Consider the following 57,671-nt stretch of genomic DNA (forward strand, 5'->3'; position numbering starts at 1 on the left):
CGTTTAACGGCCAGTTCTTTAAACTCGGTCGTGTAAGCTTTTTTTGGTATCCTGTTCATCATTTGTCTTTCCAAAGTTACGTTTATTTTACGTCACCTTTGGGGAACTAAATTTCGGGGGAAGCTCACTCTGACCATCATCAGAGATGGCAATGCAGAACATCCCTATCTGATTGCGGAGCTTGCGATTGATAACATGCAAGCATTCAACATTACCACGCGCATCAAAGACTATTGGTACGACACGCACCATGTTTCGGCTTGTACAATATGGGCAGGCGATTAGTCACTATCAACACAACTCAATCTGAGCAAAGCAAAAAAGCCCGCAATGACGCGGGCTTCCGGGGTTTTTCTGCCAATCAATGCCTGGCATTGCCAGACATCAAATCATTCCCACTCAATTGTCGCAGGCGGCTTCCCTGAAATATCGTACACCACACGATTAATGCCACGGACTTCATTAATGATGCGGTTGGAGACCTTGCCCAGCAATTCATGCGGCAAATGTGCCCAGTGTGCCGTCATAAAATCTTGCGTTTGAACCGCACGCAATGCCACAACGTAGTCATAAGTACGGCCATCACCCATGACGCCCACCGATTTCACCGGCAGGAAAACAGCGAATGCCTGACTTGTTGCGTCGTACCAGCTAACTGGCTTTTCGGCTTTACTATCAACGAAGTTATTGCGCAACTCTTCGATAAAGATCGCATCTGCCTTACGCAGCAGGTCAGCAAATTCTTTTTTCACTTCACCAAGAATGCGCACACCCAGACCAGGACCTGGGAATGGATGACGATACACCATACCGTGCGGCAGGCCCAAGGCTACGCCCAGTTTGCGCACTTCATCTTTAAACAATTCACGCAAAGGCTCTAACAATTTCAAATTCAAGGTATCTGGCAAACCGCCGACGTTGTGGTGACTTTTGATAGTGTGCGAACCTTTTTTACCTTTACCAGCGCTTTCGATCACATCTGGGTAGATCGTGCCTTGCGCCAGCCATTTTGCATTACGCAACTTAGCTGATTCCGCTTGGAACACTTCAACAAATTCGCGGCCGATAATTTTACGTTTCGCCTCTGGATCAGTCACACCAGTGAGATGTCCCATAAATTGTGCCGTTGCATCGACATGAATCACTTTCACGCCCAGATTTTTACTGAACATCTCCATGACCATTTTGCCTTCATCGAGACGCAGCAGACCATGGTCAACGAACACGCAAGTTAATTGATCACCGATGGCACGGTGAATCAGCGCAGCTGCAACGCTACTATCAACACCCCCGGATAAGCCCAGAATCACTTCATCTGTACCGACTTGAGCACGGATCGACGCTACCGCCTCAGCGATATAGTCCGGCATATTCCAGTCAGATTTGCAGCCGCAGATTTCATGGACAAAGCGACCGATAATTGCCTCACCCTGCACTGTGTGCGTCACTTCAGGATGGAACTGCACTGCATAAAAACGACGCTCTTCATCAGCCATCGCAGCAATAGGACAGTTGTCTGTCGACGCCATTAATTTAAAACCAGTAGGCATCTCATTGACTTTATCACCATGACTCATCCAGACTTTGAGCATGCCATGGCCTTCTGGGGTCACAAAATCGTTGATGCCATTCAATAGCGCAGTGTGGCTACGGGCACGCACTTCTGCATAACCGAATTCACGCACCAGACCGTTTTCAACCTTACCGCCGAGTTGTTCAGCCATTGTCTGCATACCATAGCAAATACCCAGAACAGGCACACCTGCCTCGAACACAGCCATTGGTGCACGTGGCGTATCACCCTCGGTCACACTACTTGGACCGCCAGAGAGAATGATGCCGGCAGCGCCATATTCACGAATGAATTCATCACTCACATCGTAAGGATGAACTTCGGAGAATACACCCGCATCACGAACACGACGAGCGATCAATTGCGTGACTTGAGAACCAAAGTCAAGGATAAGAATTTTAGAATGCATAGTTCAAATTATCAGGTCAGGTTGCCCGGGCATAGCCTGTACAACAGTATTGTTTCCCGCACTCCTCGCAGATAGCAGGGCTTTTTCAGCTAAGCTGATTAACATTTCAGGATCCGCATCAGGATACGTATCCGTAGAGACAACACCAGCACAAATTGAGATTGTCATCTCTGTGTCTTGAATTACTTCAGGATGCGTCTTAATCGCCAGTCGGACGCGCTCCGCAACAGCTTTTACTACTAAATGTGAGGCGCCAGGCAACACAATCAGCAACTGGTCGCTTCCAAATCGCCCCAGGGCATCAAAAGGACGAATGCACGACCTCACCCTACTCACAGTCCGAATCAACAACTGATCACTGACGGCAGCGCCATGCGCCGCACGCACCTCGTCAATCTGATCCGCATAAACAAATAAGAGGGAAAGCGGTTTTTGCGCTTTTGCACAACGCTCCATTTCAATCCGTAACGAACGTGCAATCGCGACTTTATTCCAGGTCCCCAACAGTGGGTCAATCATAGACTCACGCTTGAGATTTCTGTTTTGCTTGACCAGCTCAATCTGATTTTGATAGATGACCCCGAGCGCCAACTCGCGTTCAATAATGGTGGCAAAATCAGTCAGCAATAAATGTTCACTGTCCGAAAAGGTCTTCGGTTGATAATCGATTAAACGGATGCAAGCGACCAGCTTTGAATCTTGTCCATAGACTGGATAAGAAACATAGAAGCGGATATAAGGATCGCCAGCAACAAAGCGATGCCCCGACAGTGCCTGAGGTTCAACCAAATCAGGGATAACGACAAACTCTTCAGACAGAGGTAGGCTATCAGAAAAACCAGCCTCCATTTCAGTGATAGAGCGTCCGCTGCCACCAGAACGTCCACTAACATGTCCAAACGTGACAAAACAATTTGCTACCGAGAATAACTGCACGCCTAATCGCTCAAAACGACTTATTTTTACCTCAAACTTCTCGGTCAACAGCTGTTCAAAACCAGCGTTGACCAATAAGGTTTTGGTAGCACTAAATCCCTCCAAACTTTCGGACATGCAGCACTCCCGGTAAAGCTAGCAAATGTTAGTCGGCACGGTAATTTGGCGCCTCTTTTGTAATCTGCACATCATGTACGTGAGATTCACGCATGCCGGCAGAAGTAATCTCGACAAATTCTGCTTTCGTGTGCAAGTCATCAATCGACGCACAACCACAGTAACCCATAGAGGAACGAACACCACCAACCAATTGATAAAGAATAGCAAGAACGCTGCCTTTATAAGGTACGCGACCTTCAATACCTTCTGGCACCAGTTTGTCCGCATTATTAGCAGCATCTTGGAAATAACGATCAGCAGAACCATCCGCCATCGCGCCCAAACTACCCATGCCGCGATAAGATTTGTAGCTGCGCCCTTGGAACAGGATAACTTCACCAGGCGCTTCTTCAGTACCGGCAAACATACTACCCATCATGACCGTTGAGGCACCCGCCGCCAGTGCTTTTGAGACGTCGCCAGAGAAGCGAACACCACCATCAGCGATACAAGGAACACCAGTACCCTTGAGCGCGTTCGCAACATTCGCGATCGCAGAGATTTGCGGGACACCGACGCCAGCAACGATACGGGTGGTACAAATAGAACCAGGACCGATACCGACCTTTACGGCATCAGCACCATGCTCTACCAAAGCCAATGCAGCCGCGGCTGTAGCAATATTGCCACCGATCACCTGAATATGCGGATAATTGTCTTTTACCCAGCGAACGCGGTCGAGCACGCCTTTTGAGTGGCCGTGCGCAGTATCAACAACGATCACATCAACGCCTGCTTTTGACAACAAATCAACGCGCTCTTCATTATCAGCTCCAACACCAACTGCTGCACCAACGCGCAATTTACCCTGCGAGTCTTTCGATGCAAACGGATGCTCTGTTGACTTTTGAATATCTTTAACAGTAATCAGACCACGCAATTCAAAGGCGGAATTGACGACCAGCACGCGCTCTAAACGATGCTTATTCATTAAGCGTTTCGCTTCGGACAAATCGGCTGATTCATCGACATAAACTAGCTTTTCACGCGGCGTCATTTTAGCGCGCGCTTCTGCGTCTAACTCTTCTTCAAAACGCAAATCGCGGTTGGTGATAATACCAACAACCACATTACCTTCAACAACCGGAAAGCCGCTAATTCCGTATTGCTGGGACAAGGCGATCACTTCACGAATCTTCATGCTTGGCGGGATAGTAATTGGATCACGCAACACACCAGATTCAAAACGCTTGACCTTCGCCACTTCGCGAGCTTGCTCTTTGGCAGTCATGTTTTTGTGAATAATACCGATACCACCTTCCTGAGCCATCGCAATTGCGAGACGAGCTTCAGTCACAGTGTCCATCGCAGCCGAAATCAACGGGATATTCAAATGAATATTACGTGTCAATTTTGTGGCGAGCGAAGTGTCTTTCGGGAGGATGTCCGAGTAAGCCGGAACGAGGAGCACATCATCGAATGTGAGTGCTTTTTGAAGTAAACGCATAGCATTTCCTATAGGCGCAAAAGCAAATTATACAGAAAACTTGCGAACTCGTCTCGCTACGTGTAAAACTCTTGCATATTTTTATTATTCCTCATGAGAACTCCATGCTTAAGCCACGCTCTATCTTCGCTTTTATTCTGATCGCCACGGCCTGCGCAGCCGCGTCTGCTCAATATGCATGGGTGGACGAAAAAGGTGTTAAACAGTTCTCAGACACACCGCCACCTAAATCAGTGCCTAAAAACCACATCCTTAAAAGCAAAGGCACACAAGAGACCAGCAATGACATCAACACAACTGACAACGCGAACAAAACGATAGATGTTCCAGCACCAAAGCAAAACACCGTCGAGAGCCGCAATGAAGACTACAACAAACGTAGAGCTGAGCAAGCCGAAAAAGATAAAAAAGCCGCCGACGCTCAGCAAGCAGCAAATGAAAAAAATAAAAACTGCGAACGCCTAAAGTCTTACCTCAAAACACTGGAGTCAGGCATCCGCATCTCAAACACAGATAGCAATGGCGCACGTGCCTACCTGACGGATGAACAGCGAACAAAAGAGCTGGCAGATGCAAAAAAGGCAAGTGGCACCTGTCAGTAATTATCTATTTACGCTCAGGATTTCTGCTTTTTTGCTCGACGACGGCGCGCCTCCATCGGATCGGCAAGCAAAGGGTGATAGATTTCGATTCTGTCTTGCGGATGCAGCCGAGCGTCCAAGGGTTTCAATTTACCAAATACGCCCACTTTCTGCGTCCGCAAATCAATATCTGGTAAACGCTTTAGGATGCCGCTGGATTGAATCGCCTCTTGCAAGGTGCTATCGGGAGCAACATTGACACTCAGGGATACCAATCCAGAGCCCCCCTGACAACAAACTTGTACCATCATGTCCGCACTATTGCGCATAAATTGCCTCCGCCCTTGCACAAAATGCATCGACGAAGCTATTAGCAATTTTACTAAAGACAGGGCCAATTAATGTTTCAAGTAATTTACTTGAAAATTCATAATTCAGATCAAACTCTATCTTGCAAGCGTCGGCACGCAATTCGGTAAACTTCCAACGACCACTTAATTGCTTAAAAGGGCCTTCAACCAGATTCATCTCCATTGAATGGGGTGCTTGGTTAATATTTTTTGTTGTAAAACTCTGCTTAATACCGTGATAATTAATCGATAATGTCGCAATTAAATCAGCGTCAGTGCGCTCAATGAGTCTCACATCACCGCACCACGGCAAGAAATCCGGGTAATTTTCAACACGCTCTACCAACGCGAACATTTGCGCTGCGCTATAACCTATAAAAACTGTTTTATGTACGACTGCCATCCAGGGTAACCATTTGGTAGAATCACAAGTTCGCATTTTAACCGAGTCATCACCGTATCGAAATCATCAATCAAGAAATTGATACGGCAAAGTAACCTATTTTCATCCTAATGAGCATCGCTGATAACAAAAAAGCATTTCACGACTATTTCATCGAAGAACAATTCGAGGCCGGTGTCGTCCTCCAAGGATGGGAAGTCAAAGCCATCCGGGCAGGTCGGCTACAACTCAAAGAAGCCTATGTCATCGTCCGTGACGGTGAAATTTTCCTGTTTGGTGCCCACATAGGGGCACTGCCAACTGCGTCAACACACATCCACCCTGACTCCGTTCGCACCAGAAAATTATTATTACACGCCGCAGAGATCAATAAACTGATTGGTAAAGTTGAACGTTCAGGCTACACAATGGTGCCACTGAACATGCACTTTGTTAAAGGAAGGATTAAATGTCAGATTGGTCTTGCAAAAGGTAAAAAACAACATGACAAGCGCGATACTGAAAAAGAACGGGACTGGCAACGCGAGCAGCAGAAGATCATGAAGCAGCATCGCCGCTGATGAATGCTAATCAAATAAAAGTAGCCCCCTCTTATCGAAGCTCACGGCAGTCTTTATATGCCACCACTACATTAGCAGTTTATGTGAGCAGAAACGGCAAGCAGCCTACTTATTAGTACGATGCAACTCTTGTTCGACATCATGAATTTGCTGTCTGAGCGCCTTTCGTTCATCAGGACTGAGCTTCGATTTTCCATTGGCACCCTGGCTTTTACCTACTGGGCCATCCAAGGGCGCTGAAATGGGCGCCGCGGAAGACTCTTTCTCACTGCGATTAGCGCCTACGAGTCCACTACCTCTTGCGCCGCCCACATTTTGAGGGTGTTTCGATGCATTTTTAACAATCTCACTTACTTCAGGCGCCCGCTGACCTGCGGTCGCTAAGCCCGAACTCGACAATATCAATAATACAATCAACAATCTGGATTCAACTAATTTCATTGGATTATCAATTTGTTCAAAACCCGACAATAAGGAACTGACATTCCACTAGGGACGCGGACAACCAGCAAAAATGCACGACCTCTGCGCGCAACACAGAAACATCAAAATATGTTGCCTAAGTCAATAAAATCGTACCAGAAGCAATAATTCCTAATGTCAACAATAGTCAATCTCCAAAATACGTTGCCAAATCGCAACTAACATCAATTAACTAGATGAACCCAATAGGAAAACCGAGATGCGAGTTTAATCGTCCACTCTTACACTCATCTTTCACGAATTGAAATAGATGTAACAGTTTGTAAGTGCAATCAGTAACTAGTTTCCAAGCATTGACGATGCCAGTAAGATATTCCTATGAACACAATTCAAACAAACGCAGACACCACTGCCACGGCCGTCAATAATTCACCAAAGGCAAAAATTTTAGTTGTCGATGACGATTTAAGATTACGCGAATTATTACGTCGATATCTGACAGAACAAGGTTTTCAGGTCGTCGGGGCCGAAAACGCTCAGACCATGAATAAGTTATGGATGCGAGAGCGTTACGACATGCTCGTGTTAGACCTAATGCTTCCTGGTGAAGATGGCCTGACGATTTGCAGGCGCCTCCGTGGTGCTGGCGACCGCACACCCATCATCATGCTCACCGCCAAAGGGGAGGAAGTTGATCGCATCATCGGCCTTGAAATGGGCGCTGATGACTATTTACCTAAACCATTTAACCCCCGAGAACTCGTTGCCCGGATAAATGCAGTATTACGCCGAAAGGCGCCCGATGAAATCCCAGGGGCACCATCTGAAGGCCCGCAAAGTTTCTCATTTGGGGTGTTCACGCTAGATCTTAGTAACCGTACACTGAAGAAAAACAATGAAATGGTCGGCCTGACCACTGGTGAATTTTCTGTTCTCAAGGTGTTTGCACGTCATGCCCGCCAGCCTTTATCCCGCGAAAAACTCATGGAACTCGCACGTGGGCGTGAGTATGAAGTATTTGACCGCAGTCTTGACGTTCAGATTTCTCGCTTGAGAAAACTCATCGAACCCGATCCCTCCAATCCTCTTTACATTCAGACCGTGTGGGGACTAGGTTACGTGTTTATTCCAGACGGTCAAAAAGCATAACTACGTCTAACCCGATGCAAATGCGGTCCTATCTCAATAGTCTCGAATGGCTACGAAGCGGTCTGTTTTGGCGTACTTTTTTTATGCTGGCGATATTGGTGCTCGCCAGCATGGCCGTCTGGTTTATTAGTTTCCGGACACTAGAGCGCCATCCCCGCGCACAACAACTCACCGCACAAATTTCCTCGATCGCGAAAATTACGCGCGCTGCCTTAACTCATGCGGCAATAGAACGACGTAAAGAGTTATTACTGGACTTAGCCAATAATGAAGGCGTAAGAATTTACCTTTTAAACGACAGCGACAAAACCGAAGCACCAGACCCAAACGCATTTTTCACAGAACTCAATGAGCTACTGAAAATCAAGATGGGTAAAGAGACGCGTTTCGCAAAGTCCGTCAATGGTGTTGATGGATTCTGGATTAGCTTTGATATCGAAGGAGATCTATATTGGCTCCGCTTTGACAAAGACCGGCTCGAGCCACCAATCACCTTGCCAATTTTTAGCTGGTCAACATCAACACTGATCATTGCGTTACTTGGCGCAGCAGTGATTTCAAAACTAATTAACGGCCCTCTTTCGCGCCTGAGTAACGCTGCTCGGCTTCTTGCCCAAGGAAAACAACCTCAGCCATTACCAGAACTTGGGCCAAAAGAGATCCGCGAAACCAATGCCAGCTTTAATAGGATGGTAGAGGATCTGGCTAGAATCGAAACAGATCGCAATGTCATTCTTGCGGGGATTTCACACGATCTTCGTACGCCCTTGGCGCGAATGCAACTCGAAGTTGAAATGGCGTCACTAGATGAACAAGCTAGGATCGGGATGCAGTCAGACCTGACACAAATGGATGCCATCATCAGTCAATTTCTCGACTACGCAAAACCTATCGACAGCCTGCGATTTGAAAAAATCAATATCAGCGAACTCCTGCAACAGGTTATTCAAGAGTACTCACGGGTCAATTACCTTCACATCCGCTCAGTAATAACGCCAGGGCAAATAATTTCTGGCAACAGCACAGAATTGCGCCGCGTCTTTAGTAATTTGATCGAAAATGCTTGCCGGTACGGCAAAAATCCAGATCAGCTCAACACCGTGATTGAAATTCAGTGCAGTCTTAAAAACAAAGGAAGAAAACAAGGTATTCTGGTCAGCTTCCGTGACCATGGCTCTGGGGTACAAAGTGACGATCTAACGCGACTCCTCAAGCCGTTCACCCGAGCCGATGCGTCGCGGAGCCAGGCCAACGGCTCTGGGTTAGGACTAGCAATCGTTGATCGTATTGTGCGTCGACACCGTGGCCGTATGCGAATTTATAACCATGACTACCAGGGTTTTGTTGCTGTGATGATTTTTCCGGAAATCAAATTTAAGTAACAGGCAATTTCATAACATAAGTGTGTGCATTGAACCACCTTATGCCAACAAAAATCACAACACAACATCGATCGAAGTTAAGTTGGTAACGAAGAGTGGGTAACACATCAACAATGCGTCAATAATGATTGACTAGGCCGTCGACGAAGTTTCACCCTATCACGTCCCAAAACAAAATCCCGCTACGGAACTTCTTAGCGGGATTTGAGCAACGTTTTTTGACACGTTAGTTGATCTTTGATCCGACCAATGCAATCTGAGCATCGGGCTTTGCTTGTCCTTCAACATCGGTATTTTCAACAAATTTTTGCTGCAAAGATGCTTGCACTGATTTGACATCCGCGGTTTGTTTTGACTGAGTCAGACGAGTTGCGGGAGTTGTCGATATTGTCGAAGTTGCGTTGAGCGGCATCGCTAATTCATAGGTTAAACGCATATTTGCATTCACCTTTTGTGGCGCAACAACTTGAACAGCTACATCATTTTTAGGAACGTTCATCGCATAAGCCGATGCAATCGGCAAATAACTACCAAATTCCACCACACCGACACCACCAACAATACCAGCGCATAGTAACAATCCAGCTAACACAGAGGGACGGATGCGAACACGTAAGCGTTCAGGGAGTTGAGGTGTAACCTTCTCAGCCATTGCGTCGACCAGATCAACTGCCACAGGTGCGCTCAATAGAATTTCTTGCGCCTGTTGGCGCCATTCCTGCACGTATTGTTGCTTTTGGCGGACCTTGCAAATTAAATCGTGCGCCAATTCCTCAGCCTGAGCGCACTCTGTTTCCAGACGCAAACGCGCTTGCTCCGCCTCCTTTTGCATAGCGAGCTCTTGCTCAGAGATGGCTTTTTGCAATGCGATGACACTAGGAAAATGCTGCTCTTCACGTAAGCGTTTTGTTTGCGCAAGTTGCTCTTGCAAAGTTCTTTGCTGCAATTCATCTGCCGTTAATTTTAGCGCCTGCTCCTCTGCTTGTCTCAAGGCGACTTGAGCAGCTGCGTGCTCTTCACGACGCTTCAATAATAAATCTGCAAACGCCGCCTCCGCTTCCTCTTGTTTAGCAAGGTCAGCCAACAATGCCTGCTCTTCTTTCATACGCAAAGCAAGTTCATCGGCCAATTTTTGTTCCTTAGCAATCCGTTGCTCTGCCAAGGTGAGCAACGCCTGTTCTTGCGCAAGCCTTTCATTCAGTGCTGTATTGGCTAACGCAGTTTGCTCAAGTTGCATTTTTGACGCAAGAAATAATGATTGCTCTAACTGCAGTTTTTCTTTCTCTGCTGCATTAGCCTGAACAGCTTCGTTCGCACGTCGCTTGCTTTGCTGGGCCAATTCCTGCTCAATTTGCAACCGTTCCTCAGCGGATTTAATCAGCAATTTCTCAGCGTCCATTTTGTCGTTGATCAACGTCAAAGCAAGTTGCTTCAATTCTACCGCCTCTTCTTCGCGTTGTTTTTGCTCAGCAATGGCCGCAATCTCCAACTGAACCAACTCTGCATTGCGTACCTCGGCTTGCTGCAATAACAGCAATTCATTCGCGCGGCTTTGCGCTAACTCTGCTGCCTCTACTTCGATTGCCACTCTTAAAAGCGCTAACTCTGTTGCTTCTTTTTCAGCAATTAATTTGGCTTGCATTGCGACATTAGCATCCTGCTCTGCCTGAGCGCGGATTTCAGACCGCGCCAGATACTCAACTTCAGCTCGCTGACGATCCTCGGCTTCGCTCACTGCAGCTTGCTCTACAACTAGCTTCTGCTGCGTTGCACTAAGCGTTTCCAGCGCTGCGGCGGCGCGACGATTTTCCAATGCAACCAAAAATTCAGTTTCACGCAATTGCTCTTCCATTGCTTCCGCGGCGATACGTTGAGCTTGTGCGTGCTCTTGCGCTTTCGCTAAAATTAACTGCTCCGCAGCCAACTGTTCTTGCGCTGCTACGCTCGCTAAATAAGCTTGTTCGCTGCGCTCGGCACTGACTTTTGCCAATTCCTGCTCGGCAGCTAGGCGCTGCTGAACCGCGTATTGCGCCTGCATCTCGGACTGCAATTTTGCATCCAACTCGATACTTAGTTGTTGCTCAATAGAAAAACGTTCCTGCTCTGCACGACTGGAGGCCAGCAATAACGATGTTTTCTCCTCTAATGCAGCCGCAGCTTGCCGTTTTACCAGTGCTTCTTCGTTTGCTTTAGCCAACCACCGTTTTTCTGCAGCATTTAACTCTTCGACAGCATTTTTGGCAGCCTCATCACTTTTTTGGCGAGCATGAACTAATGCAACGTGCTCTTGTTCAACGGTGAAGCGGGCCTGCGCCGCTATTGCTGCATTTTTTTCGGCTTCCTCTTTCTCCGAAAGCATGACAATCAACGCTTGCTCGGCACCATTGCGTTCTTGTTGCGCTGCGACCAATTGTTGCTCATGTTGAAGCCGCTGGGTAACCAACTCTGACATCAATTTCTTTGCGTCAGCATGCGCGGCGAGTTCTTGGTATAACGCTGTTTGCGCTGCCAGAGTGGCTTGTGCCGCAAGACGGGCAACACGCTCAGCGTAAGCATTGGCCTCGGCATATTGTTTTGCTTCCGTCTCAGTGAGCAGACGGCTATTGACTTCTTGTGCAATGGACTGTTCAGCACAAAGTTTTTGTTTAGTAACTTCAAGCAATTCAGCATCAGCAGACGTGCGTTGCAATACGGCCTGCTCCAACTCGGAGATACGACGATTCTTTTCTATTACTAGCTGGTGGGCCTTATGCTGACTTGCAGCATAAGCCTGCGCCTGTTCCTGCAGTGCTTTTTCAGCTTTTAATTTCGCAGTGGCCAGCGCACTCGCTTCTTCCTCTGCGCGTGCTCGGGCTACCGCAATCATGGCCTGTGCCTGCCCGGCCTGCGCAGAGGCCAATGCAGCAGCATGAGCTAATTTTTCTGCTTCGAGTTTCTCTGCCGCTGCTTGCGCTTCTTTTCTTGCTGCTTCGGTTTTTTCTTCTTCCAATCGAGCTTGCAATATTAACGCTGATGCAGCTTGCTGCTGGGACTGCGCTTTCTCTTGCTCAAGACGGGAAATCTGTGCTGCCGCTTTCACACGTGCAGCGGCAGCCTCAGCCGCCAATTGTTCTGCCTCAGCTTTTGAAGCAGTCTCTTTTGTGAGTTTCTTCTCTTCCGCCAGTTTCAATTCAGTTGCATTGCGCAGACTCCGCTCGGTTTCCAACAATGCTAAATGCTGATTGCGTTGCGCCTCTTCCGCCTTGGCCTTTGCCTGTAGTTCAGCCGTCAGTTGTTTTTCTGCTTCGAGTTTTTGACGAATAGAATGCAACGCTGTTTGTTCGGACTCGGCACGCAACTTTAAGGTTTTACCCAGTTCCTCAGCTTCCAAGACTTTTGCCTGCGCCACACTAACCGCTTGCTTTTGCAATGCAGCATGCTCTTGCATTTTTTGCAATCTTACTTGTTCGGTCTGAATCATCGCAAGGCGTGTTTGTCGGGTTTCCGCTTCTTGCTGTTGTCGTGCTTGCAAAATCGCTGTGTGTTCGCGATCAGCATGCGCCCTAGCGATCACCTCTTCAGCCGTTGCCTGTTCGGCCTCGAGCTTCTCCTGTGCAGCGCTGACAGCCTGTTTTTCAGCTTCATTACGAACTTGCTCTGCACGGGTCAACTCTACTGCCTGACGACTTTTTAACTCTGCCAACGCAGCCGCTTTACGCTGAATTTCTTTTTGAACTTCAGCCTGTTCCAGGGCTTGTTTTTCAGCTTGTACTGCCAATTCTAGGGCAATTCTTTGCTCGCGCTCAGCCTGCTCTTTGGCTTGCGCCATCGACTTCATTTCTTCTTCAATACGTTTTTTGTTCTCAGCTTCTAACTGAGCAGCCTGCTCGATGGCAAGTTTTTCTTCTGCGGTTTTGAGCATTTGTTGAACGGCTTCTGCACGACGACGCTCAACATCTAGTTTTTCATCGAGCAGCCCCATTGCCTTCGCCTCATCCTGAGCAGACTGCTGTTGAACACGTAACAATTCGGTGACGTCACGGCTTTTTTTCACCGTTGCTTCTGCCATGCGCTGTTGTAACTCAGCTTGCTCGATAGCCTGTTCCAACGCAATTTTTTCAGCTGTATATTCCGTTTCTTGCGCAATTCGCGCAGCGCGTTCTGCTGCTTCTTGCATACGCATCAACGCTGCATGAGCTTGATCCGTTTTTGCGCGCGCATCGGCCTCCTCTGCTTTCTGGCGCTCAGCCTGCAATTTTTCTTCTAATGCAGCAACTGCTTTTTGTTCTGCTTCAGCGCGTTTTTGCTCGACCAAGATTAATTCTTGCGCGCGTTTTGCTTTCAGTTCGGAAGCGATATTTGCGCGTTTTAACAGTTCTGCCTGAAATGCACTATCGCTTAGCGCCTGCTGTTCTGCATCTGCCTGCTGGCGTGCCGCGTCTACTGCAACGCGTTCTATATCGATTCTTTCTGTGGCAAGCTTTACTGCTCGCTGCTCTTCTTGTACACGCTGACGCGCGATCTCAGTTGCTTCCTGATCGGCAATGCGGCGCTGGCGAGCCTCTTCTGTGGCCTCTGCTTCAGCTTGCATTCTTGTTCTTGCCTGAGCATCCGCCTGCTGCTCGCTTTCGATCCGGCTCATTGCAGATGATTGCAACTCCCGTTCAGCTCGAATCCGAGATTCGGTAACTTGGCGGATTTTATCTTCGGCCTCGCGTCTTGCCTGGGCGGTGGCAGCAGCGGTTAATTCGGCTTGTTCTCGACGGGTCGCAGCAAGATGTAATTCGTGTTCCGCTTGCATCCGGAGTTGAATCGCCTCCGCAGCACGGCGCTCTGACTCTAGCCTTGCCTGTGCTATGGCATCATGCTCCTGCTCAATTGCGACCCGCGCCAATGCGTCTTCGCGGGCGCGAGCTTCCAAAGGTGCCCGGTTCAGTACGAATTCCAACGCCATTGCATCCGCTTGCTCTCGTTCCTTGCTAACTTGTAACGACTCTGTGCGAGCTTTCATCAATGCTTCAGATGTTTCACGGGCCTCACGATCGCGCCGCTCACGTTCGCGGGCAAGTTCAGCGATCCGCGCATCTGCACGTGCTCGCTCCACGGCTTGCTGACGCGCATCTTCAGATGCTGCAACACGTTCTACCGCCCAATTACGGGCAACTTCTGTTTCCTTACTGAGCGTTACCGCCGCCGCCTTTGCCTTAGCTGCGATTTCTTGCTCAGCCTTAAACTGTAGTTCGGCACGTGCTTTCGCTTCTTGCTCTAATTGTTGCCGCTGTTGAGCCTGAACACGCGCGCGACTCTCCATTTCCGCGCGTTCTTGCAATTCTCGTGATGCTTGTTCGTTTGCTGCTATTCTGGCAATACTTGCAGTTTGCGATTGTTTTTCTGCGATCAGTCTTGCACGACTGCTTTCGACAGCTTCTTGTTCGAGTTGCAGGTTTCGTTGTGCCAATTCGGCAGTTTCCGCTTCAACCTCAGCGCGGGATTCGGCCAAAACCCGTGCATGTGTTTCAGCTTTCAGACGGGATTCAGCGGCGACCGTAGCGCGGGCTTCAGCCTCAACGCGGGCAATGGCTTCACGGATACCTTTAACGTCGATACGTGAATTTGATTCGAGCCCATCAGGCGAAGATAAAAAATCTTCTTTCTGATCGGCGTGACGATCGAGGGAGAACCCTCCCAAAGAAAATTTGTTTAGCAGTGTCTGATTGCTGTCCATACTTCACTCCTGATTTGGTAGCCGCTCCCGTGACAGCCGGCCTAGCCGCCCCGGAACTTCTTACCCTGAATTATCAATCAGCAATAAACAAACAATGCCGCAAGCAAAGCAAGAAAAACCCTTCTATTCGTGATTATTCAAATTCAAAGCACACCATAAGTTGTCTGACAGTCGTAAAATAGCGGTCAATTTTAAATAAGCGGGAGAATTATCTTGAATGAATTAGTGACTGAAATTAAGCATCCGTTGGTACAGCACAAACTATCATTGATGCGCAGCAAAGATACGCCTACAGACAACTTCCGTCGCTTGCTGCGCGAAATCAGCCAAATGCTGGCGTATGAAGTGACCCGCGATCTTCCTATAGAGTTTACAAAGATCGAAACACCAATTCAGACTATCGATGCACCGACGATCAGTGGCAAAAAGCTTTGTGTAATCTCAGTCTTGCGCGCTGGCAACGGTATTCTGGATGGAATGCTGGATTTACTCCCAAATGCACGTGTTGGTCATATCGGCTTATACCGTGATCCAGCAACATTGGAGCCTGTAGAATATTATTACAAGGTACCGGAAGATATCGCGGAACGCTTGGTCATTGTTGTCGATCCAATGCTTGCAACGGGTAACTCTGCTGCTGCTGCAATTGCACGCCTTAAATTAGGTGGAGCCACTAGTATCAAGTTTGTCTGCCTGTTAGCGGCGCCAGAGGGAATCAAAGTAATGCAGAAGGCGCATCCGGACGTGCCTATCATCACTGCTTCGATTGACCAATGTTTAAACGAACACGGTTATATCGTCCCTGGTCTGGGCGACGCTGGTGATCGTTTGTTTGGCACTAAATAAATCGCCAAACTGGCTTTGTAGACAAACCGATTCGAAATTCATAAAAAAACCCGACGGACATTCGTTCGTCGGGTTTTTTATTCTCTCAGTGTAGATATCTATACTTATTTACGGTAAGAATACGACCTTAAGTTTTTGGCAAAGTAACGCCGTGCTGCCCTTGATACTTACCACCACGGTCCTTATACGATGTCTCGCATACCTCTTCGCTTTCAAAAAACACCACCTGCGCACAACCTTCACCAGCGTAAATCTTGGCTGGCAATGGTGTCGTGTTCGAAAATTCGAGCGTCACATAACCTTCCCATTCAGGCTCAAACGGTGTAACGTTGACGATAATACCGCAACGGGCATAGGTCGATTTACCAAGGCAAATCGTCAGGACACTGCGCGGAATTCTAAAATACTCCATCGTACGTGCTAATGCGAAGGAATTCGGCGGGATAATGCAAACATCGCCTTTAAAGTCGACGAAAGATTTTTCATCGAAATTTTTCGGATCAACAATCGTGCTGTTGATATTTGTAAAAATCTTAAATTCATCAGCGCAACGAATATCGTAACCATACGATGATGTGCCATAGCTCACGATCCGCTGACCATCACGCTCACGCACTTGTCCTGGTTCAAAGGGTTCGATCATCCCTGTTGATTCCGCCATGCGACGAATCCACTTATCCGATTTAATACTCATGTAAATCTCCTGCCGAATTAATCTTGGTGCGATTTTACGCGAAATTGGCTCTATAAATAAGCCAGATCAGCAAACATTAGCGCAGAATCAGGGCATCTATGACAATATCTTCGGATATAGCACAAGATGATAACAAGTTAAGATCGGGAAATAACAAAGGTACTGAATAATTCAAACGCCAGCCCGCATATCAGCGGCTGCCGTTTTTATTGCTGCTCTGATTCTGTTGTAGGTACCACAGCGACAAACATTTCCGCTCATTGCATTGTCGATATCAACATCGGTCGGATTCAAGTTGTTTGCCAAAAGCGCTGCTGCGCTCATTAATTGTCCGGATTGGCAATAACCGCACTGTGCCGCATCGTGGGTGAGCCAAGAGCGCTGCAGTGCCTTGTTGACACCAGTAGACAATGACTCAACCGTTGCTACTGTTTTGCCAGCGACCGTTTCCAGAGGAGTCTGGCAAGAACGCACAGGGGCACCATCAACATGAACAGTACACGCACCGCACAATGCAGCACCACACCCAAATTTGGTCCCGCTCAGTCCTAACTCATCGCGAATCACCCATAACAGCGGGGTATCAGCTTCAGATTGGCAAGTTACCCTGCGACCATTGACGCTTAATGTTGTCGACATGTCTATCTCCTGTTGGCTATTTTTTGCAGCAATATTTTATTGAAAACCAAAACCTATTCTTAATTAATCGGGGTAAAGCGCTTAACAGTGACACCATCGACTGTGATCGTTTCAAAAAAATTCGGTTTTGGTCGCGTCCAAACGCTACCATCATGCGAACGATAAACGATAACTGGAGTGAGATCTGATTCTTGCGTTGCCTCACAAATCAATTCATACATCCCGCCTTTATAATGTCTAAACGTCTGGGGTGCGTTGATTTTGTCGCGAGAAGTCATTTTTTCCACGGGAGGACTGGTCCAAGTTTTCAAAAATGGAGCGACTTTCGCAGCGCTGCGCTTATTAATCTCAATTAACAACTGCGGGTCTATTTTTTGAATCCCATATTGATCACGCAGATGTGTTGCAGCGTGGAGCAACACATGGGATGCCACCTCGGCATCGGCCTCTGCTCGGTGTGCTGCACCTTGAAAGCGAATCCCCAAAGACGATGCTAATTTCCCCAGCGAGTAACTCGACAAACCAGGAAAAATCCGTCGCGCCAGTTTTACCGAGCAAACTACGCCATCATAGGTAGGCCACACCCCCAACCGGTCACTCTCCGATTTTAGAAACTTTTCATCAAAGCTTGCATTGTGGGCGGCAAGTGTATCGCTTCCAATAAATTGTACAAGCTCCGGAATGACTTCCGACACTGGTGGCGCGTTATCCACCATCTGCTGGGTAATCCCCGTGAGTTCGGTAATGTAATAAGGAATATGCACATCGCAATTGATTAAAGAAACAAACCGATCGGCAATTTCACCCCCGACTATTCTCAACGCTGCCACCTCAGTGACTCGTCCACCTTGCTCCGGACTCATACCGGAAGTTTCGAAGTCGATCATTACTATAGGTTTTTCGAACATATTTTTTGTTTTTTTTGAACTATTTTTGAAACGATGTATCTTTTAATATATCGCTTAACTTTACACAAACAACCTACGCCAACCGATGTTATTTATTGTTCTACAATAGATTCACCGCAGACGGTTGCTCAACTATAACAAAACAACCTTGAAGCTACGAGGCGAAGCTGAAATCTGTTAGCTGCATTGTAAGCCCTACAGTCAATTCTCTCACGGTAAGTGGGATTAATCCGTGCTCAGTACCAATGCCGCAACGACAAGTAAAACGCTAAAGTGCAGTTAAAATTGAGTTCATGAAAAATCTGATTACAAAACGCCTTCAATTGTCTGCCAATGATTTACTGCGCGATTTGACCTATCGCCGCTTATGGAGTTCGATCCTCATTAGTTCGTTCGGAGCACAAATTACGATGTTGGCGCTCCCGCTGACTGCCGCCGTTATGTTAAATGCAAGTGCTAGTCAAATGGGGATCCTAACGTTCATGGAGACACTTCCTTTTGTCTTACTCTCTCTACCCTCAGGTGTGTGGTTAGACCGTGTGCGAAAATTACCTGTTTATATCGCCGGCGAAACAGTGATCGCTGTTGCCGTCGCAAGCGTCCCGGTCGCGTTCTGGATTGGTGCGGTCAATATGCTCTGGCTCTATGCCGTCGCTTTCATTATTGGCATGGTCAATACCAGCGCTGGCACAGCTGCACAAATCGTGTTGACCCAAATCGTTCCGCGTGAACGCTTGGTCGAAGCACATGCAAAAAATGCCTTGGCTACCTCAGGTGCTGAGATTTCGGGACCAGCCGCAGCGGGTGCGCTTATCAAATTAATGGGAGCACCATTGGCGCTGATTGCTGATGCGATGTTATTACTGAGTTCAGCATTAATCCTGCGAGGCATTCAAATAACAGAGCAAATCCCAGTCAATGAAAAGCCGCACTTCTGGCGCGATCTGAAGGAAGGAGTCCATTTTGTTTTCAAAAAACCGCTCCTATTAACACTCGCAGCGACAGTGGGAACTTGGCAACTCTGCTACAACGCAGCACTGGTGGTGCAGATTCTATTTGCAACCAGAGTACTCGGCTTATCAGAACAAGCGGTCGGCTTCAGCTATATGGGAATGGGTGCAGGCACGATTTTAGCTAGTGTGTACGGATACAGGATCAGCCGCTACCTCGGGCCTGGTCCGTGCCTAGTCAGTGGAGTTGCAGTCTGCGGCATTGGCTGGCTCTCATTGGCTCTCGCCCCCACCAATCATTGGGGTATCGCGGCGTTTGCATTCATGTTGATGTGTTTTGCGGTAGGCGGCGTCCTGATTTTTATTAATTTTCTAGCCTTGCGACAAGCGGTCACGCCCGAACCAATGCTAGGTCGGATGACAAGTACGATGCGCTGGCTTATCCTCATTCCTGCGGGACCTGGCGCATTAATCGGCGGCTGGATCGGCGAGTATATCGGCCTGCGCTACTCATTAGGGCTGGCAGGGCTTCTTGCGCTCACGCTAGCAATAATTGCATGGAATAACCCTATTATTCGCGCTATCAAAATGTTACCAAATTTACATAACCAAGATGAAACGCCACAATCCTGAATCGCTGATTGCAAATTGCCGCGCAAAAGCGGGATAATGCGCGAACTGTAATATATTTAAAATAAGCATTATTTGAAGTCAGATTCAGCTTCGCAGTTCGCTGAATCTTTTTTTTGAACAACTCAAGGAACACACATGGCAAAAGAAATGTCCCCGTCAACATTCAAGCCTTATATTCCTGCTTCGGCACAGTTAGCTGAGATGACCCCACGCGCATTAATCATGGGTGTGATATTAGGAATGATTTTTGGGGCATCATCACTATATCTGGTGCTCAAAGTTGGTTTGACAGTCAGCGCATCCATCCCAGTATCGGTCATTGCAATCACTCTATTTCGCTTATTCAACAAATTTGGCGCAAAAGATTCGACCATCCTGGAAAATAGTATTACACAAACAGCCGGTTCTGCTGGCGAATCCTTGGCGTTTGGTCTTGGCGTCACGATGCCGGCAATTATGATCCTCGGCTTTGATCTTGAAATCTCGCGCGTGATGTTAGTCGGTTGCCTCGGCGGCTTACTGGGAATCTTATTGATGATCCCAATGCGCCGAACCATGATTGTGGAAAATCATGGCGAGCTGAAATATCCAGAGGGCACGGCTTGTGCTGAGGTACTAAAAGCGGCAGCAACCGACAGTTCTCGAGAAGCCGCTGGCGAAGGTAGCGATCCCCACGCGCAGGACGATGCTAACAAACGCGCACGCATCATTTTTAGCGGCTTTGGTCTCGGTCTTCTGTATAAAATTGTCAACGTCGCGTTCAAAGGATGGAAAGATACGCCTGAGATCGTCTTTGGTGCCCCACTCAAAAGCGGCTCAATCGGCGCTGAAGTATCACCGGAGTTATTAGGTGTCGGCTATATCATTGGCCCAAAGATCGCCTCCGTCATGGCCGCTGGTGGTGTCATGTCTTATTTATTACTCATCCCGATGATCAAATTCTTTGGTGACGCGCTGAGCGTTCCTGTCTCGCCTGGAACAATGCTGATTAAGGATATGAGCCCACATGACATCCGCAGCGCCTATATCCTTTATATCGGGGCTGGCGCCGTTGCGACGGGTGGCTTGGTCAGCTTGGTGCGTGCGATGCCCACCATCTGGCGTAGTATGTCGACTGGATTATCTGGCTTAAGCAAAGGTGCCGGCATGATTACTAGCGGCGCCATCTTGCGGACAGATCAAGACATTCCAATGAAATGGGTTGTGATTGGCGCATTGGCAATTATTGCCGTCATTACGTTTGCCGCACCGCTACACATGAATTTGTTGGGTGCATTACTGATCTTGGTTTTTGGTTTCTTGTTCTCGACTGTATCATCTCGTCTCACTGGTGAGATTGGATCTTCTTCTAACCCGATTTCCGGGATGACAGTTGCAACATTGTTGTTTACGTGTCTGATATTTTTGCTTATGGGCTGGACTGGCGGTAAATACTACGTCACTGCCCTTTCCGTTGGAGCTATCGTTTGTATTTCATGCAGCAATGCTGGGACGACATCGCAAGATCTGAAAACAGGCTTTTTGGTCGGTTCTACGCCGAGACTGCAACAATATGCGATTCTGGCTGGCGCGCTTTCCTCCGCATTGATCTTGGGCCCAATCCTGCTGAAGCTAAATGACGCTGGTACAGTCTACGTTCCAGCTGCCCAAGTCGCGCCAGCATTAACAACGGACGCGTCGGCACTGAGCGAAACAGCTCAGTTGCAAGGACCCCAAGCAGAACAAGACAAATCCACTTATCGCGTCTGGCATAAAAACGACAGCATCGGCGGACCAATAGGCAAATACCTGGTAGACAATACTGGTAAAGTTGCTTATCTGGTCGACCCGGGCATCAATGGCGCTTACAAACAACGACCAGATGGCACCGTCGTCACTAAATACGACGCACCAAAAGCAGTCTTGATGTCATATATTATTAAGGGTATTTTAGATCGCCAATTGCCTTGGACGCTGGTTTTATTTGGCGTCATGATCGCACTTGTCCTGGAGATGGCCGGTATTCCGTCCTTAGCATTTGCCGTTGGCGTTTATCTTCCGTTGTCTTCTTCAGCACCGCTTTTTGTTGGCGGCATGATCCGCTGGTTAGTGGATCGTAGAAATAATAAGCTGGATCAATATAAAAATTTGAACGAAGAAGAAATGCAGGCAGCGGGCGATCGCAGCTCAGGTGTATTACTGTCCTCGGGCTACATCGCTGGAGGTGCTTTAGCTGGTATCGTTATTGCATTTAGTGCGGGCATTTTGACAGACTTCGACAAAGCGATTGGTGACTGGTCTACTGCTCACAATCCTTTATTTGAAGGACCTAACGCGGACTTATTATCTTTTGTTCCTTATGCAGTCATCGCGTTTCTTTTGTACTGGGTAGCTAGAGAGAAAAATATCGCTAAGGTCTGATCTCAGATGATGTAATTCTTAGCTCCCAAGAAAAAAGCTTACCCCAGCAATGGCGTAAGCTTTTTTTATTAAGCGCCATACACAAGTTTCTTGGAAGTTAAAATAGCAAGTACAATGATGTCTACTCTCAACGTTTATATCAAGTCATGTCAATTTCCCCAATTCCTGATTGCAAAAATCAACCTGTTGCCGTTGGCGACATCGTTCGGATCATTGCGTTAAATCCTCAATTTATCAAAAGCTTCCCTGAAGATGAAAGAATTCTGATCGAATCCATGATCGGTCAGTTTTTTAAAGTTATCGATCTCGATGAAGATGGCTACCCTTGCGTTATCCGCGAGTGGCATGATGAACGTGGTCAATTACAAACCCACGTGATCGGATTAGATTCTGAGGAAATGGAAAGAGTTTAAATTGTCGATAGCGATTTTATACTAATCCGACATCGACCTATCAATCAAACCCGCAACCGATTAATGAAACGTTTGCAGGTTTGATCAACGTGAATTCTGTCAATTAATATAATTAAACAATGATAGAGCAGAAATTTTCACGAATGACTGCTGAGCAGCCTGTAGCGTCGTTTGTTGCTGATTCAACGATGTGATGGCTTTAGCGTAATCCAAGTCCTGAATTGAGGACAATGACTGCGAATAAGCTATTTTTGTGGTTGCGCCAACGTTATTCAAACTATCCACTTCCTGCAAACTCGAACCAACCTGTGCTGTCGCGGTAAGGACATTGTTCAATGAGGCGTCGATGTTGTTGTTGGCCTGAGTTAGCACAGCGGTTAAACTCTTTCGCGCGGCCGAATTCCCTGTGGGGGCACTCAAGGCATTGATCGCATCAGTCAAGGTCTCAAAAATATTTTGATTTCCAGGCTGTATTGTGTACTTATCACCGGGCGCTGGTGCAGTTGAAGGCGGACCACCCGTCACAACCACATTCATCCCGTCAAACTTCACCCCTTGGCCACTAACAAACGGCGCAGGCTGAGTTATCGCCGCGCCAGTTGTCGCATCAGTCAACGCAACTGCAGCGCCCGTCGTCGTATTAACAACACTAAAATTATTACCGGTGTTATCGAAGGTTACCGTGTAATTATCTCCGGTGAGATTTGCTGCAGTCGCAGCATCTATGGTCGCTGCAGTGGTTGCGCCCCCTGTGTTAGAGGGATCAGCCTGAACATTAAACTGGCTCGCTGAAGTGCGAATATTGCCGAAAATTTGATTACCTGGGGCGCTCAGCGGCAATTGTCGCGCTGTATCGACCTGCAGATAGCGTTGCCCTTGGTCACCATTGTACGTTGCCCCAGAGGCTGTCTGCGCATACGGCATCGTTGTCGTTGAGAAACCGGAAAAAAGGTAATTTCCTGTACCGTCAGTTGAATTTGCAAGACTCACTAAGGATGCCAGATTCGCTTTTAGCGTAGTGGCGATTGCAGCTCGATCACTGTCGGCCAAACCACCATTCCCAGCACTGATAATTGAGGTCTTTGTACTCTGCAAAATGTTCGCGACATTGCCTAAAACACCGGATGTAATCCCCAAATTATCTTGTACATCCTGCCGATTGACTGCATATTGATCATTGATTGCTGCCGCTTGGGTAATAACGAGTGCGCGTGCAGAGCCAATTGGATCATCAGCAGGAGTCAAAATTTTTCGACCAGCAGAAACTTGTTGTAATGTTTGATTCAAAGAGGACTGCAAATCTGAGATTTGGGAGCCACTATTTTGGTAAATCATATTTGTACTGATACGCATGATTTTTCCTATTGACCGATAGCTAATAACGTAGAGAACAGTTGACTAGCAATCTGCATTAATTTTCCAGCAGCTTGGTAACTCTGCTGATATTTCAACAAGTTGGAGGCCTCTTCGTCCAGATTAACACCAGAGACAGATTGCTGCGCATTTACTGCAGTTTTTAACATGGATGCTTCTGAAGTGCTTGTTGCCTGCACCTCATTCGTTTTGTTGCCAACCAAACTAACAAACTGCGCATAAGCACCTTGAATCGTTGTCGTGCTACCAGCCATGATGTTTTGCGTCTGAATACTCTGCATGAGAAGCGCGTTTCGATTATCACCGGTTCCGGTTGTGTTTGGACCTACATTAAATACGTCACCGTTTGCAGGCGTTCCCGACATCGAAAAAGTCACCCCACTATAGCTATAAGTAGAACCACTCAAGTAAGGCACTGCAGTTCCTGCAGGATATGTTATCGTAGAAGCACCGCTCTTCACTGTCACGTTCGCGGTAGCTGGAAAACCAGTTAATGTGTTGGCAGGAGAATTGAACGTAAGTTTAGTTGCAGCAACAGGAATCGATGGCTGTAAGCTAAATGTGTCATTATTTGCCGGCGGAGTACCGTTATCGCTGATGGAGAAACTCATCCCATTCACACTGATTGTCGCACCGCTCGTGTAAGGAATAGTAGAAGAAGCCGGAGCAACACTAGAATAATTTGTCGTGACCCCAGCCACATTCACTGACACTGTCGCACCAGCCGGAAATCCAGACAGCGTGTTAGCAGGAGAGGCAAAAGTAAGATTCACGCCCGCAGCGAATGTCGAGGAATTAAATGATGTATCTGTTACAACTGGGCTAATAGTTCCACTCACGGAGTTACTGCCTGACGCGACCGATGAATTGATGGCACTGGGAGTAATCGCAGCTTTCCCTGTGTTCGTAGAAGGCGCGCTCGTCGAAAAAGGCGTCGCAACAGCCAATTTATTAGGGTCAGAGATCGCCACTGTCAGGGTTGCTGCCGCTGATGCAGTCGGACGAATCAGAAATTGATCGCCATTTCCGGGTACCGTACCTGCCGGCGGTGCAGCCAACTCAAACTTAACGCCATCAAAGTTGATCGGCAATCCAGTTGAAGTTTGTGTTGTGCCATCGGTGAGCCGAGTTACCGTATAGTCCCCCCCAGAGTACTGTAGGCTATAGTCACTTGTCGTCAGCGCAGATGGGTTCATAATCGATGCCTTAATCTGCGAAGTACCGGTGTTGTTGCTACTAGAAGAACTCACAACAGGGTTGATTGTAAACAGGCTTGTTCCGGTAGCACCATTCAGGTCTTGACCCAAACTCTGTTGTTGATTGATCGCACTGGCGATAGTCACCGCAACCCGCCCAATCGAATTTTGCGTTGCGGTCAGCATATTGGCACGAAAATCCAATAAACCGCCCAACGTACCGCCGGGCAAGCTGTTTTCCGCGATCTGAACAACCTTACCTTTTGCTAGATAAGCAACTTCGTTACGACTTGGATCCGTTGGCGACTGTATCACCTGGAGAGGATTTTTCTGCGACCCCAACACGAGCGGCTGGCCATTGCCGATAAATACGTTGTACTGTGAGCCTTCCTGCACAACGTTGACCGAAGTCAATTGACTTAATTTTGTCACCAACAAATCTCGCTGATCCAGCAAATCATTTGGTTGCGTTCCATTTGTGGTGCTTTGCGCTTTACCGATAGCATCGTTTAGTTGTGCAAGTTGATCGGCATAACTATTGATAGAGGTTACTGACGATGCTATTTGACCATTCACATCAGTACTAATTTGGCTAACCTGATTTTGAAGGCCATTGATTCGACCAACCAATGACTGCGCAGCCGAAATAGTTGCCTGCCGTGCTGCGGCACCACCAGTACCATTGGGGCTCGCCGCTAGATTCTGTATCGACGTAAAAAATGTCTGCAAAGTAGGCGACAAGCCGGCAGTCGGATCTGCAATGACATTGTTCAAACCGGTAATTTGTGACAGGTATGAGTCAGCTTGCCCCTTAGACGTTGTTGCTGAATTAACCTGAAGGGCGATATATTGATCATACTGCCGCTGAATTTGGTTAACACTGACCCCTTGACCAATATACACACCGCCCACTTGCTGAGATGCAGAAGCGCTTTGAATCAAAACCTCACGACTATAACCTGGTGTGGATGCATTGGCGATATTTTGACCAGTGGTACTAATGCCTAATTGCGCCGCGGCCAGAGCAGACTGCCCAAGGTTAAGAATATTTGCACCCATGATAAACCTATATGTTTGTCAACTTAACGACATACCGAAAACCGGTGATCTACTAGGTTTTCGGTATAAAGCCAGAAAACTTTAATTTGAGTAATCCGTCTGATCAATATACTAAGCTGATAGATTTTGCTTGATAATTTTGCTCAACTTGTTTGCATATTGCGGATCGGTCGCGTAGCCAGCTTTTTGCATACCATAAGCAAAGCTAGACGCATCCTTTGAATTTGCAATGACGTTTCCATAACGTGGATTTTTAGTTAGCAAATTAGCATAATCTTTAAATGCTTCAGCATATGAATCGTATGCTTTAAAAGTCTCAACTTTTCTCTGTGCGACACCGTTTACATATTCTGTTGTTAGAGCATTAACAGTTTTACCCTTCCAACTGCTGTTTGCTTTAACGCCAAAAACGTTATGACTTTCGGAGCCATCGACTGTCTTGATCTGCTTCTTACCCCAGCCAGTTTCGAGCGCTGCTTGACCTAACATAAATTTAGCAGGAATGCCAGTTGCTCTACTAGCTTCTTCGGCATGGGCTTCCAATTTTTCCTGGAATTCTTTGACATGATTGGGCGTTGATATCGCACTCTTCGTCGTGGAAACGGATTGCGGCTCAAGTTTTAGGGTATCTTTGTAAGAATTAATACCACGCAGGTTAGATGAGACAGAAGATGATTCATCGCTATTGCCTAAAGCCTGATTCATAGCGTTATTAGTCAACTGCTTCACCAAGGCATCAGCAAGACCAATTCCTCGATTAGACATATTCTGCGTCAATTGCTGATCTAACATCGACGTAAAGGTACGAGTTTGCTCGCTATCAAATGGTCCATTCTGACCGCCAGCCTGACGCATTGATTTGAGCATCATATTCATGAACAATGCTTCAAACTGTTTAGCAGCTGACTTAATTGACTCTGGAGAATTATCCTTAACGGACATCTTCAAGTTACCCAAACTGCGACTATCTATCGCAAGGCTTTTATCAGACGAGTCAGTAATTGGCGTCATCATCGTTCCTTAGATAATTTCAAGTTCAGCATGTAAAGCACCTGATGCTTTCATCGCCTGTAGAATCGCGAGCAAATCTTGAGGTGTTGCGCCAATTGAATTGAGTGCTTTCACCACATCAGCGAGTGACGCACCAGCTTTGAGCAGCTGTAATTGTCCGGCATCTTTCGCGATGGTAATGGTGGAATTAGCCACTGGCGTGGTCTGTCCGCCCGCGAGCGCATTAGGCTGACTTACCGCGTTATCAGTATTAATGACAACAGAAAGATTTCCGTGTGCGACAGCGCACGCATCAAGTGTCACTGCCTGATTCATGACAATCGATCCTGTTCGACCATTGAGAATCACCTTGGCGACATTTTGCGCAGGTGTCACGTCGATATTTTCCAGCATACCCAAAAATGCGACGCGCTGATCTGCGCTGGCCGGAGCCTTAACCTGAATGGCACGACCATCAATCGCCGCTGCAGTATCCGCGCCAAAACGACGGTTAATTGCCTCAACCACACGACTCGCTGTTGAAAAGTCAGAAGTATTCAACTCGAGCTGGATGCCGCCGCCTTGAGCGATAGAATTTGGTACAGCTCTTTCGACCGTGGCACCACCTGAAATTCTACCTACATCCAAGTGATTGACCTGTGCCTTGCTACCATTCGCTGATGCACCAACCCCGCTAACTAAGACGTTGCCTTGTGCCATCGCGTAAATCTGCCCATCAGCACCTTTCAACGGCGTCATCAAGAGCGTGCCGCCCCGCAAACTCTTGGCATTACCCATAGACGAAACAGTGATATCTAAAGTTTGTCCGGGCTGAGAAAACGGCGGAAGCGAAGTAGTTACCATGACAGCGGCGACATTCTTGAGCTGAAGACTTGTTCCAGTTGGTAAAACAACCCCCATTTGCTGCAACATGCTGATAATACTCTGCACCGTAAATGGCGTTTGTGTTGTCTGATCACCGGTACCATCAAGCCCGACGACCAAACCATAACCGAGCAACTGATTCTGACGCACGCCCTGAACGCCAGCCAAATCTTTAATTCGCTCTGCATGACAAAATTGAAAAAATAAAGTGCAGACCGCAACGACGCAAAAGCGTGTCAACATAGGTATACGTGATTCGGTAGGCATTTTCATCATAGAACCCAGTTTTGGCTTTTCATTCGTTTGCTCATATCACAGCGGAAGAAAACTAAGGAAGAATCGAGTCAACATTGAATTCGCTTCAGCCTTATCGACATGTGAAGTTGATCGGTATTCAAGTCGTGCGTCAGCAACCTGCGTTGACGATACCAGATTCCCTGCAGCGATTGTTTGCGGGTTAACGACGCCAGAAAAACGCACAAATTCAGCTCCCTTGTCAAAGGCAAGCTGCTTCTCTCCGCTGACAACTAAGTTACCATTTGCCTGCACATCAATCACCGTCACCGTAATTGTCCCTGAAAAATTATTCCCTGAACTTTCCGCACCTGACTCGCCAAATTTATTTCCTGTCGTGGTTTTCAATCCACCTTGCAAAGCAGTCGCTGCTGGCATGCCGAATATTTGCGGCGTCGCAAATGAAACAGCACCTGTTTTACTGCTTGAACTTGCGGATGTTTTCCCTGCCGATGTTTTTTCACTCAAATTAATAGTAATGACATCACCCACCATTCTTGCTTTGACATCCTCATATAGTGGACGATACGAAGCAGTCTGGAAAATAGCGCCATTAAGCTCCCGCTGAGGCTTCGCAGTCTGTGGCGGTATTGTTAGCGGCTGATGCACGATCGTCGGCGGAGTAACAGCACAAGCCGTTAGCAACAGCGGTGTAAAACAAAGAAGGAAGGCAGTTTTTTTCATCACATCACCATTATGCTAAATCACATTTGAGACAACTTCTGTAGCATCTGATCCGACGTTGTAATTGCCTTACTATTCATCTCATAGGCGCGTTGAGTTTGAATCATATTGACCAATTCTTCCGCTACATTAACGTTAGAAGTTTCAATATAATTTTGTTGCAAACTCCCGGCACCGTTCGTACCTGGCGCATTGGTTGCGGGCGCACCAGACGCCGCCGTTTCCGCATAAAGATTTCCGCCCATCGACTGTAATCCAGCGTTATTAATAAACGTGGATAATTGCAGTGAACCGACTTGTATAGGATTGACTGACCCTGCCTGCGTCACTGATACCGTACCATCAACACCAACGGTAATTGTTTGTGAATTGGCAGGAATAGTAATTGCAGGCTGAATAACATACCCATTTGCAGTCACCAATTGCCCTTGGTTATCGGTCTGAAACGAGCCGTCTCGTGTGTAAGCAGTTGTACCATCCGGCATCAACACAGAAAAAAAACCATCGCCCTGAATCGCAACGTCTTTAGAGTTACCGGTTTGCTGCAGATTGCCCTGAGTAAAAAGACGTTCAGTGGCAACTGGACGGACACCAGTTCCTAGTTGCAAACCAGAAGGCAACTGCGTCTGCTGCGAACTTTGCGCACCTGGCTGTCTGATTGTTTGATACAACAAATCTTCAAAAACTGCTCTTGAGCCTTTAAAGCCAGTTGTACTGACGTTAGCCAGATTATTTGATATGACGTCCATCTGCGTCTGTTGCGCATCAAGGCCTGTCTTCGCAATCCATAATGAACGTATCATTTTTTTCTCCTACAAGCCACAAGGGCAAATTTTCATATCACTATTATTGCTTACTCAGGGTCAACCCAAACTGAGGATCTGCGTCGCTTTAGTAGCGTTGTTCTCGGCATTAGTAATTAACTTCATTTGCATTTCAAACTGACGCCCCAAATTAATCATCGTCACCATTGAATCAACGACACTGACGTTACTACTTTCGAGCATATTCGATGCAACAGAGACCGTTTCATCAAGATCGGTAGCAGAACCGTCTTTCGTCTTAAATAATCCATCATCCCCCCGTACCAAATTACCTTCAGGAGGATTGACCAATTTCAGACGACCAATGACTTGGATTGATTTTGGGGCAGAACCACTTGGGATACTAGAAATGGTGCCATCCTTCCCAATCGTGATCGGCGTACCTGGAGGTAAGGTAATAGGCCCCCCTTCCCCCAGTACGCTTAAGCCATTTTGTGTTTGCAAAACACCGTTTTCATCAAGTTTGAGACTGCCGTTACGCGTCAAGCCCTCGGTGCCGTCAGCCTTTTGTACTACCAGCCACCCTTTACCCTGAATGGCAACATCCAACTCGCTGCCGGTAAGCTGAAGACTACCGGGAGTAAAATTCGCTCCGACCGTGGAATCTACGACAAACGTTCTCGTCGGAAGACTTCCACCTATTACGGGGACGGCTCGAAACGAGTCCATCTGCGCACGAAAACCAGTTGTTGTTGCGTTTGCGAGATTATGCGATGCAGTCGCCTGTTGCTCCAGAATATGGCTCGCCCCAGTCATCGCGGTATACACCAAACGATCCATATCAGACTCCCCTCACCAATGAGTTATGCATCATCCAAATTTCAACCAACATAAGTCACTACCTCAGATTGACCAACGTTTGCAAAATCTGATCTTCCGTTTTAATGGTTTGGGCATTAGCTTGATAATTTCGCTGTGCAGTGATCATATTGACCAAATCCCCTGTCAAATCCGTGTTTGAGTCTTCCGTTGCTGAGGATGTCAGCGAACCGAGATTGCCTGATGTTGGAGGCCCAACCAATGATTGACCTGAAGTTGCGGTTTCTCCCCATTGATTATTACCCAACGATTGCAAACCGTTCGAATCCGTGAAGTAAGCCAAGACCACCTGTCCCAAGACTTTAGTTTGGCCATTGGTATAACTACCAACAATCGTGCCATCTTTGCCTGTATTAAAACTTGCCAACTTCCCAGATGCAAAACCGTCTTGCTTCATGGTGCTTACGCTATATGGCGATCCGTATTGCGTGGTATTGGTGAAGTCAAATTTAATCGCGAGAGGTGCTGTGTTAATTGGCGTGACCGCCTGGGAAGACACTGGAACAACCATTTTGAGTGCATTGGGACTAGCAGCTGAATACGCTGCAGAAGTACCAGTTGTGGTGTACACGCCAACCTGCTGACCGAGATTATTAAAACCCAGAACCCCAAGTGGCACGGGAGCTGCGGGCGATACAGTCAGGTTGCCCGTAGGATCAAACAAATTACCATCGACAGAGCCATAAACCGTCCAAGCCGATGCTGGCGTCACGAGGGGCGCCGTTGAGGCTGGGATGGTTGTCGGATCAACTTTGACGTAATACGTTTGAATCACGTGTGAGTTACCGAGACTATCGTACACGGTCGTCGAAGTAGAACTGTTGTAAGTCGTTGCGTTTGTTGGATCAAACTGCGTCGGTGTAATGACTGGCGGCGTTGCGACTGGAAGCGCCGTCCCTGGCACGTTCAGGGTAGAGTTAAAATTCATGACCGCATTAACGGTTGCGGTTTGATTTGGCGCCAGATCAGCTGTATTGATATTAATTGGAACCGCTGCACCCGTTGCCAAAACACCGCTATTATTGGCCGCATAGCCAGTTAATTGCGAACCTTGTGCATTAACCAGGTAACCATTTTTATCTAATTGGAATTGACCATTTCGGGTATAAGTCACCGCACCATTAGTCGTCATGCGAAAAAAACCATTACCGTTAATCGCAACGTCGAGAGGATTTGTCGATGAAGAGATATTACCTTGCGTGAACTGCTGGGCAATATTGACAACGCGTACACCAATACCAACAGAACTTGCCGATGCACCATTTAAAGAATTTGCATAAACATCTGCAAATTCAGCTCTGGAATTCTTAAATCCAACCGTACCAGCATTAGCAATGTTATTACCAATAACGTCAAGCTGCTGCGAAGAGGCATTTAAGCCACTCAAACCTTGTTGAAAACCCATGATTAACTCCCCTGCGATACCAAATAATTAAACGCCGAAACGTATGAATAACGTTGTTTGAAAATTAACTAGAAAATCTGAACGACAGTATTCATTGCAACGGACCCAAGATTCGCAAGATTTAAAGTCACGCCCTGCGAGCTAGTAGAAACACTAGAGACCATGCCAAATTCCAAGTTAGTCGGTGTCACAGAGGATGCACCCGATGCCGCTTTGACTGTGTAGCTATACGTCCCTGCAGGTGCAGTTCCACCGCTGTCAGTAGACCCATCCCAACTCAAGGTCTGCACCCCTTGGGATAAGGCACCGAGATTAATCGTCTTCACAACGGCACCTGCGGCATTGGTAATGGCGACTGTTCCTCCACTAATGTTTTGCGGTAAATTCAACCCGTAGGCACCGCCTGTTGCGCTCACACCTGCTGAGTTCGTCGTCGTGGTGAGTGCGATATTATTACCCGGCACCAATACCCCATGACCGATCATATTGGCAGCCTGCAAACTTTGACTCGCCTGAAAATTCGCATTCATTGCATTAATAGAGGCATTGACCTGATTAATCCCAGTAACGGTAGACAACTGCGCTAACTGACTTGTCACTTGTGCATTGTCCATCGGATTGAGTGGATCCTGATTTTTCATCTGCGTCGTTAGCAACGTCATAAACTGATCCTGCGCCGCTTGGATCGTATTAGTTGAGGCCTTTGTGCCATTCATCGTTGTCAACAATGTCGGATCAACTGAGTTTGTTTGTATAGTAGACATTTCAAATATCCTTTATGAGTATCATTGACCCAAAGTAAGTGTCTTGAGCAGCATTGCTTTTGCTGAATTCATCGTCTCAACGTTATCTTGATATGAGCGTGAGGCAGAAATCATGTTGACCATCTCCTCGACCACATTAACGTTTGGCGAGGCGACATAGCCCTTCTCATCAGCAAGCGGATGCGCAGGGTCATACATTAATTTGGGTGGCGTTGCATCTTCAACCACCTCAGATACTTTCACACCGGTGGATCCTGTACCGTTCATTGGCACGGCGGCAAACACAACCTGTTTAGCCTTGTACGTCGCCCCGCTGGTACTCGTAACACTGTCTGCATTAGCAAGATTGCTTGACACAGCATTGAGGCGCTGCGCTTGCGCACTCATCGCTGAACCAGCAACATTAAAAACATTAAAAAGCGACATAATAATTACCCCCGATCAATCATCATTAGCCCTGTATTGCCGCGAGCATGTTGCGAATTTGCATGTTAATCATTGTCAAACCCGCTTCATACCGCACACCGTTGTCCGCAAAGGCATTACGCTCAACGTCCATATCAACGGTATTACCATCCACGTTTCCCTGCACCATGGTTCGATACATCGGAGCAATACCATCTACAGAACCAGAGGGATCCATATGCTGATTTGCTGTTTTTGCCAGCGGTGTCGCTGACTGACTTGAATTGAGCTGTAATTTATTGGCAAGGACCGCCGTAAAATCAATATCGCGCGCTTTGTAGTTGGGCGTATCCGCATTAGCAATATTTGATGCAAGCAATTGCTGCCGTTGCCCGCGCACTGACAATGCCGTCTGCTGAAACCGCATGAGATCATCAAGCTTACTCACAATCACACCTCCACGACCGATTTATTCAATTGAAACTTCTCTGTTCATTACATCTTAGGCGACATCCCCCCCATTCAATCCGATAAGCAAAGGCAAGAAACCCCTCTTATTTGCACAATCAAACAAAACTGGGCGACATAAAATACAGCCATCGATTCGTTGTCATGCTGAAAGTCAAAAATGAACCATGTTGCTCAATCCACGTTTGCCGCCATAGGATCTTTGGCGATCGCAGGATGTGCAATGGCGGCAGACATTGGCGTCACCGCCCAAGATCACGATAAAATCAAGCAGGTAGCTACCGAGTTTTTACGGCAAACATCCATTGCGCAGCCAGGCGACGTTGAAATTACCGTCAATGCCATCGATAACCGACTGATACTGGCACCATGTCAGGCATTGGTTCCGTTCTTACCCACAGGTAGTAAGGCATGGGGAAAAACGACCCTCGGTGTCAAGTGCACAGCTCCCACCTCGTGGACCATTTATTTAAGGGCAAACGTTCAAATCACGGCTGAATATTATGTGGCAGCACATTCACTGACCAAAGGACAAGTGATAGCCATTGATGACTTGAGTAAAATCAAAGGTGAAATTTCCAATCTCCCGGTTGGCTTCATTAGCAACCCTGATCAGGCGATTGGCAAGGCAATTCAAAACTCTGTATCGTCAGGCACTCTCCTTCGTACGGATGCACTCAAAAGCCCCGCCGTTGTTCAGCAAGGCCAATCAGTTCGCGTCATCAGTATGGGCAATGGCTTTCAGGTAACAACAGATGCACAGGCAATGAACAATGCATCCGAAGGCCAAATAGCAAAGGCGAGGACGGCGAATGGTGTTACTCTGAGTGGAATTGCAAAAGCTGGTGGAATCATAGAAATCAGTAATTAAATTGCAATAATGCAGTTTTTTTGCTGGCATAATTAAAGTTTAAAAATACCGAGCCGATAACTGGATTGAAGAAGTAGATAATTCCCACTATCGAGGGTATCGCTGTGAAAATTGATGACACACTAAATAAAACTGCTGCGGCACCAGCATTAAATAGTCCCCAGCAAGCGCGTACTGACACGGCGCAAGAAGCGCCTGTGGCCACGCCGGCAGCACCAAGTACAACCGTCCAACTTTCGCCACTGTCAACGCAACTTCAGGCGTTGCAGAGCACGCAGGCTAGCAGCTCAGTATTTGCAACAAAAAAGGTCGAGGAAATTAAACTGGCTATTTCCGAAGGTCGTTTTCAGGTCAATTCTGAAAAAGTCGCTGATGGCCTGCTTGAGTCTGTAAAAGATTTGATCAACTCCAGAAAACGTTAATAATGTTTCAAGAAATCGCGCACACTATGTCCATCCAACAATGCCTGACCGCAGAAGTTGCTGCAATGAGCGAGCTTGCCAGCTTGCTTAAATCAGAACAGTCAGCTCTCGCGGACGGTGACATGGATGCGCTTAGCGAGACGACATCCGGCAAAACTGTATTACTGCGAAAAATTGCAGAGCTTGAGAAAGTCCGTACAACTAAAATGACAGCGTTAGGCTTCAATGGCAAGCCGGAAGGCATGAAAGATTATTTCACGCAAAGCACTGACGATACCGAATACTGCGCGATGCTCTGGGAAAAATTACTTTCTATCTCTGAACAAGCAAAAGAAGATAACCGAACAAATGGGTTACTGATCAACCGTCGCCTTAGTCAAAATCAAACAGCACTGAATGTCTTAGGTCGGGGAGGCAGCACGGGCTCACTCTACGGCCCCACAGGACAGGCAACCGTCAACACCGGATCAATGAAAGGAATGGTTCCCCGCTAAGGAAATCCATTCCGTAAACATAGAAAAGATCCTCGATAACAGCTTTGGGTCTTTTTTATTTTCAGCCAAACGTTGGCTCATTGACAAATATATTATCCAATCCATCAAGCAGCCGAATTTCAGTTGGCAGTCTGTTTATCCGCCCCTACTGGTACATCAATAACCGGCTCAGGCAATACAGCGAGTACGGTCACGGAAACTCGACGATTCCGTGCGCGACCTTCAGGAGTCTCATTTGAATCAACAGGCTGTTTGGAGCCTTGACCTACGGCAGTTACTCGGTTTTCATCAACACCATTTTCCGTCAACAAACGCGCAACGGTGCTCGCGCGCCCTGCGGACAACTCCCAGTTTGACGGAAAAATGGAATTCTTAATGGGAATGTTATCGGTGTAGCCTTCAACCTGAATTGCATGAGTATCTATTTTCAATACAGAAGCTATTGCAGTCAAAGCCTGGATAGAGTCTGGGCTAAGTTTTGCCTCCCCCGTTGGAAAAAGCAGACTGGCATTAATCTCAATGGTGACCCCGCGACTCGTTTGTGTCACGCGGACCTTACCCTCCCGAACCAAAGGCTCAAGCACTGCCATAATATCTTTGGCAACTTCGGTCATTTTTGCCCGCTCTTTACGCAATCCTTCGCTCGCGCGTTGCTTGACCAACGGCAGTGGTGCGAGCTTAACGACATCTTCTGTCGCAGCAGTGGTCAGCGCAGGAGAAATAGGCTTTGCATTACTGAAAGCACCGGTCAAAGAGTTCGATAGAACACGATATTTTCCCTCGTTAAGCGAAGAAATAGCGTACATCACGACAAAAAACGCAAACAACAAGGTAATGAAATCAGCGTAAGAAACCAGCCAACGCTCATGATTATCAGGTTCTTCGTGATATTTTCTTCGTGCCATCGTCAATCACCTAGCCTTTGTGATTTGCAACGCGTTCCTCAACAACACGAGGACTATCACCTAACGCAATACTATAAAAGATATCGGAAAGCATTTCCCGACGAACAACTTCCTTAGCGATGATCTCTTTTAATTTATTACTGACGGGCAAAAAGAGTAAATTTGCTAATCCCACGCCATAAATAGTGGCAACGAAAGCAACAGCAATCCCCCCACCAAGCTTTGCAGGATCGGAAAGATTTTCCATCACATGAATCAATCCCAATACAGCACCCAAAATACCGATGGTAGGAGAGTAGCCGCCGGCAGACTCCCAGATTTTTGCGGCTTGGCGTTGCTCCATCTCAAACAAAGAAATATCCACATCAAGGATGTCTTTGAGACGAACAGGATCAACACCATCGATAACCAATCGTAAACCTTTGCTAATGAAAGGATCGCGGGCAGCATCCATATAACGTTCGAGACTTAAGAAGCCCTCTCTACGCGCAACAACACTCCAAACCAGCGCATCTTGGACATTTTTTCGACTATTGTCAGGCGGTTCAGAAATAATCCAACGGAGCATATTGATGCCTCGTCGGAAAGTGCTCATGCGGCTTTGCAGTAGGACAGCGCCGAGAGTGCCAATAACGACAATCACAAAAGCAGCTGGTTGAAGCAATGAACTGAGGCGCCCGCCCTCCATAAGCTGACCTGCACCGATACCGATGACGACCAGTAATAAACCCGCTACGCTAGCCCAGTCCACGCCTTCTCCCTTAAATATACCCTGAGCCTAGCTACCGCTTGGCTATGCAACTGAGAAACACGCGACTCAGATACCCCCATGACAGCACCGATTTCTTTGAGATTAAGCTCTTGTTCGTAATAGAGGCCCATGAGTAACTTTTCTCTCTCGGGCAAGCTGTCGATAGCACCAATTACGGCGTCACGAAAATCATCATTGAGCAGGTCCTGCAAAGGATCGCCAGAACTGTCCGAACAATAGTGATCTAAAAAATGCTCCTTGGTATCCGAGTCATGGAAATCTTCGTAGTAGACCAACTGATGACCGCCGTTGTCGCCGAGGATATCCTGATACTCACCAAGACTGAGCTTGAGAGACTTGGCCACCTCGGTTTCCGTTGGCGGTCTGCCTAATTTTTGCTGCAGCACATTCATTGCTGACTCAATTTTGCGCATATTCTGGCGAACACCCCTAGGCAACCAGTCAGTGTTACGCAATTCGTCAAGCATGGCACCACGAATACGCTGCACAGCATAGGTTTCAAATTGTGCGCCATGCGTATCTTCGTAACGATTAACAGCGTCGAGCAGGCCGATCATGCCTGCTTGCACAAGGTCATCCACCTCAACGCTAGGAGGCAGGCGTGCTTTCAACTGGTAAGCCAGACGCTTGACCAATGGCGCATGCTCCCTCAGGAGAAAATTTTTATCTGATTTTCCGCTAGCGGTGTACATAGTAATTAAATTCCGAGACCAACACCAAGCTCAGGCACACCCTCAAAAGACATCACAGAACGCGCTGATTCAACCAACTGCGTCGCCAAACGAGAAAAAGCTACTGAAGCACGTGCTTTTGGAAAAGCATCAATCACCGACTGCCCCAGACTGGCGGCTTTTCTGACGTGATCGTCTTCCGGTACATATCCAATATAGTTCAAAGGTACAGCCAGATAGCGACTGGCAGCCTGCGCCATATTTGTATAGATCAATGTTGCTTCCTTCTCGGACACACCAGAAACCAAGATACTAAAAGAACGCCGACCAAGTCTGCCACTCATTCGCTTAATCAAGCCGTAAGCATTTTTAATTGCTGCCGGATCTGCCGATACTTGTATTACTACCTCGCTATGATCTAGCGCTGAAAGCGGAAACCCATTATCGTCATTAAGATTAACGTCCACCACGACCAAATCGGCCCGCTGAGCAACGATATCAAACACCTTCGATAACTGTCTTGCCGTTTCAGGCGACAACTCCGACACCATACTTGCTTTTCGTGACAACATCGTCACTGATAAGCCAGAAGCCACTATTTTAATGGCCTCTTGCATTGTACGCTGTTGTCTCGCGACATCCAATAAGCTGATGTCATTTTGCGCACTTAACCACGTACCAATACTGCTCGGGGCGGATCTGGCATCCAACATCGTAATCTTCTGACCTTGGCGCGCCAGAGAAACACCAAGATTGACTAACATTGCACTTTTTTCTTCATCTTTAAGTGCTGACAAAAATGTGAATACACGTGGCTTTGGCACCGCCAACATGCGGCGCAGTCCTTCTGCTTGATCGACATTAGCCAAAGGACACCTCTCTCGCAGCGGATGATGCTGCACTACCATTGCCCACAGCAGCCGACATTAAGAGCGGCAATTCATCATCAAGATACTTAAATGCAGCGGTTTCACGCTTCAATTTAAAGGCGCGATCAATCAAATACTGCTTATTAGCCACATGCAAATCTTCCGGAACGCGCTGACCGCTAGCGACATAATATAAAGTCAGTTTTTGACGAATTGCAATATCAAGGGCACCACCGATCGTCGCTGCCTCATCCAATTTAGTCAGGATACAGCCAGCTAAACCACTACCCTGATAAGCGCGCACAACCTCACTGAGTGTTTCACCCGTCGACGTTGCGTTTAGACATAATAAACGCTTAACACCTGTATCAGCACCGGAAAGCATCGCCACCTGATCGGTGACCATTTTATCGCGCTGACTCACACCGACAGTATCAATCAATACGGTGTGTTTATTTTTGAGTTCGGACAAAGCAATACGCAAATCGCTCTCATCTTTGACCGCGTGCACCATAACACCAAGGATTTTTCCGTAAATACGTAATTGTTCATAACCGCCAATACGATATCCATCCGTCGTGATCAAGGCCAACTTCGATGGTCCGTGACGCATTACGCAGCGCGCCGCCAGTTTTGCTGTCGTCGTTGTCTTACCAACACCAGTAGGCCCCACCAATGCGTACACACCGCCTTTTTCCAAAATTTCACTCTCATTGTCGATCGCCGACAGGTTGCGAGCGAGAATAGATTTAATCCATTCGATACCGTTTTGAACGTTATCATTATCCGGCATTTTTGCAACCATAAAACGTGACAAACTGGCACTCAACCCTGTAGCCAGCATTTCTCTTAACACTTCAGCTTTTTGTGGCTGACGTTGCTGCGTGTTCGTCCACGACAATTCCGCCAATTGCGATTCAAGCATACTGCGCATTGAGCGAATTTCACTCATGACGTCAGTCATTTCGCTTGTGCGGACGAAGTCTGGCGCAGACCGAGGCTGCGCGAATCCTGAAGATTCAAAGCTAGAGCGATCTTGAGGCGCCTGAAATCCCGCTGGAGAAAATACTTTACTTTCAGCTCGAAAAGGTGGCGTGATAACAGCCGCTTCAGGTACGATCTGCGGGTTATGTTTAGGCATCGTCGATGGTGGAATGGCACTTGCCACATCTCCTTCCATGGCGAGAATCTCAACGTTACCATCGACATTGCGGTTCGACAAAATAACAGCATCCGCACCTAAAGCCTCTCTCAGCATGCGTAGCGCTTCGCGCGACGTTTTGGCAGTAAATTTTCTAACGTTCATGACTGACCTCCAACAAGACTGGTGACTTTAATCGTTTTCGTTTCTGGTAATTCCGCATGCGATAACACTTTCAATTGTGGCAAAGTGCGGCGCAGGAATCTGGACAACAATGCCCGTAATGGTGCTGGCACAAGTAAAACTGGCGTAACGCCCATTTGCTCTTGATGTTTAGCCGCGATATCGGCCTGGCTCGACAACGTATCAGCGAGTCCGGGCTCGATACCTGCGCCATCAGCCCCGCCAGTATTCAAGGCCTGCATCAACAAACGCTCAAGGCGACTATCCAATGTCATTACTGTCAATTCATTTGTGCCCGGGAAAATTTGTTGTACGATGGCTCGTCCCAATACGACTCGTACACGAGCAGTCAACTCATTTGCATCCTGGGTATGCATTGCATGCTCAGACAACGCCTCAATAATCGAGCGCATATCTCGGATATGAACGCCTTCCACAAGCAGATTTTGTAAGACTTTTTGCAGTGTCGACAATGGCAACAATTTAGGAATAAGGTCTTCCACCATTTTTGGCATTTCCTTAGCCAGATGATCAAGCAATGCCTGAACTTCCTGACGTCCAAGCAAGTCAGCCGCATTTGTAGTAATGACATGATTCAAATGTGTAGCAATGACGGTACTAGCATCCACAACGGTATAACCCATTGTTTGCGCGTGCTCTTTCATGCTTGCATCAATCCACACTGCAGGCAAACCAAAAGCGGGATCCGTCGTTGCTGGACCAGGTAAAGGACCTGCAACCATACCAGGGTTAATCGCAAGGAACTGCCCATTCATCGCCTCACCAGCACCCACCTCCACGCCCTTCAGCGCGATCCTATATGCGGACGGTTTAAGCTCAAGGTTGTCGCGGATATGTACTGGTGGCGACAAGAAACCAACCTCTTGTGCAAATTTTTTGCGAACACCTTTGATACGGCGCAACAACTCTCCACCCTGCGACTTATCAACAAGCGGAATCAGACGATAGCCAACTTCGAGACCCAAAGTATCAACAGGCAAAACGTCTTGCCAGGTAGCCTCCTCCATTTCTGCCGCTGGTGGCGGTGGCGCGTCTTGTTTGACTGGTTCTTGCGCTGCAACCTCAATACGTTTGCGCACCATGTAACCCGCACCACCCAAGGCGGAAGCCAAAAGAACGAATGCAATGTGCGGCATACCAGGAATAATACCCATACCACCAATAATTGCTGCGGTGATAAACATCACTTGCGGTTTGGCAAACAACTGACCAATCAACTGTCCACTGATATCCTGATCACTGGCAACGCGGGATACGACAACGCCGGCTGCGGTAGAAATAATCAATGATGGAATCTGCGCCACAAGACCGTCACCGATCGCCAACAAGGTGTAATTTTTCAGTGCATCTGCAAAGTCCAGATCATGCTGCACCATACCGACGACAAGTCCACCAACAACGTTAATCACCGTCACCATAATGCCGGCAACCGCGTCACCACGAACATATTTACTTGCACCATCCATCGCGCCATAAAATTCTGCTTCTTGGGCGACTTCTGTACGGCGACGACGCGCCTCTTGTTCTACAATCAAACCTGCATTCAAATCAGCATCAATCGCCATTTGCTTACCTGGCATTGCATCCAACGCAAACCGCGCACCAACCTCAGCAATACGTCCAGCACCTTTCGTCACAACAGTAAAGTTGATGATCGTCAAAATCACAAAAACGACAATACCGACGGCATAATTGCCACCAATCAGAAAATGTCCAAATGCCTCAATCACTTTACCTGCTGCATCAGGACCGGTATGCCCTTCGGTCAAAACAATCCGCGTTGACGCCACGTTCAAGGACAAACGCAGCATGGTACTTACCAATAACACAGTCGGAAAAACCATAAAATCTAATGGCTTTACGGTATATAAACTGGTCAGCAAAACAATCACAGCAATCGCAATATTGAAACTGAAAAAGATATCCAGAGCAAACGCCGGCAAAGGCAAAATCATCATGGACAACATCAAAATGATCAGCAATGGTGCTGCCAATGCCCGACCATTGAGCCCGTTTAACCAAAGTGGTAGCTTCAGGCTGTTCATTCGATAACTCCTATTTGATTATTTGGATCTAATTCTTCTGGCACGTTGAGTTCGCGCGGCACCTCTGGTCTGACACCACCGCTACTACGGAAAGTACGCAATTGATAAACATAAGCCAGAACTTCCGCTACTGCGCCATATAATGCTTCTGGAATCTCATCACCCAGATCAGTGTGCTTGTATAACGCACGTGCCAGTGGTGGCGCCTCCAATAGAGGCACATTGTTTTCTTTCGCCAGTTCACGAATTTTCGCTGCCACTTCATCCGCACCTTTCGCCACAACTTTAGGCGCTCGGTTGCCCCCTTCCGTGTATTTCAAGGCCACAGCAAAGTGCGTCGGATTAGTGACGACAACGTCCGCAGTCGGAATCTCTGCCATCATCCGACGCCGCGCCATTTCACGTTGTTGCTGACGAATCTTGGCTTTAATTTGCGGATTACCGTTCGCTTCTTTTGATTCTTGAATGACTTCCTGACGTGTCATCTTGAGTTTATTGGCGTATTGCCACATTTGGTAAGGCGCATCCACCGCTGCAATAGCAACTAGCGCCCCAACGATAGAGATAAAACTTATCAGCAGCATCCGGCCTACATGTGGAATACCATTGGCAAGGTCCTCAAGAGCCAAACCAAAAATAGCTTCTTTTTGATGAGAAATCACCATCCATGCAACCGCGCCGACGAGAATCGTTTTAACAATCGCTTTTAACAACTCGACTAAAGCGCGCACGGAGATCATATTCCCCAATCCAGAAATAGGATTAAGCCGCCCAAAGTTTGGCTGCAAGGCTTTAGCACTGAATAACCAACCACCGATCAACACCGGCGAGCCGAGTGCCACGATCACTAAAACTGCGGCAATAGGGGCAAATGCAATGACAACACTCAATAAGTGCGTCGCGACTTGCATAATCAAAAGATTAAAATCAAACGCTGCCTCACGCTCAAAACTCAGTCCAGAAATCAGATTTTGCTGCAACTGATTCACCATACCGCCACCCATCGCCCAAAAAGCACCCCCTGCAGCGAACAAAATGGCACATGTAGAAAGCTCACGAGAACGCGGCACATCCCCTTCTTCGCGCGCCTGCTCGAGGCGCTTCGACGAGGCCGGTTCTGTTTTTTCGAGATCGCTTTCTTCGGCCATTGCCAACTCCTGTCATTTCCATAAAGCAATAATTGCTTTATTTACGCAAAGATACAGGTGTGATTATTGAATATCAGAAGAGAGTTAGATGCGACGAATAAGGGAGTAAATACCCGTTTATTCAATCACTGAGCCATTTCAGAGGGAAAATGGCGGCAAAATTGATGCAGATCGTCCTGATCAGACCACAAAAAAACACCGCCCAGCGACGAAGAACCTGCAATGAATAAATTACGCTGACTTAATCGCTTGTACAAGCAGAGGCCATACCGCCTGATGAGAACGGCGAAACCAATCGATATGTCCGAGCGATTTCAGACCAAACTGGGCTGGACGCACACAGTGAACCTGTTTTTCTGCACTTGGGAAAGTCGACATCAGATTATCAACCGTTTTCGCATTCGCAATGTCATCGTCTTCGGCATAGAAGGCAATAATAGGCATGCCAACATCCCGATGAAAATCCATTTCACTGCGACCACGTATCGCGTTAGTCGCATAGCCTCCTGCAGCACACCACTCGCCCCACTGCAGAGCGACACGCGAGGGCAGATTTTCACCCAATCCGATGACAGCGGTCGGACCATAACCAAGTAATTTGATTCCAATTGGGACAAACAACCTTAAACCAAAGCGGGCTTTGATAGAAAACGCCCAGCGCATACGAGAAAACCAACCCGTCGATACCGACACACCAACAACACGCGCGATTTTCGCGTGGTTAGGCATCAATCCCATCATCTGTCCGCCTGCGCTATGCCCTAGCAATACTACTTGCTCGCTCGCTGTACGCGCCAGTAAGCATTCAAGCGCCGCAACTTGGTCCTGGCACCCCCAATCCTCCAAACTGGCCTGTGACCGCTTTAACTCTCCTCTCAGGGATAAGCCAATTCCACGATAATCAAACACCAACACATCATGCCCCTGCTCGCTGAGCCACGATGCAAATCGAAAATAAAAATGCTGCTTAACGCCGGTCGCCGGACAAATCAGCACCGGCAACTCAGTACTCTCGACACTGCGACGAAAAAAATGAGCCACAAGCGATACGCCGTCGGCACAGTTGATTTCAATACGGTCAGGTTCTTGCGCAGCAGTATTCATATTGGATAAATTTTTCGACAAATAAATGAAACGACGTGACATGGATAGAAGAATTTCTCATGATAGTAACCCGAGAATTTGGTTCTTTCGTAGAGTTACAGTTCTAGTCTGACCTCATCGCAGCACGCCCGCCCATCTAGGAAGCCCTCTAAGCAGCGCTATCCATCAAGCACAAACAAGCAAGCAAGCGCGAGGTATAATTTAAGGATAGGACATGACCAAAACACGCAGGAGATGCAATGAAAAAATTACCCATCTTGGCAACCTTGTTGCTTACGCTCTTCGGCAGTCAAGCAAGCTTCGCCGATGAAACTATCGTCATGCTGCGCCACGGAGAAAAACCAGCTGCAGGTCTTGGTCAACTCAACTGCCAGGGTCTGAACCGCTCTCTCGCTTTACCTCGGGTACTGCAGCAAAAATTCGGGACACCTGCAGCGATTTTTGCTCCCAACCCAGGCATTCAAAAGAACGATCGTGGCACGCTCTACAATTACATTCGCCCGCTGGCAACCATAGAACCGACTGCCATCTCTCTACAACTTCCGATTAACACGCAATTCGGGTTAGATGACATTACTGAACTTCTGAAAGCCGTGATCACGCCTGACTACGCAAATGCCACCATCTTCATCGCTTGGGAACATCGCCTAGCAGAAGAGGCAGCGCGTAAAATGTTGACAACCAATGATGGCGACCCAACAAGTGTTCCGTATTGGGATGGCAATGACTTCGACAGCATTTATATCGTGACAATTAAAATCAATGAACAAGGCAAACGTGTTGCCAGCTTCCGCCTAGATAAGCAAGAATTAAACAATTTACCCGATTCTTGTCCGAAATAACGAGCAGATTGTTTTTTTGATAGTTTTCAGTGCGCGATGAGCACTATATAAGCTCGGTTTTGAACACGGGCTTTTTTATGCAAAATGGGAGTGAAAAACAAAAAACCCTGCAAAGCCTTGATTTCTCTAGCTTTGCAGGGTTTTCTGCGTTACGTCTGATGTCGATATGGTGCCGAGGCCGGAATCACAAATTAAACTTAACCATTTGATTTTTATAGATAAAAAATATTTCTCAAAATAAAATACCAACAAATGTACCAACAAAAATTAAAACATCTCAATTTGTTATTAAATTGCAACACCAAATCGGATAAATACATTAATTTGCAACTTAGGCATTGAGGAGTAGTCTTGCCTACTCGAAAATCCACTCAACTGATATAAATCACAGGTACTTCTGATTTCCAAAGTCACCAATCACACGCGACCTTTTGAGTTCCAACCAATAGTTGCAGTTAACTCAAGTTTTATTACAAATTCAATAAGTATTTTCTCTCACCAGAGGTGGCGTCATAACTATTTGGTAATTTACCGTTAATCAAACCTTTTAGCTGGAGTGTTCATTTCTTGACTAGCGCTCATACATTTTGCGACGAATAAGGTTCATCTTTTTAGGTTAGGATAGCTTGCCCGCATCGCGAAAATCTACGTTGAGGTTTCGCAACTATTTCCTTTGCTTCGACATCGTATAACCAATTGGCACCGGTTTGAATTGCCTTTTTGTACCATTTCGGCGTTGTTCAGATCGAAGTTGCTGGTAATCGATCTCTCCTATCACATAGTAGTCGCTCACCCCTCCTTTGACTTGTACGACATCTCGAGCATAGTCTTGAACCGCAGGTGCCCTGATCCGACTATCGCCAAACTTACGATTATTAGCCTGAACGACGAAAGCATGCAAATCGTTGGCACTAGACTCAACAAGAGAAGAAAAAGTTTTTGTGTCCGGATTCCACTCTAGAGCAAACAACGTGTCTATCTCACCTCGAAGTGAATTACGATGCAAAATGTTTGTAAGATCACTGCAAATGAGTACCGAAAAATAGAAGTCTCGGTGACAGTACAGTGTCGGTTTGGCTTTCGCGCCGGTGGGCCTGTAGAGTTCCCCTGCCTTTAACTTTTTAAGTCCCTGCTTCTCTGCGTGCGCGGGCTCGAACTTTGACTGCAAAACTACCACGCTGCTTGCATACCCTGGCCAGTCAGTCGTCAATGACACCAAGCTATCGTTCCTCAGCTTTTTGTTAGTCCGATCACGGTGATATTCGACACCAGCCAGCATAGATACACCGTTGGCTGCGAGCTTCCTAGCAGCACGAAGTGCCCATCGCAGTGGAATACTTAACTCCGGCATCACAATATAATCTGGTCGCTTCTGCTCCTTCAGTATTCGATTAATCAATCCATTAAAGGCAACATATCGGCTTACGGACCTATCCTGAATTCCGCATGCTGCCGCAGCCCATTGATCCTCTGAAGTCTCCAGACTTGTCAAAGCAACCCTAATACGTTCCCTCGGTCGCCCTGGGGCAATAAAGCGTATCGTCGGAGAGTCTTCATCATTTGGCGAATACCCGATTGGTCCGGCAGTGACCACCTCGGCACCTCGAATGAATCGGATGACACTCTTAAAGAGTGCTGAGTCTGATAGGACTGCTGGCGCCACGAGGCCAATCTCGTCAATGCGAAGCGGGCGAGTAGGAAATGCCAATGCAGGCCAATGAGGAACTTTCAGATCAGTAGCATCTTGCCGGAAACGTCGTATTGCGCCAAGTCGCAGTTGCCGTCGCACTTCCATTTCGCGAGGAACTTTCGGGCCTTTCTCATCAACCTGCTGATATTGGAACCAGTGTTCTTTGTATGGTCGGCGCCCCCAATCGGAGAGCAGCACTTGATTCACCAAAGTTTCGAGTGATCTAACAGAGGCTGGAACCCTGACATGGCTGCTCAGCTTTTTAATCTTACGAAGAACACTCAGGTAGCCACCACTCAATTCCGCCGACCGGAGAGTCCCAGCCTGAAGTCCAGCCTGCAACAAAGCGTGTGCGTATTGTTCAAGACAAAGTTGGAATCCGGCCTCCTGATCAAATTGACCAAGCGAGGTTGTTGATCGAAGAAGAATTGAAATCTCGACTAGATCAAGAACTAGCCGTTTGGCTCTCTGAATGTCCCCGCAGCTAAGCATTAAGCCAAAAACGCGTGGGATATAGCCGAAGTAGTCAAAGAACCCTACTGGCGTCACCACATGACGACTGACTAGACCATAAAACTCCTCGCGCAGCGATTGCCATGAATTAGGCGCCAAATCTGCCGCATAAGTTTCAATGTCGCTAAGTAGAAGAGAGAACCCTAGTCTTCTAACCGAAACCACATCGGCTTTTCTGAGCGCATCTGCCTGCAACGCAGCATTTGGAGTTGCAAGAAGAGCTCGAGATGCCATTGCAATTCCCGACTCGGGCACAAATGGCAGTAGTCTGTACTCACTTGACTGCTGCCGGATTTGATCTCTGATGTGATGAACAAGGTCGGAGCCGTGTGCGGACGAGAGCGCAAAAATCTTCTGTTTCGGGCCAGCAAAAACAAGCTCCGAGTCCTTGGCATATGGCAGATTAATGACTAAAGAATCCGGAGACCCAGCAGTCCTTCTAACTGATACGAGTGGATTTAATGCTTCTGCAATGCGAGCAGTTACGGGCTGAGCGCCATGATCTCGTCCCTTCGAATCCAAAACCAAGAAAATGTCATCAACATAACGACCGTAGTACATGGGTTCAAGGTTGGTAACAACTGTACGATCAAACTCAGAGAGCAGTACATTAGCTATGATCTTCGAAGCCGAAAGGCCCACTGGAGTTGCGCCATCTGGGCGATGGGCGTGGTCCGGAGTGCTTTGATACCAAGTGTCAATTGCGCAAAGCAATCGTTTCGTGAATCGCTTCTCTGCAGATGTAAGTGTCAACCCGATAGATTCCAAGAAAGCCTTTCTCAGCAGAAACTTCGGCGAAACACGGTGATAGAACTTCTCGATATCCATCGTGATGGCAAGAATACTACTTCCAGCATCAAGTGCACGATTCATGGATGATAACCCCCGTTCTCGCCAATCTCGATAAGCAGAGAAGTACGGAACAAACAGTCCAGGCGTCGAAAAATTCACACCTGGAGCATTAATTCTTTCGTCGGGAAGACCACTGCTTGATCTTCTAAGCCGATTTCCAAAAGAGGTTTCTCTATCCAATGCCGCGTCAAAAAGATGTCCAACGAACAATATCCACAATGCCGATACAATTTGGAAATCGACTGTAGGCCGAATTACCAAACGAAGTGCTGCGAGGGCTGGTTCTTCCGACTCATCGAAGCGGTATTGCCAGTCTTCTCTTGGATCCAACGCCCGGAAGTGACCATCATTACTCAAGTCCCATGCACTGCAATCAATCGACTTTGGCAAATAAGCGTGATCACCGATAAAATTCGAATCTGTCGACCAAGTAGCTGATGGTTCCAGCAAGCGTGATCGGAGTCTACGGAGATTTACATCTAAATCCTGTTCATACCTTGTAAATGCTAGGGCATGAAAGTGGGTATTTTCATAAAAAGCCTCTGATTTAGCCTTCCTATATGCAACATACAAACTTCCTAGGCTGAACATTTCCGAATGTGACACTGACATTTTTATCCTTTACTGAGGTCCACATAGGCCACTTTGAGTGACCTAGACCCTGTCTTTATCTACTTCTTGTAGTCCTTGGTGCGACAGGTCAATCACCCAAAACTTGGATTATCTGACCTGCCGAAAAAAGTTCCACCTAACACGACCTCACACTAAAGCCTAGTTAACTCTCAAGGTCCATTGGACCCAGTGACGCAGCCCAGAGCTCGATTGCAAATAAAGGCGATGTCACCTCGTTTGGAACTGGTCGAACGGATTTTTCGTTTGTTCATGAGGTTATTCCGCGCCTTGATCGACTTGTTTGAGCTCAGCGAACTTAGAGGCCATAGTTGGGTTCCCACGAGTAAGTTTTTTTATGGTGACATCCTGCGCTTTGTCGTTGGCTAGTCGCAAATTGCGGTCTGCACCGAGCAGGGCATCTTTAGTTTTTTGAAAATGGTCTATCGATTTGTCGATTTCGTCGATGGCTGTTTGAAAACGACGCGAAGCCAGATCATAATTTTTGCCAAATGCATCCTTGAAGTCATCAAGCTGGTTTTCAAAGTTCGTGATATCGATGCTCTGTGACTTTACCAATGTCAATTCGGTTTTATATTTGAAGGAGTTCAAGGCTGCGTTGCGTAGCAATGTTATGATCTGAATGAAGAACTGCGGACGAATTACGTACATCCTAGGGTATCGGTGCGATACATCTATGATGCCTGTGTTGTACAGTTCGCTCTCGGGCTCCAGCAGTGACACCAGCACCGCGTATTCGCAGCCCTTTTCGGTACGGTCTTTGTCCAGCTCTTTGAAAAAATCTTCGTTTTTTTTCTTTGTGGCAGTGGTATCGCTTTCATTCTTCATCTCAAACATTATCGAGACAATCTCTGTACCCGCCTCGTCCGTATCTTTGAAGATATAATCGCCCTTACTTCCGCTGCTTGCATCGTTGTCTTTTTCAAAGTAGGCGTATGGAAATGCTGTGGCGCGGAGGCGATTGAACTCGGTCTCGCAGTGCTGCTCGAGCGTTTCACCCACCATCTTGGTGGAAAGCTTAGCCTTGAAGTCTTTCAATCGTTCAATCGCTTCTTCACGCTCCTTGATCTGGAGTTCATATTTTTCTTTAAGCGACTGTTCTGCCAAGCGTTTTTCGAGCTTGGCTTGCTCAAGACGATTTTTGAACTCGTCCCGCTGCTTTTCGACCTCACTCACAGCTTGGGTAACTGCCAGTTCCCGGTCTTTTGTCGCCACGTTCAATTGAGCGCGCAGCGCTTGTATCTCGGCAGCACTGACCGCGCTGGCCTGCTGCACGCTGGGCTTGCGCCAAAGCGGTGGCAGCCTCACTATCGCGCCTAGCTTGTTCCAACTGGTGCACCAGAGCATCGCGCTCTTTTTCTGCACTGCTGAGCGCTTGAGCTATTGCGAGTCGTTGCTCTTGATTCGCAGCAACAACCTTCGCTTGTAAGGCAACTATCTCTGAATCCTTTGCTATGGCAGCTTGCTGAAACTCTGCAGCAAACCGTACCTTGACCAGCTCTAAAGCACTTTGTTTGTCCTTCTCTGCCAATTCAAGCCTGTCGTGCAGTTGCTGCTCAAACGCACTGTCGCGCACTTGCCTCAAGATGTCGGCGTAACCAGCTTCATCGATCTTGAAGGCTTTGTTGCAGTGGGGGCAGATAATTTCATTCATGTCTAGTTTCCTCTCACCTTAGCCAAAATTTGTATTAGCTGTTCCGGTACAGATCCAGCGGCCTTAAGGGTCGCCGTACGATAGGCTAGTTGATTTTTTGCGAGAGTAATACCTGTAACTATCTCGATTTGAGAGCAGGCGGCAACCCATTCTGGCCACTCTTCCGACAAGAGCGATTCGAGATGATCTTTAAAGATCGCCACTTCGTTCAATACGCGAGCTGTCGGAAAATCGTCCTCAGGTATGCCGAAATATCGCAGAAGCTTACGATTTTCAGATACATGGTTGTTCCGCTCTTTTTCGATTTCTTCAAGCTTCTTGTTTTTTGCCTTTGCGCGAGCCTCAAAGCCCCCATCTGCATCAAATAATGCATAGACGGGCACACCGATTGCACTGAGGATCGCATGTGCAAGTGGGATGTTTGTTTTTGAACCTACAGGTACAATCGAGACACCAGCAACTTCAAGCGATCCAGGTGAAGTTCTGTCACTGATACCATAGAAGACGGAAGATTCTGTCGGCCCCTCAACCAAGAACGCGCTGTTGGCAAAAAGAGCCGAGGAAAGTTGTTCCGCCACATTGTGGTCAAGTCTCCGATCAACCACGTCTGGGTCCACTATCCCTTTAAGTTTGGCTTTAACATCCGCAACGGTTGCCCAATGAACCGAGACTACAGGTATTTCATCAGCCGACCTAGTGAGTCGCCTAACCTGACTGAAATAGCGCGCTTCAAGAAAATAGGGACTGTGCGTCGCATAAGTCACCTGAATGCACTTCTCTGGGTCTTCTACAAGAGAGCGGAGCACTTTTGCAAATGCCTGCGCCTGAATTGGGTGTTGAAATAGTTCCGGCTCTTCAATGGCTAAGCAGATGACCCCGTCATTAGACGCTGCACCCGACTGAGCCAAAAGCTGCAGAGCCGAGATCAGAATCGTCCTCTGAAATCCATGCCCTTGTCGTTCTACGGCTGTCTCGGTTACACCATCGAGAACCGCCACTTCGAAAGAGGTCTTAGGAGCCTTAAGTTCAACTTCTGCTGGAGAAACCGTGACAGCACGACCCGGCGAGTAGGACGCAACGACTGCGTTAAGCTTAGTCGTCATTGCATTGAGCTGAACCTTGAACTTATCCTCATACACCTTCTGTTGCTTTGCCCGAGACTCCTCGACAATCCTCGCAATCTCTTCATCAGCTGCGGCACGGTCCACTGAACGCTCTAGGATACGGCCGATGATGCTAGATTTGCCGTCAACTGACTCCTCTCTGGCGCGCAGGTCTGCGGTTACTAAGACGAAGTCAAAAAGTCCGCTCATTTTGCCTCCGCTATTAAAGCCGAAAAAGTTGGTCTGAAGCGCTTCTAGAGCATCCTCGAGCTTTTCTGTGTTTGCCGCTTCCCAGGTTGTCATCGCTTCCTCTACGGCAGGGCCTGTGTTCGCAACTGGCAGGCCTAGCTCTGGACGGCTGGCTCGGAGTTCTTTGTATAGGTCCTTCTTTACGGTTGCGCCAGCCGCGGCTTTGATGGCGTTGAATTCAGGAAAACTCTTTGCGTTGGCAGAAAGCACGTCAGCCCCTTCTGGGGAGCGACGTCTCCAAGCTGTAAATGTGGCTGCACCTTTTGGAGTGTACTTACCAAGCGCATCCCGATCCTTGGCGGTGAGATCACAAAACGTAACTTGGACTTCAATTGTGTCATCAGACGCTCCAAATGAGCAGTCTTTTTCAGTTAATACCCCAGGTTTGCCGTTGAAAAACCAATCAAGCGCATGCAGCACAGTCGATTTGCCTGCGCCATTTGGTCCGATGAAGGTCGTCACCGAGTCGAAAGGGATCGTTACGTCTTTTAGTGCCCGGAAATTCTTGATGCAAACAGATTGAATCTTCATTACAGTATTACCCTCCTGAGTCCGTGCTTCTATCTTGTAAATACTTCAGCAATTTCAATTCAACTTTTTCTCCCTCAGTTTGGCGTTGAGCTCTACCTTTGGGTTGAATTGTCTCTCGTTGACTAGAACGCTTGCGGCTTTCAAGCTTACAGAGATGCTTGGACGATCCAATAGTCAAGCGCTAAAGTCATCGCAGCCCACTAAAAGTCTCTCAGCAAACTTACTCTCGAAAAGTAGCTGCTACACAGAGGAAACCTGATAAATGGGCGCACTGCCGCGATTAGCCTTGTGTCGCATCCATTCTGCGCACTCCTCTGCAATTGCGCGCTGAGTCAGCTTGTTGGGCAATTGAATCTCGCACTCACACCCAAACGACTCCGTTAGCAGTTAGCATTCGGACTGTGGAATTCTTTACTTTCCTTGCGAAGCCTGTAGGTGACCTCTTTTGTAGTGAACGTCGGCGAGGGAAAAATGAATTGAAGCTCATCGATTTTCTCTAGTTCAGGCTTCCGCGCCACATATGATCCTTCACTTTAATCAACAGAAAATTACATATTTTTGGTTCCGTCTTTTCCGCTAAACATAACCACCAAAATCGCCCACTAACATGACCCGCAACTTCATAGAATTTGTCTGCAAATGTGGAGCATGACGAAAATAGTCGTACCAAATATCAAATGCTTGACCTTCACTGTCTGAAGAGCATCAAACTGCCCCCAATACCTATCAAATGCCAACGCTTTTCAAAAGCCACAGATCAAGCCATTTGCCGAATATTAATTTCCAACAATAAGCAGGGACCTCGAATATTCACCGTAACGATAACTTTACCTGCTCGATTGAATCAATTTCGTCGGGCCATTACCACGTGGTGCAAATACGTGCTCTAACGATCACTTGAAAGTAAATAACAGTGCCATTTATTCCAACTCATTGACTCATGCAATAATGAGAGATATAAAAAAAACATTATCAATTTTAACAGATTAAAGCATTTCTGTGAGCTGATAACATTTGGGGTACGCCATCAAGAACGCCACCGTTTTTATCGAGATATATCAAGAAAGAGTAGTTAATTATTTACCTCATAGGCAATTCGGCACAAATAGCCTTCCCTGAAGGAGTATTGCTCCCCTTAATAAATCCACAACAAACATGCTATTTCTCAGCTTTCCGAGGTGCGCAAATATAACAACGTTTTCTTTGCGCACTATCTGCGCACCTTGGACATTTTTGATAGGTGCGACACTTAACTTCCAGCTTTTTGCATCACCTGAACGACAAATGATTGATTTCGACAAAGAAAACGACTATATCGCACCATCAGATGATCATCTATAAATCAAAAGACAAAGCATCAAGAATCTGAAAATCAAAGACATACCTGGCATATCTATAAAGCAGTTCAGTTTTTGAACTTGACAAATCAATTCAGTCGAAAGTAAAAAAATGAGCGGAACCTATTGATTTATATAGATTTCCGCTCAATTTCAATGACTCATTTCCTTGTTAATATTTTGTAGCGATGGAAAGGTCCTATGTTCAGATAATGAATTGGAAAATTCAATCTCCAATACATTTATTGAAGCAATATATGCATCATTCTGTACAGGCGACTTTTTCTTGGCTTGCTTTTGCACACCATCAGCTTTCAACTTACTGCAACCATTAGTTAAAGCCAATTTCGCCTCTGCAACGGTTTTAAACGCCTTATATTCATCAGTAACCTTTACCGCCTGAATACCAAGTTTTGGAATATCAAATACGGGTAAATCTGTGAACCTATAAAGAGAACACACCCGAGTTCCCTGCTTCAAGCCACCAGCCCTCGTTAAGGAAATAAATCCCAAGGACCGCAACTCATAAAGTGCCTTACACAAGGTAGCAGGCGACTTCCAACCCCTATGCTTCAAATCAGAAAGTACAGCGCTAATATTTCCGTTATTGTTACCGTTGTACGTTATTCTCATATCTATCAGCAATACTTTTGCAGAGGCACTAAGAACTCGATACGCTGGCGAATTCAATAGTTCATGATACAACGCAACATACCGCCCCAATTGACCACCGCTCCTCTTAAGCTTTGCCATGATCATCTTCCTCGATTATTGAAATACGATCATGATTGGTTATTTCGATAGCGGCTCTCAATAAATACATCTACTTCTGATGCACTCCAGACAGTGACCGAATCACCCAATTTAAATGGCTTTGGAAACTTACCCTCCCGCACCCAGCGCCAAATTGTCGCTGGGCTCACGGGGAGTTTCCCCGGTTTATTTGCTGTGGTTGCTAACTCGCTGATTCTGATAACTCGTTGTGACATGAAATACCCCTTTAAGATACGCCGTAGCGCTGAGGGGATGAACTATGCACGAACAAAAATCAGAAAGCACTTACACCGTAGCGGCACAGTACGTACTTTGCCGCTACAGTTCATATCAATCTCGCAACCATTTCCTTGATATCGTTTGCTCCGTTACCTTTAACGGGTCTCCTTTCGTATCAACAAAACTATTGGCTACGATGTGCACATACACACGTGCAAAAGCGGACTTATTATTTCCATATTCTTGACGCTCACTACGCCATCTCTGCCTTATAAATACTTCTGCTTGCCTAAAGCCTTCATTTTTCTTCTTACCACCATCACTGGCGTTCATTCTCGCAGCGTTACGCTTCGCTTCTTTCTGGTGGTTCTTGAAGCTCACTTCCGCCTCAGAACGGATATCAATAATTTGTTTGTCTAGCAGGATTTTCTTTGCAAGGACTACTGCCTCCATTGCATCAATAACAAAATCTGCAATAAAGCTTAGTTGGCGTTGGTAGTCGTACACAAGTGAGTTTTGGGTTGAATTTTTTTGATCCTGAAAGATCCAATATGCCACCGTATCCAAATCGATTAATGCGTTGATTGCGAGTGCATTGGCTATATCTTCATAACTTCCGAATGAATCACCCAAATCGAGCAATACGTCAATTCGATCGAAGTCCTCCGCCTTAGAAACAGGACATTGATCGTGTTTTGAGTCTGGCCAGTTTTTAAGAAGATATACAATCTCTTCATACGATGAATTTGGAGGCGCATAATTTAACTCCCAGCCTCCGTGCTCACATATATTTTTAGCACGACAATGAATTTCTTCTTCTATTAAAAATTCAATCTCTTCGTCGATTCTTCGTTGTACAGTTTCAGCCAACTTAGCCCTCTCAACAAGAGGAATGTCGTTCAAAATACTATCTGCCATCCAATGGATGTATTTGATTTTTTTAAAACCAATAACTCTATGCTGGTTTAAAAACAAATCTAAATTTTCGAAGTAGTTACTACTCATCAGTCCACCATATAAATCAAATGCATCACAAGCTACGAAGAAACCGGTTCACCACTTGAATTTCGCAATTGATCCAAATAGTTTGCCCAGGTCTGCATCATGTTATAGCGCGCAGGCAAGTGAGCGGTTCGGTTATAAGCCCTACCGTTAGGATCTTTGACCGCATGCGCTAATTGATGCTCAATTAAGTCCACGCGCTGCTCGAGAACCTCATCCATGATCGTTCTAGCCATTGCTCTAAAACCATGACCGGTCATTACCTCTTTTGCATATCCTAAGCTTCTCAAGGCAGCATTGATCGTGTTTTCACTCATACAACGGTCACCAGTTCGAATGCTTGGAAAGACATACTTTCCATGCCCAGTTATCAAATGCATGCCCCGCAAAATCTCAACCGCTTGAGTCGAAAGAGGTACGATATGATCAAGTCCCATTTTCATCTTTACACCCGGAATTCGCCATTCGGCGAGCTCCAAGTCTATCTCTGACCATTCTGCCGATCGAAGCTCACCAGGACGGACAAAAACCAATGGAGCAAGACGCAAAGCGGCTTTGGCATATGGGTGGCCAGAGTAGGAATATATTGCACGCATTAGTTTTGCGACCTCAGATGGCTCTGTTATCGCGGCATAATTAGTACTCTTAGCGACTGTGAGCGCACCTCTTAGATCAGCTGTGATATCCCGCTCAGCCAAGCCAGCTGCCACAGCAAAACGCATTACCTGCCCGCACACCTGCTTAATACGATGTGCCGAGTCAATCGCCCCTCTGGCCTCGATTTTCTGCAATAGAAATAAAATATCCCTAGGCTTCAAAGAGGATATAGCCGACTTACCAACAAATGGAAAGACGTCTTTGTTTAACCAATTCGTTACTTTTTCCTGAGTAGTCTCGGCGCGCGATGTAGCCGTTTTTGATAACCACGACAAAGCAACCGCTTCAAATGTATTTGTTGCATCTATCAATTGAGCATGCTTTTCAGACTTTTTCGCCTCGCCCGGATCAACTCCATCAGCAAGTTGCTCCCTCGCCCTCTCCCGCCTCTGACGTGCCTTAGCAAGTGAAACCTCTGGATATACACCTAATGCAAGGGTTTTTTGTTTGCCTAGGTATCTGTAGCTTAAGCGCCAGTACTTTCCAGCCCCCTTTACTAAAAGGAATAACCCATGCCCGTCAGAATGTTTATCACCTGCGGCGGATCCGGAGTGTTTTACTTGGCGTATGAATGTATCAGTTAATGGCATAAATCTCGGTGTTGGTATCTAAATTGATGGTATTTGTAAGTACCAACATAGATACCAATAAAATGTTGGTATCTGATGTTACCGCCTGAGACAGCTTAAGACAACAAAAAACCCGCCATACTAGGAAGCATGCGGGTTTTGAGATGATGTGATACTTGATAAAATGTGTGATTGGTGCCCGAGGCCGGAATCGAACCGGCACGCCCGCTATTAACGAAGCGGCGGATTTTAAGTCCGATGTGTCTACCTGTTTCACCACTCGGGCCCATCACTACAACATGCAATCTACGATTGCTTGCTCTGCATAGACAGCGTCTGGGACACTCTCTTTAATATGGAGGCGGGGGTCGGGATCGAACCGGCGTCTACGGCTTTGCAGGCCGCTGCATAACCACTTTGCTACCCCGCCAAGGGTGCGATTAATCTTACTAACTATCTTAGCTTGATTAATGTGCGGTACAACAACTACTGTAACAAAAAAGGGAAGCTGTGCTTCCCTTCAGAATCTGGAGCGGGAGAAGAGTCTCGAACTCTCGACCTCAACCTTGGCAAGGTTGCGCTCTACCAACTGAGCTACTCCCGCAGATACTGCGATACTTCAGGTACTACGCCATTTTGGAGCGGGAGAAGAGTCTCGAACTCTCGACCTCAACCTT

Annotated in this window: 47 protein-coding genes, 4 tRNA genes and 1 pseudogene (1 of these 52 running past the window's edge); 12 read left to right on the forward strand and 40 right to left on the reverse strand. The window is 47.1% G+C overall.

Annotated elements, in window-relative coordinates; all coding sequences use genetic code 11:
- Window positions 1-389 precede the first annotated feature (389 nt).
- The 3 genes from guaA to guaB are packed head-to-tail and all read right to left on the reverse strand — an operon-like array spanning window position 390 to window position 4,524.
- On the reverse strand, window positions 390-1,982 hold the full coding sequence (gene guaA, locus ACO0KV_RS09090; RefSeq protein ID WP_423042027.1) for a glutamine-hydrolyzing GMP synthase: 1,593 nt from the start codon (window positions 1,980-1,982) through the stop codon (window positions 390-392).
- A 3-nt stretch (window positions 1,983-1,985) separates the two neighbouring features.
- Window positions 1,986-3,035 (reverse strand): GGDEF domain-containing protein, encoded by a 1,050-nt coding sequence (locus ACO0KV_RS09095; RefSeq protein WP_423042029.1) that lies wholly within the window; start codon window positions 3,033-3,035, stop codon window positions 1,986-1,988.
- A gap of 28 nt (window positions 3,036-3,063) precedes the next feature.
- The gene (guaB, locus tag ACO0KV_RS09100) at window positions 3,064-4,524 is read right to left on the reverse strand and encodes an IMP dehydrogenase (RefSeq protein WP_423042031.1); all 1,461 of its coding nucleotides are present in this window, start codon (window positions 4,522-4,524) and stop codon (window positions 3,064-3,066) included.
- Between the two features lie 104 nt (window positions 4,525-4,628).
- On the opposite strand from guaB, the gene ACO0KV_RS09105 reads away from it, so the two are divergent.
- Window positions 4,629-5,126: a DUF4124 domain-containing protein gene (locus ACO0KV_RS09105; protein ID WP_423042033.1), complete on the forward strand. Its 498-nt coding sequence runs from the start codon at window positions 4,629-4,631 to the stop codon at window positions 5,124-5,126.
- Window positions 5,127-5,140: 14 nt separating this feature from the next.
- Here ACO0KV_RS09105 and ACO0KV_RS09110 read toward each other — a convergent pair whose 3' ends face one another.
- On the reverse strand, window positions 5,141-5,434 hold the full coding sequence (locus tag ACO0KV_RS09110) for an RnfH family protein (protein ID WP_423042035.1): 294 nt from the start codon (window positions 5,432-5,434) through the stop codon (window positions 5,141-5,143).
- The gene (locus ACO0KV_RS09115; protein ID WP_423042037.1) at window positions 5,424-5,858 is read right to left on the reverse strand and encodes a type II toxin-antitoxin system RatA family toxin; all 435 of its coding nucleotides are present in this window, start codon (window positions 5,856-5,858) and stop codon (window positions 5,424-5,426) included. The genes ACO0KV_RS09110 and ACO0KV_RS09115 overlap by 11 nt, the downstream gene beginning before the upstream one ends.
- 110 nt (window positions 5,859-5,968) lie before the next feature.
- On the opposite strand from ACO0KV_RS09115, the gene smpB reads away from it, so the two are divergent.
- The gene (smpB, locus tag ACO0KV_RS09120) at window positions 5,969-6,418 is read left to right on the forward strand and encodes an SsrA-binding protein SmpB (RefSeq protein ID WP_423017668.1); all 450 of its coding nucleotides are present in this window, start codon (window positions 5,969-5,971) and stop codon (window positions 6,416-6,418) included.
- A 105-nt stretch (window positions 6,419-6,523) separates the two neighbouring features.
- Here the strand turns inward: smpB and ACO0KV_RS09125 are convergent, their stop codons facing one another.
- Entirely contained in the window at window positions 6,524-6,859 is a 336-nt protein-coding gene (locus ACO0KV_RS09125) for a hypothetical protein (RefSeq protein ID WP_423042039.1), read from the reverse strand.
- Between the two features lie 360 nt (window positions 6,860-7,219).
- Here ACO0KV_RS09125 and ompR point away from each other — a divergent pair, with 360 nt between their 5' ends.
- Both ompR and ACO0KV_RS09135 read left to right on the forward strand, forming a co-directional pair.
- Complete coding sequence (gene ompR, locus ACO0KV_RS09130) at window positions 7,220-7,990, forward strand: two-component system response regulator OmpR (RefSeq protein WP_423042041.1); 771 nt, start codon at window positions 7,220-7,222, stop codon at window positions 7,988-7,990.
- Window positions 7,991-8,010: 20 nt separating this feature from the next.
- Entirely contained in the window at window positions 8,011-9,372 is a 1,362-nt protein-coding gene (locus ACO0KV_RS09135; RefSeq protein WP_423042043.1) for an ATP-binding protein, read from the forward strand.
- 226 nt (window positions 9,373-9,598) lie between these two features.
- On the opposite strand, the gene ACO0KV_RS09140 is transcribed toward ACO0KV_RS09135, so the two are convergent.
- On the reverse strand, window positions 9,599-15,076 hold the full coding sequence (locus ACO0KV_RS09140) for a hypothetical protein (protein ID WP_423042045.1): 5,478 nt from the start codon (window positions 15,074-15,076) through the stop codon (window positions 9,599-9,601).
- 213 nt (window positions 15,077-15,289) lie between these two features.
- Here ACO0KV_RS09140 and upp point away from each other — a divergent pair, with 213 nt between their 5' ends.
- Complete coding sequence (gene upp / locus ACO0KV_RS09145) at window positions 15,290-15,922, forward strand: uracil phosphoribosyltransferase (RefSeq protein ID WP_422998211.1); 633 nt, start codon at window positions 15,290-15,292, stop codon at window positions 15,920-15,922.
- A 127-nt stretch (window positions 15,923-16,049) separates the two neighbouring features.
- Here the strand turns inward: upp and dcd are convergent, their stop codons facing one another.
- The 3 genes from dcd to ACO0KV_RS09160 all read right to left on the reverse strand — a co-directional run bounded on the left by dcd (window position 16,050) and on the right by ACO0KV_RS09160 (window position 18,163).
- Window positions 16,050-16,616, reverse strand: coding sequence for a dCTP deaminase (gene dcd / locus ACO0KV_RS09150; protein WP_423042047.1), 567 nt, complete (start codon window positions 16,614-16,616; stop codon window positions 16,050-16,052).
- A 171-nt stretch (window positions 16,617-16,787) separates the two neighbouring features.
- Complete coding sequence (locus tag ACO0KV_RS09155; protein WP_423042049.1) at window positions 16,788-17,255, reverse strand: (2Fe-2S)-binding protein; 468 nt, start codon at window positions 17,253-17,255, stop codon at window positions 16,788-16,790.
- A gap of 59 nt (window positions 17,256-17,314) precedes the next feature.
- Complete coding sequence (locus ACO0KV_RS09160) at window positions 17,315-18,163, reverse strand: DUF1653 domain-containing protein (protein WP_423042051.1); 849 nt, start codon at window positions 18,161-18,163, stop codon at window positions 17,315-17,317.
- Between the two features lie 293 nt (window positions 18,164-18,456).
- Here ACO0KV_RS09160 and ACO0KV_RS09165 point away from each other — a divergent pair, with 293 nt between their 5' ends.
- The 3 genes from ACO0KV_RS09165 (at window position 18,457) to ACO0KV_RS09175 (ending at window position 22,559) form a co-directional block, all read left to right on the forward strand.
- Window positions 18,457-19,746, forward strand: a complete 1,290-nt coding sequence (locus ACO0KV_RS09165) for an MFS transporter (protein WP_423042053.1) — start codon at window positions 18,457-18,459, stop codon at window positions 19,744-19,746.
- Window positions 19,747-19,881: 135 nt separating this feature from the next.
- Complete coding sequence (locus tag ACO0KV_RS09170; RefSeq protein WP_423042055.1) at window positions 19,882-22,146, forward strand: OPT family oligopeptide transporter; 2,265 nt, start codon at window positions 19,882-19,884, stop codon at window positions 22,144-22,146.
- 146 nt (window positions 22,147-22,292) lie between these two features.
- Window positions 22,293-22,559: a hypothetical protein gene (locus ACO0KV_RS09175; RefSeq protein ID WP_423042057.1), complete on the forward strand. Its 267-nt coding sequence runs from the start codon at window positions 22,293-22,295 to the stop codon at window positions 22,557-22,559.
- Between the two features lie 99 nt (window positions 22,560-22,658).
- Here ACO0KV_RS09175 and flgL read toward each other — a convergent pair whose 3' ends face one another.
- The 11 genes from flgL to flgB all read right to left on the reverse strand — a co-directional run bounded on the left by flgL (window position 22,659) and on the right by flgB (window position 33,709).
- Window positions 22,659-23,912 carry a flagellar hook-associated protein FlgL gene (gene flgL / locus ACO0KV_RS09180; protein WP_423042059.1) on the reverse strand — a complete coding sequence of 418 codons (1,254 nt, stop codon included), beginning with the start codon at window positions 23,910-23,912 and terminating at the stop codon, window positions 22,659-22,661.
- 8 nt (window positions 23,913-23,920) lie between these two features.
- A complete protein-coding gene (gene flgK, locus ACO0KV_RS09185; RefSeq protein ID WP_423042061.1) occupies window positions 23,921-26,188 on the reverse strand; it encodes a flagellar hook-associated protein FlgK in 2,268 nt (755 codons plus the stop codon).
- A gap of 111 nt (window positions 26,189-26,299) precedes the next feature.
- Complete coding sequence (flgJ, locus tag ACO0KV_RS09190; RefSeq protein WP_423042063.1) at window positions 26,300-27,202, reverse strand: flagellar assembly peptidoglycan hydrolase FlgJ; 903 nt, start codon at window positions 27,200-27,202, stop codon at window positions 26,300-26,302.
- A gap of 6 nt (window positions 27,203-27,208) precedes the next feature.
- Window positions 27,209-28,306 (reverse strand): flagellar basal body P-ring protein FlgI, encoded by a 1,098-nt coding sequence (locus ACO0KV_RS09195; RefSeq protein WP_423042065.1) that lies wholly within the window; start codon window positions 28,304-28,306, stop codon window positions 27,209-27,211.
- A gap of 69 nt (window positions 28,307-28,375) precedes the next feature.
- Window positions 28,376-29,041, reverse strand: a complete 666-nt coding sequence (locus tag ACO0KV_RS09200; protein ID WP_423042067.1) for a flagellar basal body L-ring protein FlgH — start codon at window positions 29,039-29,041, stop codon at window positions 28,376-28,378.
- Window positions 29,042-29,061: 20 nt separating this feature from the next.
- Window positions 29,062-29,844 (reverse strand): flagellar basal-body rod protein FlgG, encoded by a 783-nt coding sequence (flgG, locus tag ACO0KV_RS09205; protein ID WP_423042069.1) that lies wholly within the window; start codon window positions 29,842-29,844, stop codon window positions 29,062-29,064.
- 60 nt (window positions 29,845-29,904) lie between these two features.
- Entirely contained in the window at window positions 29,905-30,645 is a 741-nt protein-coding gene (gene flgF, locus ACO0KV_RS09210; protein WP_423042071.1) for a flagellar basal-body rod protein FlgF, read from the reverse strand.
- A gap of 58 nt (window positions 30,646-30,703) precedes the next feature.
- A complete protein-coding gene (gene flgE, locus ACO0KV_RS09215) occupies window positions 30,704-32,089 on the reverse strand; it encodes a flagellar hook protein FlgE (RefSeq protein ID WP_423042073.1) in 1,386 nt (461 codons plus the stop codon).
- Window positions 32,090-32,157: 68 nt separating this feature from the next.
- The gene (locus ACO0KV_RS09220; protein WP_423042075.1) at window positions 32,158-32,853 is read right to left on the reverse strand and encodes a flagellar hook assembly protein FlgD; all 696 of its coding nucleotides are present in this window, start codon (window positions 32,851-32,853) and stop codon (window positions 32,158-32,160) included.
- Between the two features lie 21 nt (window positions 32,854-32,874).
- Window positions 32,875-33,279 (reverse strand): flagellar basal body rod protein FlgC, encoded by a 405-nt coding sequence (flgC, locus tag ACO0KV_RS09225; RefSeq protein WP_423042077.1) that lies wholly within the window; start codon window positions 33,277-33,279, stop codon window positions 32,875-32,877.
- 25 nt (window positions 33,280-33,304) lie between these two features.
- Window positions 33,305-33,709: a flagellar basal body rod protein FlgB gene (flgB, locus tag ACO0KV_RS09230; protein ID WP_423042159.1), complete on the reverse strand. Its 405-nt coding sequence runs from the start codon at window positions 33,707-33,709 to the stop codon at window positions 33,305-33,307.
- Between the two features lie 177 nt (window positions 33,710-33,886).
- Between flgB and flgA the strand changes: the two genes are divergently transcribed.
- The 3 genes from flgA (at window position 33,887) to ACO0KV_RS09245 (ending at window position 35,513) form a co-directional block, all read left to right on the forward strand.
- Window positions 33,887-34,597, forward strand: a complete 711-nt coding sequence (gene flgA / locus ACO0KV_RS09235; protein ID WP_423042079.1) for a flagellar basal body P-ring formation chaperone FlgA — start codon at window positions 33,887-33,889, stop codon at window positions 34,595-34,597.
- Between the two features lie 104 nt (window positions 34,598-34,701).
- On the forward strand, window positions 34,702-35,019 hold the full coding sequence (flgM, locus tag ACO0KV_RS09240) for a flagellar biosynthesis anti-sigma factor FlgM (protein ID WP_423042081.1): 318 nt from the start codon (window positions 34,702-34,704) through the stop codon (window positions 35,017-35,019).
- A 26-nt stretch (window positions 35,020-35,045) separates the two neighbouring features.
- Entirely contained in the window at window positions 35,046-35,513 is a 468-nt protein-coding gene (locus tag ACO0KV_RS09245) for a flagella synthesis protein FlgN (RefSeq protein ID WP_423042083.1), read from the forward strand.
- Between the two features lie 119 nt (window positions 35,514-35,632).
- Here the strand turns inward: ACO0KV_RS09245 and motD are convergent, their stop codons facing one another.
- From motD to ACO0KV_RS09285, 8 genes are all read right to left on the reverse strand, one after another.
- A complete protein-coding gene (gene motD, locus ACO0KV_RS09250; protein ID WP_423042085.1) occupies window positions 35,633-36,418 on the reverse strand; it encodes a flagellar motor protein MotD in 786 nt (261 codons plus the stop codon).
- Between the two features lie 10 nt (window positions 36,419-36,428).
- A complete protein-coding gene (locus ACO0KV_RS09255; RefSeq protein WP_423042087.1) occupies window positions 36,429-37,169 on the reverse strand; it encodes a flagellar motor protein in 741 nt (246 codons plus the stop codon).
- A complete protein-coding gene (locus tag ACO0KV_RS09260) occupies window positions 37,151-37,882 on the reverse strand; it encodes an RNA polymerase sigma factor FliA (RefSeq protein ID WP_423042089.1) in 732 nt (243 codons plus the stop codon). The genes ACO0KV_RS09255 and ACO0KV_RS09260 overlap by 19 nt, the downstream gene beginning before the upstream one ends.
- A gap of 5 nt (window positions 37,883-37,887) precedes the next feature.
- A complete protein-coding gene (locus ACO0KV_RS09265) occupies window positions 37,888-38,730 on the reverse strand; it encodes a MinD/ParA family ATP-binding protein (protein WP_423042091.1) in 843 nt (280 codons plus the stop codon).
- Window positions 38,723-40,036 (reverse strand): flagellar biosynthesis protein FlhF, encoded by a 1,314-nt coding sequence (flhF, locus tag ACO0KV_RS09270; protein ID WP_423042093.1) that lies wholly within the window; start codon window positions 40,034-40,036, stop codon window positions 38,723-38,725. Before flhF ends, ACO0KV_RS09265 begins: the two co-directional genes overlap by 8 nt.
- Window positions 40,033-42,120, reverse strand: a complete 2,088-nt coding sequence (gene flhA, locus ACO0KV_RS09275; RefSeq protein ID WP_423042095.1) for a flagellar biosynthesis protein FlhA — start codon at window positions 42,118-42,120, stop codon at window positions 40,033-40,035. The genes flhF and flhA overlap by 4 nt, the downstream gene beginning before the upstream one ends.
- Window positions 42,117-43,268, reverse strand: a complete 1,152-nt coding sequence (gene flhB, locus ACO0KV_RS09280) for a flagellar biosynthesis protein FlhB (protein WP_423042097.1) — start codon at window positions 43,266-43,268, stop codon at window positions 42,117-42,119. The genes flhA and flhB overlap by 4 nt, the downstream gene beginning before the upstream one ends.
- Window positions 43,269-43,499: 231 nt before the next feature.
- Complete coding sequence (locus ACO0KV_RS09285; protein WP_423042099.1) at window positions 43,500-44,414, reverse strand: alpha/beta fold hydrolase; 915 nt, start codon at window positions 44,412-44,414, stop codon at window positions 43,500-43,502.
- 197 nt (window positions 44,415-44,611) lie between these two features.
- On the opposite strand from ACO0KV_RS09285, the gene ACO0KV_RS09290 reads away from it, so the two are divergent.
- Window positions 44,612-45,214, forward strand: coding sequence for a histidine phosphatase family protein (locus ACO0KV_RS09290; protein ID WP_423042101.1), 603 nt, complete (start codon window positions 44,612-44,614; stop codon window positions 45,212-45,214).
- Window positions 45,215-45,878: 664 nt separating this feature from the next.
- On the opposite strand, the gene ACO0KV_RS09295 is transcribed toward ACO0KV_RS09290, so the two are convergent.
- From ACO0KV_RS09295 to ACO0KV_RS09345, 11 genes and pseudogenes are all read right to left on the reverse strand, one after another.
- The gene (locus ACO0KV_RS09295) at window positions 45,879-48,881 is read right to left on the reverse strand and encodes an RNA-directed DNA polymerase (protein ID WP_423042103.1); all 3,003 of its coding nucleotides are present in this window, start codon (window positions 48,879-48,881) and stop codon (window positions 45,879-45,881) included.
- A 276-nt stretch (window positions 48,882-49,157) separates the two neighbouring features.
- Window positions 49,158-50,553, reverse strand: a pseudogene (locus ACO0KV_RS09300) (DUF2130 domain-containing protein).
- Between the two features lie 2 nt (window positions 50,554-50,555).
- On the reverse strand, window positions 50,556-52,436 hold the full coding sequence (locus ACO0KV_RS09305) for an ATP-dependent nuclease (RefSeq protein ID WP_423042105.1): 1,881 nt from the start codon (window positions 52,434-52,436) through the stop codon (window positions 50,556-50,558).
- Between the two features lie 1,490 nt (window positions 52,437-53,926).
- Complete coding sequence (locus ACO0KV_RS09310) at window positions 53,927-54,526, reverse strand: hypothetical protein (protein WP_423042107.1); 600 nt, start codon at window positions 54,524-54,526, stop codon at window positions 53,927-53,929.
- A 29-nt stretch (window positions 54,527-54,555) separates the two neighbouring features.
- Entirely contained in the window at window positions 54,556-54,762 is a 207-nt protein-coding gene (locus ACO0KV_RS09315) for a helix-turn-helix transcriptional regulator (protein WP_423042109.1), read from the reverse strand.
- A 115-nt stretch (window positions 54,763-54,877) separates the two neighbouring features.
- Window positions 54,878-55,771: a hypothetical protein gene (locus ACO0KV_RS09320; protein WP_423042111.1), complete on the reverse strand. Its 894-nt coding sequence runs from the start codon at window positions 55,769-55,771 to the stop codon at window positions 54,878-54,880.
- 32 nt (window positions 55,772-55,803) lie between these two features.
- The gene (locus tag ACO0KV_RS09325; RefSeq protein WP_423042113.1) at window positions 55,804-57,015 is read right to left on the reverse strand and encodes a tyrosine-type recombinase/integrase; all 1,212 of its coding nucleotides are present in this window, start codon (window positions 57,013-57,015) and stop codon (window positions 55,804-55,806) included.
- A 172-nt stretch (window positions 57,016-57,187) separates the two neighbouring features.
- Window positions 57,188-57,280, reverse strand: a tRNA-Leu gene (locus tag ACO0KV_RS09330).
- 70 nt (window positions 57,281-57,350) lie between these two features.
- Window positions 57,351-57,424, reverse strand: a tRNA-Cys gene (locus ACO0KV_RS09335).
- A 98-nt stretch (window positions 57,425-57,522) separates the two neighbouring features.
- Window positions 57,523-57,598 (reverse strand) — tRNA-Gly (locus tag ACO0KV_RS09340).
- Window positions 57,599-57,631: 33 nt separating this feature from the next.
- Window positions 57,632-57,671: transfer RNA gene (locus ACO0KV_RS09345), tRNA-Gly, on the reverse strand; it runs 36 nt beyond the window's last position.

Source organism: Undibacterium sp. RuRC25W (assembly GCF_049339825.1).
Classification (GTDB): domain Bacteria; phylum Pseudomonadota; class Gammaproteobacteria; order Burkholderiales; family Burkholderiaceae_D; genus Undibacterium.

Bases quoted from the DNA above. Each gene is read 5' to 3' on its own strand.
- guaA (WP_423042027.1), bottom strand. From the start codon at position 1,982: ATGCATTCTAAAATTCTTATCCTTGACTTTGGTTCTCAAGTCACGCAA.
- ACO0KV_RS09095 (WP_423042029.1), bottom strand. From the start codon at position 3,035: ATGTCCGAAAGTTTGGAGGGATTTAGTGCTACCAAAACCTTATTGGTC.
- guaB (WP_423042031.1), bottom strand. From the start codon at position 4,524: ATGCGTTTACTTCAAAAAGCACTCACATTCGATGATGTGCTCCTCGTT.
- ACO0KV_RS09105 (WP_423042033.1), top strand. From the start codon at position 4,629: ATGCTTAAGCCACGCTCTATCTTCGCTTTTATTCTGATCGCCACGGCC.
- ACO0KV_RS09110 (WP_423042035.1), bottom strand. From the start codon at position 5,434: ATGCGCAATAGTGCGGACATGATGGTACAAGTTTGTTGTCAGGGGGGC.
- ACO0KV_RS09115 (WP_423042037.1), bottom strand. From the start codon at position 5,858: ATGGCAGTCGTACATAAAACAGTTTTTATAGGTTATAGCGCAGCGCAA.
- smpB (WP_423017668.1), top strand. From the start codon at position 5,969: ATGAGCATCGCTGATAACAAAAAAGCATTTCACGACTATTTCATCGAA.
- ACO0KV_RS09125 (WP_423042039.1), bottom strand. From the start codon at position 6,859: ATGAAATTAGTTGAATCCAGATTGTTGATTGTATTATTGATATTGTCG.
- ompR (WP_423042041.1), top strand. From the start codon at position 7,220: ATGAACACAATTCAAACAAACGCAGACACCACTGCCACGGCCGTCAAT.
- ACO0KV_RS09135 (WP_423042043.1), top strand. From the start codon at position 8,011: ATGCGGTCCTATCTCAATAGTCTCGAATGGCTACGAAGCGGTCTGTTT.
- ACO0KV_RS09140 (WP_423042045.1), bottom strand. From the start codon at position 15,076: ATGGACAGCAATCAGACACTGCTAAACAAATTTTCTTTGGGAGGGTTC.
- dcd (WP_423042047.1), bottom strand. From the start codon at position 16,616: ATGAGTATTAAATCGGATAAGTGGATTCGTCGCATGGCGGAATCAACA.
- ACO0KV_RS09155 (WP_423042049.1), bottom strand. From the start codon at position 17,255: ATGTCGACAACATTAAGCGTCAATGGTCGCAGGGTAACTTGCCAATCT.
- ACO0KV_RS09160 (WP_423042051.1), bottom strand. From the start codon at position 18,163: ATGTTCGAAAAACCTATAGTAATGATCGACTTCGAAACTTCCGGTATG.
- ACO0KV_RS09165 (WP_423042053.1), top strand. From the start codon at position 18,457: ATGAAAAATCTGATTACAAAACGCCTTCAATTGTCTGCCAATGATTTA.
- ACO0KV_RS09170 (WP_423042055.1), top strand. From the start codon at position 19,882: ATGGCAAAAGAAATGTCCCCGTCAACATTCAAGCCTTATATTCCTGCT.
- ACO0KV_RS09175 (WP_423042057.1), top strand. From the start codon at position 22,293: ATGTCAATTTCCCCAATTCCTGATTGCAAAAATCAACCTGTTGCCGTT.
- flgL (WP_423042059.1), bottom strand. From the start codon at position 23,912: ATGCGTATCAGTACAAATATGATTTACCAAAATAGTGGCTCCCAAATC.
- flgK (WP_423042061.1), bottom strand. From the start codon at position 26,188: ATGGGTGCAAATATTCTTAACCTTGGGCAGTCTGCTCTGGCCGCGGCG.
- flgJ (WP_423042063.1), bottom strand. From the start codon at position 27,202: ATGATGACGCCAATTACTGACTCGTCTGATAAAAGCCTTGCGATAGAT.
- ACO0KV_RS09195 (WP_423042065.1), bottom strand. From the start codon at position 28,306: ATGTTGACACGCTTTTGCGTCGTTGCGGTCTGCACTTTATTTTTTCAA.
- ACO0KV_RS09200 (WP_423042067.1), bottom strand. From the start codon at position 29,041: ATGAAAAAAACTGCCTTCCTTCTTTGTTTTACACCGCTGTTGCTAACG.
- flgG (WP_423042069.1), bottom strand. From the start codon at position 29,844: ATGATACGTTCATTATGGATTGCGAAGACAGGCCTTGATGCGCAACAG.
- flgF (WP_423042071.1), bottom strand. From the start codon at position 30,645: ATGGATCGTTTGGTGTATACCGCGATGACTGGGGCGAGCCATATTCTG.
- flgE (WP_423042073.1), bottom strand. From the start codon at position 32,089: ATGGGTTTTCAACAAGGTTTGAGTGGCTTAAATGCCTCTTCGCAGCAG.
- ACO0KV_RS09220 (WP_423042075.1), bottom strand. From the start codon at position 32,853: ATGTCTACTATACAAACAAACTCAGTTGATCCGACATTGTTGACAACG.
- flgC (WP_423042077.1), bottom strand. From the start codon at position 33,279: ATGTCGCTTTTTAATGTTTTTAATGTTGCTGGTTCAGCGATGAGTGCG.
- flgA (WP_423042079.1), top strand. From the start codon at position 33,887: ATGAACCATGTTGCTCAATCCACGTTTGCCGCCATAGGATCTTTGGCG.
- ACO0KV_RS09245 (WP_423042083.1), top strand. From the start codon at position 35,046: ATGTCCATCCAACAATGCCTGACCGCAGAAGTTGCTGCAATGAGCGAG.
- motD (WP_423042085.1), bottom strand. From the start codon at position 36,418: ATGGCACGAAGAAAATATCACGAAGAACCTGATAATCATGAGCGTTGG.
- ACO0KV_RS09260 (WP_423042089.1), bottom strand. From the start codon at position 37,882: ATGTACACCGCTAGCGGAAAATCAGATAAAAATTTTCTCCTGAGGGAG.
- flhF (WP_423042093.1), bottom strand. From the start codon at position 40,036: ATGAACGTTAGAAAATTTACTGCCAAAACGTCGCGCGAAGCGCTACGC.
- flhA (WP_423042095.1), bottom strand. From the start codon at position 42,120: ATGAACAGCCTGAAGCTACCACTTTGGTTAAACGGGCTCAATGGTCGG.
- flhB (WP_423042097.1), bottom strand. From the start codon at position 43,268: ATGGCCGAAGAAAGCGATCTCGAAAAAACAGAACCGGCCTCGTCGAAG.
- ACO0KV_RS09285 (WP_423042099.1), bottom strand. From the start codon at position 44,414: ATGTCACGTCGTTTCATTTATTTGTCGAAAAATTTATCCAATATGAAT.
- ACO0KV_RS09290 (WP_423042101.1), top strand. From the start codon at position 44,612: ATGAAAAAATTACCCATCTTGGCAACCTTGTTGCTTACGCTCTTCGGC.
- ACO0KV_RS09295 (WP_423042103.1), bottom strand. From the start codon at position 48,881: ATGTCAGTGTCACATTCGGAAATGTTCAGCCTAGGAAGTTTGTATGTT.
- ACO0KV_RS09305 (WP_423042105.1), bottom strand. From the start codon at position 52,436: ATGAAGATTCAATCTGTTTGCATCAAGAATTTCCGGGCACTAAAAGAC.
- ACO0KV_RS09310 (WP_423042107.1), bottom strand. From the start codon at position 54,526: ATGGCAAAGCTTAAGAGGAGCGGTGGTCAATTGGGGCGGTATGTTGCG.
- ACO0KV_RS09315 (WP_423042109.1), bottom strand. From the start codon at position 54,762: ATGTCACAACGAGTTATCAGAATCAGCGAGTTAGCAACCACAGCAAAT.
- ACO0KV_RS09320 (WP_423042111.1), bottom strand. From the start codon at position 55,771: ATGAGTAGTAACTACTTCGAAAATTTAGATTTGTTTTTAAACCAGCAT.
- ACO0KV_RS09325 (WP_423042113.1), bottom strand. From the start codon at position 57,015: ATGCCATTAACTGATACATTCATACGCCAAGTAAAACACTCCGGATCC.